Below are 57,671 nucleotides of genomic sequence, written 5' to 3'. Positions count from 1 at the left end.
CACGAGATTTTGAACGCCGCCGAGATCCGCGAACGCTTCCCGACGATGAACCCGGCCGACGACGCGATGGCCGTCTACGAGCAGAACGCCGGGTACGTACGCCCGGAGGAGACGACGCTGGCCAACGCCGAGGTCGCCGCGCGCAAGGGCGCGATCCTGCGCACCGGCGAGCGGGTCACCGAATGGCACGCGACCGCGGGCGGGGGAGTCGAGGTGACCACCTCGGCCGGTACCTACGGCGCCGACAAGTTGGTGATCGCCCCCGGAGCGTGGGCGCCGGTGTTGCTGAGGTCGTTGGAACTGCCGCTGTCGATCGAGCGGATGGTCTTCCATTGGTTCACCCCGGACTCCTCCGCGGTGCCGATCGAGTACTGGGACGAGTCGCGCCACCCGGTCTACATCGAGGAGACCCACGCCAACGAGCAGATCTACGGCTTCCCGATGACCGACGGCCCGGACGGCGGATTCAAGCTCGGCTTCTTCCGCGTCGGGTCGGTGACCACCGCCGACACGATCGACCGCGAGGTCACCGACGCGGAGAACGAGCGCATGCTCATCCGCGCCCGGGAACTCTTCCCGCACCTCGGGTTGCCGGTCGTCCAGGCGAAGACCTGCCTGTACTCGGTCACCCCGGACGAGCACTTCGTCATCGGCCTGCATCCCGAACACAGCCAGGTCGCGATCGGCTGCGGTTTCAGCGGCCACGGCTTCAAGTTCGTGCCGGTCGTGGGGGAGATCCTCGCCGACCTGGCCGCCCACGGCACGACCGCGCACCCGATCGACCTGTTCGATCCGCAGCGACCGGTGCTGGCCGCCACCGCCGCCTGACCCGCCGCCCGCGGTCTCGCACCGACGCGGCCTCCTGCGGATCCACCGCTCCAGGGTTCCAGGGCTCCAGGGCTCGAAGCGCCAGGGCTCCGACAGACCCTTTCGGGTGATTTCCGAACAAGTGTCGACCCCAGCGCAACCGATTCCGTCGTCTCCCGGTGAAATGCGTTCGAATTGGTCGCCGGGTGTTTGTTGTGCCGAAACCTTGGGCGCACGTCCAGGGGATCGACCGAAAAGTCGGACTTATACCGTGTGGTCAAGAATGGTCGACACGATTTCGGAGGTTCGGGCGACACTTACCAAAACCGCAGGTTGGAACGCTGTTCTAATAGCTCGCTCCCGCAGGGTGGAACGGCGTGTGAGGCGGGTCATAGTTGGTCGACCGGTCTGTATTCGCCGGTCGATAGGAAGTGGAAATCTATTCGTGATATTCCGTATATCTTCTCGGCGACGGTTCGGGTTAATGTAGGGAATCTCGGAATGGTGTGGGATTACTCCGGTCGGCTCTCGCCCGGCCACCCCGTGCCGGGAACGCGATCTCCAGCCTGGATCGGCTGGCGGCACACCGCCCGGTCGCAGGGGGCCCGGGCGGGCCGCACCGATCGATCGGCTAGGCTTGACCAGCCCTGAATTAGTCGACCTTCGTGAGGCAACAGCCCGACATGAGCCTGTTTCTGGACATCCTGCTGGTCGTGACCAGCCTCGGCCTGATCCTGATGGTGCTGCTGCACCGCGGCAAGGGCGGCGGCCTGTCCAGCCTCTTCGGCGGTGGCGTGCAGTCGAACCTGTCCGGTTCGACCGTCGCGGAGAAGAACCTCGACCGCATCACCGTGTTCGTCGGTCTGGTCTGGTTGATCGCCATCCTCGGAATCGGTCTGGAGATCAAGTTCGGCTGATCCGCCGACGAAGACACCCTCGCCTCCCGGTCGAGGGTGTCTTTTGATGTTCGCAATTCCGGCAGGCAGCGGCAGCGCACCCGCCCGCTCGGGCTGCGCACCCCGACGCGCCCGACAATACTGGCCCCTATGGCAACTGATCCCGGCCGCGAGGCCACCGAACCGCTGCGCGAGGACATCCGCCTCCTGGGCGGGATGCTGGGCAGCATCGTTCGTGAGCAGCAGGGTGACGAGACGTTCAACCTGGTCGAAAAGGCGCGGATCGACTCGTTCCGCATTCGTCGCGCCGAGATCGACCGCAGTGAACTGAGCGCCCTGTTCACCGATATCTCGGCCTCCGAGGCGATCGCGGTGATCCGAGCGTTCAGCCACTTCTCCCTGCTGGCCAACGTGGCCGAGGACATCCACCGCGAGCGTCGCCGCCTGGTGCACGTCGCCGCCGGTGAACCGCCGCAGGAATCGTCGCTGGCCGCGACCTACAGCAAACTCGACGACGTCGACCTCGACGGGGCGCGGGTGGCCGATCTGCTGCGCGACGCGCTGGTCTCACCGGTGATCACCGCGCACCCCACCGAGACCCGCCGCCGCACCGTCTTCGACGCCCAGCACCGCATCACCGAGTTGATGCGCGCCCGACCGCGGGCGGTCGATCCGGCCGAGATCGACAGCATCGACACCCAGCTGCGCCGGCAGATCCTGCTGCTCTGGCAGACCGCGCTGATCCGGCTCTCCCGCCTGCGCATCCAGGACGAGATCGAGGTGGGCCTGCGCTACTACGAGATGGCGCTGTTCAACGAGATCCCGAAGATCAACCACGCCGTCCGCCGGGAGCTGCGCAAGCGGTGGCCGGATCGCAACCTGCTGCCCCTGCCGATCGTGCGACCGGGATCGTGGATCGGCGGCGACCGCGACGGCAACCCCTTCGTCACCGCCGAGGTGGTCCACCGGGCCACCGACAGCGCCGCGTCCTTCGCCTTCCGCCGGTACCTCGCGGAACTGATCGACCTGGAGCGCGAGCTGTCGATGTCCGGGCGCCTCGTGGAGATCGACGCCGCGGTCGCGGACCTGGCCGAAGCCGCCGGCCCCGGCACCATCGGATTGGTCGACGAGCCCTACCGGCGCGCCCTGCACGGTATTCGCGGGCGTCTGAGCGCCACCGCTCGGGAACTGCTCGACACCGCCCCCTACGGCACGGTGGACGGCGACTACGCCGTCTACGGCAGCCCGCAGGAGTTCCTCGACGATCTCGACACGATCGACACCTCGCTGCGTGCGCACGGCGACAGCCTGATCGCCGACGACCGCCTCGCCTCGCTGCGCTACGCGGCCGAGACCTTCGGCTTCCACCTGTCCGGGCTGGATATGCGGCAGAACTCCGAGATGCACGAGCAGGTCGTCGCCGAACTGCTCGCCTGGTCCGGGGTGCACCCCGACTACGCGTCGCTGTCCGAGGAGGAGCGCGTCGCCATCCTCGCCGCCGAGCTGCGGACCCGGCGCCCCCTGGTCGGACCGCACGCCCAGCTCAGCGAACTGGCCGAGAAGGAACTCGGCATCGTCCGGGCCGGGGCGGCCGCGATCCAGACCCTCGGCGCCGGCGCGGTACCGAACTACATCATCAGCATGTGCATGTCGGTCAGCGACATGTTGGAAGCCGCGCTGCTGCTCAAGGAAGCCGGCATCCTCGACCCGGGCGACGCGACGACGCCGCCCTCCTCCCCGGTCGGCGTGGTGCCGCTGTTCGAGACGATCGAGGATCTGCAGGGCGGTGCGACCACCCTCCTGGCCGCCCTCGAGGTGCCGGAATACCGCGCCCTGGTCACCGCTCGCGGCGACAACCAGGAGGTGATGCTCGGGTACTCCGACTCCAACAAGGACGGCGGATACCTGGCCGCCAACTGGGCGCTCTACCGCGCCGAACTCGACCTGGTCGAGGCGGCCCGCAAGTCCGGCATCCGGTTGCGCCTCTTCCACGGTCGCGGCGGCACGGTCGGCCGCGGCGGCGGCCCCAGCTACAGCGCGATCCTCGCGCAGCCGGCCGGTGCGGTCACCGGTTCGTTGCGCATCACCGAGCAGGGTGAGGTCATCGCCGCCAAGTACGCGGAGCCGGCGATCGCCTCCCGCAACCTGGAGACACTGGTCGCCGCGACCCTCGAATCGACGCTGCTCGACGTCGAGGGCCTGGGGGACCGGGCGGAGGCCGCCTATGCGATCCTCGACGATCTGTCGGCGAAGGCCCGCGCGGCCTACGGGCGGCTGGTGCACGAGACGCCGGGATTCGTCGAGTACTTCCGCATGTCGACCCCGGTGGCCGAGATCGGCGAACTCAACATCGGCAGCCGGCCGGCCTCCCGCAAGCCGACCGCCTCGGTCTACGACCTGCGGGCGATCCCGTGGGTGATGGCGTGGAGCCAGTCGCGAGTCATGCTGCCCGGCTGGTACGGCACCGGAGCGGCGTTCGAGGAGTGGATCGACGAGGCGGGACCCGACGGCGCCGAGGAGCGGCTCGCGCAATTGCGCGAGCTCTACGAGACCTGGCCGTTCTTCCGCACCGTGCTGTCGAACCTGGCGCAGGTGATGAGCAAGTCCGACCTGGGGCTCGCCGCCCGCTACGCCGAGCTGGTGCCGGATGTCGAACTGCGCACCAAGGTCTTCGGGATGATCGAGCAGGAACACGAGCGGACCATCCGGATGTACCTGGCGATCACCGGGTACGACGATTTGCTCGCGGACAACCCGGCGCTGGCCCGGTCGTCGCACAACCGCTTCCCCTACCTCGAGCCGCTCAACCACCTGCAGGTCGAACTGCTGCGGCGGTATCGCGCCGGCGACGAGGAGGACCTGGTCAAGCGGGGCATCCTGTTGACGATGAACGGTCTGGCCACCGCGCTGCGCAATAGCGGTTAGACCTGAAGAGGGTCGACACGCGCATCGCCGATCGGTTCGCACACCGTCCACCCGGACGGCGGTGCGGACCGATCGGCGTTTATCCCTGTGTGCTCAGCTTCCGAACGGGAGGGTGCCCGGCTCGATGTGGTAGCCACTGCTGCCGGCGGAGCCGGTGCCCAGGACGTCGAGCAGGAAGTTGACGATGAGGGTGATCATCGGCGGAGTACTCCTTTGAACGGGGACAGGGTCGGTCCGTGACGGTACACCCGAACCCATCCACGAAACCCGGGGGTGAGCGCGGCGGTCCGGATCGCCCGATTGGTTGCGGCCGGGCTTGACCCGGTTCCGAGAACCGGGTGTTCCCTGGAGGTCGACGTGTCATCGCGCGTCGCCGCCCTCGATCCCGCGTGGGCCGGCAGCGCGGTCGGGTGACGGAATTTCGACCCGGAAGCAGGAAGCCAGTGGAGGCAAGCGCAGAGCAGCCCGAGCCGATCGGCGCCGGCGGCCCGACGGGCGCAGACAGCCCCACGGGCGACGTCGGCCCGGGCTCCCGGGGTCGCCGTATCCGCGCCCGGGTACTGCGCCGATGGCTCCCGGTGGTGCCGATCGCCGTGGTGGCCGGCGCGCTCGCCTGGCTCAACCGCACCCCGTGGTGGGGCTGGCTGCTGGTCGCGGTGCTGGTGGTGGCCCTCGGGGTAACCGCGCGGTGGTGGGCACGCGGGCACATCCTGGTGCGGATCACCGCGTGGCTGGTCGCCGGCGCTCTGGTCTGCGCCACGGCAGTGATGGCCCATCCGTCCCCGCAGGTCCGCGTGGCCGGTGGTGAGGACCGCAGCCCCACCGAGCCGGTGTCGACCGGACAGGGGCCGGTCACCGGTGTGCGCAGCGATGACGGCGCGGTCGAGATCTTCGCGGGCATCCCGTACGCCCAACCCCCGGTGGGTGACCTGCGTTGGCGGGCGCCACAGCCGCCGTCGCCGCGTGCCGACGTGCTCGTTGCCGATCACTTTTCGGCTGTACCGATTCAGGGGACGTCGACGTTCTTCACCCGTGCGCTGTCCCAACTCGTCGAGGTCCCGCTGGAGGACACCTTCCTCAACCCGTACCCGGTGAGCGAGGACAGTCTGACCCTGAACGTGTGGCGTGCGACCGAACGCGGTCCCGATCCGCTGCCGGTCCTCGTCTACATCCCGGGTGGTGGCTTCGCCACCGGCTCCGGTGCATTGCCGCTGTACGACGGCGCCGCCCTCGCCGCGCGCGGCGAGGCTCTCACCGTCTCCATCAACTACCGGCTCGGCGTTATGGGCTTCCTGTCCCACCCCGACCTGGCCGCCGAATCCGGATACGCCGCGTCGGGCAACTACGGCATCCTCGACCAGATCGCCGCGCTGCAGTGGGTGCGCGACAATATCGCCGCTTTCGGGGGTGACCCCGAACGGGTGACGATCGCCGGGGAGTCGGCCGGTGGCGAGAGCGTCTGCCTCTTGGGCGCCACCCCGCTCGCCGCGGATCTGGTCGACGGCATCATCGCCGGCAGCGGTGCCTGCATGGGAACCGCCGGCACCACCGCCGACGGCGACCAGACCGACACCCGCGAGGCCGCCGAGGAGGCGGGACGGCGGCTGAGCGAACAGTTGGGCGGGGTGACCATCGACCGGATGCGCGAGATGCCGGTCGACCGGATCGTGGAGGCGGCCGGCTCGCTCGGTTCGCACTGGCGCCCCTCGGTGGACGGATACGTTTTCGCGCAGCCGCCGGCGCTGATCCACGCGACCGGAGCGCAGCTGGATGTGCCGATTCTGGTCGGCAGCAATGCCGACGAGACGTCGCTGGCCCTCGCCGACCCGCCGGACACCGATATCGACGCGTACCGGGCGTCGGTGCGCGAGAGATATGGTGCCGATTCCGATCGCTTCCTCGAGCTGTACCCCGGCGACACCGAGGAACAGGTGCTCGATTCGTTGCTGCGGGCCGATACCGACAAGGTGATGACCCGCGCGATGTACCGCTGGGCGAACCTGCGCACCGCGACCGGCACGTCCGATGCGTACCTCTACTTCTTCACACACACCCCACCCGGGGAAGGTCTCGAACGGTACGGGGCCTACCACGGCGCCGAGGTCGGGTACGCCTACGACAACCTCGGCGCCGTCGGAGGCGGAGCCGACCCCGCATTTGTAGGCGGAGCCGACCTCGCATCCGGAGGCGGAGCCGACTCGGGCTATACGGGCGACGACTACCGGTTGCGCGACGTGATGAGCGGCTACTGGTTGAACTTCGTGCGCACCGGCGACCCGAACGGTGCCGGGCTTCCGGCGTGGCCGAGGTTCGTCGACGCCCCGGAACGGGTCATGGAGTTCTCCGGGACCGGCGCGGCGTTGGCCGACCGGCCGCGTCCGGAGGCGATCGATTTCTGGATGACCTACGACGGCCCGATCCCCTGAGGGGCGGCCGGCCGCTTCGCCCGGACTGCGGCGGGGGTGGCCATGTCGAGCTGCGCCCGGTCGGACTCGGACAGCCGCGCGGCGACCGACTCGCAACCGGCGGCTGTGTCGGCGGGCGCACCGTCCCGCAACAGCGCGGCGACCCCGGCCCGCGCCCCCTGCAGCCGCCGGATCGTGGCGGCGAGAGTGGCGTCGAGGTCGCGCAGCGCGTCGGCGGTGCCCGCACGGTCGGCCTCGAGTTCGGCGATGCGGGCGAGTGGCATTCCCAACTCGGCCAGCTGTCGGATCCGCAGCAGCCGGACCAGTTCCGGCATCCCGTACTGCTTGTACCCGTTGTGCCGACGTTTCGGTTCGTCGAGCAGTTCGAGCCGGTGATAGTGCCGGATCGTGTTGACCGTGGTGCCCGCGACGTCGGCGAGCTCGCGAGTACTCCAGGACACCGTCAGTCGACCGCCGTCCGGGTGGGGGCGTCGACCCGACTTCGCGGTGCGGTGCGCGCGCCCAGGAAGGCCAGCAGTTCGGTGGTGACCTCGTCGGCGTGCGTCCACAGCAGGCCGTGCGGCGCACCCTCGATCTCGACGTAGCTCGCATCCGGCAGAGCGCGTCGGAAGCGACGGGCGGTGGCGTCGATCGGCAGAATCCGGTCGGCGGTGCCGTGCAGGATCAGCGCCGGAACCCCGCTCGCCCGGACCGCTTCGATGTCGCCGCGGAAGTCCTCGATCCACGAGGAGACGACGGCGTACGCCGCGGCCGGGGCGCTCGAGACCGCGACATTCCAACTGCCGGTGACCGCTTCGCGGCCGATCCGGGTGCCGAGGGTCTCGTCGAGGTTGTAGAAGTTCGCGAAAAACTCCTCGTACCAGGCGAAGCGGTCGCGACGGGCCTTGGCGGCGATGTCCTCGAAGACCTCCGCCGGCACCCCTTCGGGGTTGTCGTCGCGCGCGACGAGGAAGGGTTCCAGGGAGGCGAGGAAGGCGAGCTTGGCGACCCGCTCGGCGCCGTACCGGGCGACGTAACGGGCGAGTTCGCCGGTGCCCATCGAGAATCCGACGAGCACGATGTCCCGGAGGTCGAGGGTGTTCACGACGGTGTTCAGATCTGCCGCGAAGGTGTCGTAGTCGTAGCCGGTCGCGACCTTCGACGACCGACCGAACCCCCGCCGGTCGTAGGTGATGACCCGGTACCCGGCGGTGAGCAGTTCCCGAGTCTGGTGCTCCCAGCTGTGGCCGTTGAGCGGATACCCGTGGATGAGAACGACGGGCTGACCCGTTCCCTGATCCTCGTAGTAGATCTCGATCGGCGTGCTGTTCTCCACGCCAACGGTGATGAGGCCCATGGTTTATCCCTCTTCGATGCGAACCTGCGGACGGATGTCGTGCGGCGCCCGACGTTCGTGTCGGTGCCGCGTCCCCAGATTCGCACCGGCGACATGTCGTTCGCGTCGGTGGAAACCACCTAGATCGGCGCGTCCGCCGGGATCGGTGGAACTCAGCCCGCCGTCGTGGTTTCCGCGCGTGACTTGATGCCACGCAGCATCTTCCTGAGCATGGCGAAGTCCCCGAACTCCATCAGGAATAGACCCAGCAGAGCGTCCAGGGGAGCACTTCGCCAATTCCGCGCGGCGTGGATACGGGTGATCAGTCGCGTTCCACCGCCGGCCGTAGGCGTCAGCAGCCATACCCAGGTGCTGTCCGGCTTGGACCAGAGCAGCCATCGGTGGACGTCGAAGGCCGCCACCACGAACGCGGTGCGTTCGGTCGGGGTCGACGGTGCCATCGGAACCCACTGTCCGACCACGAGATCCTGCCACTCGGGCCGGATCGTTGTCGCGCTCGGCCGGCCGAGATTGTCGAGGAGATCGTGGCTGTAGTAGCCCGCCCGGCCGCAACCAACCTGTACGAGCCAGGGCCAGACCGCTTCCGGGGGTGCGCCGATGGTGATCGCCCGCGTCGAGCGGTATTGCGCCTCAAGCAGTTGGTCATCGCCGGGGAGTTCCATCGCGACCTCGGCATCGGTCGCTCCCCAGCGAAGATGGCGGCGGCGGTACAGCGGAGCGGTCGCGAACGTGGGGAGATCCGCAAGGAGTTGGGCGATCTCGGTCGCGCGGACGCGCCGGGAGCGGGATCCGGAGTCAGGGGGCACGGCGCTCTCCTCGGGCGGTACGGCGCTTGATCGACCCGGGCCGCCCCCGCGGCACCGTTGGTCGGCACGACGATACCGCAGTGGTTTCGGCCTCCCGGTCGATGGATAATTGCGCCGGCACATACCCGGTCGGGCGGGCCGGGAACACCGAACGGGAGCGGGACACTGGCCGATCTGTTGGGTAGGCACCTCGAGCGTGCTGCGGTCGGTCGCTTGCTGTCCGGGGCGGGCGAGGGTCACAGCGGTGTGCTGGTTGTACGAGGGGAAGCCGGGATCGGCAAGACCGCACTGCTCGACCATGCGCGGGACGAGGCGGGTCGCAACGGCTTCACCGTGATATCCATCTGCGGGGTGGAGTCGGAATCGCAGTTCGCCTTCGCCGGGCTCTATCAACTGTGTACCCCGCTGTTGGAGGGCACCGCGGCCCTGCCCGAACCGCAGCAGGCGGCGCTCGGCGTAGCGTTCGGCAGCCGCAGCGGTCCCGCCCCCGACCGATTCCTGGTCGGCCTGGCGATCCTGACTCTGCTGGCCGAGGCCGCCGAGACGGCGCCGTTGCTCTGCGTCGTCGACGACGCCCAGTGGCTCGATCAGGTTTCCGCGCAGGTGTTGGCCTTCGTGGCGCGGCGGGTGAGCGCGGAGCGATTGGTGCTGCTGTTCGCGCTGCGCGACTCGGCGGACAGCGACGGACATCCCTTCGTCGGGCTGCCGGAGTTGCGGCCGACCGCCCTCGGGGATGCGGATGCCCGCACGCTGCTCGCCGGAGCGGTTCGCGCGCCTCTGGACGATGACGTGCGCGACCGGATCATTGCCGAGGCGCGCGGAAACCCATTGGCGCTGCTGGAGTTACCCGCCGGTGCGCCTCCCGCCGGGTTGGCCGGCGGATTCGATCTACCCGACCCGCGCAGCATCCCGCATCGCATCGAGGACAGTTTCCGGCGGCGGTCGAGCAGCCTTCCGGAGGACACCCGGCTGTTGCTGCTGGTCGCCGCGGCCGAACCGACCGGCGAGGCCGGCTTGTTGTGGCGGGCGGCCGCCGAGTTGGGTATCGATCCGGGGGCGGCCGAACCCGCGGAGGGTGCCGGCCTGATCGAGATCGATACCCGGGTGCGGTTCCGTCACCCGCTCGTGCGTTCCGCGGTGTACGGGGCGGCGCCGCCGGCCGATCGTCGTCGTGTCCACGGGGCCCTGGCGGCAGCGACCGACCGGTATCTGGAGCCGGATCGGGTGGCCTGGCACCGCGCCCGATCGGTACCCGGATGCGACGAAGAGGTCGCCGCCGAACTGGAGCGCTCGGCGGGCCGCGCCCGGGCCCGTGGCGGGGTGGCCGCGTCGGCTGCGTTCCTGCAGCAGGCCGCGGAGTTGTCGCCCGACCCGGCGCGTCGCGCGCGCCGCGCCCTCGAGGCCGGATACGCCAAACAGGAGGCCGGCGCCTCCGAGGCCGCCCGCGAACTGGCCGATCTGGCCGCCGCCGGACCGCTCGACACCCTGCAGCGGGCCCGCCTGCAACTGCTGCGGGCACAGATCGCGTTCCACCGGACCCGCGGCAGCGAGGTACCGGGCATGCTGCTCGACGCGGCAGACACCCTCGCCGACCTCGGCGCCGCGGGACTCGCCAGGGAGACCTATCTGCACGCCCTCGATGCCGCCACCATCCTGGGCGACTCCGGCGACGGGCTCGGCGTTCCGGAGGTGGCACGGGCGGCGCTGGCCGCGCCCGCACCACCCGGGGCGCCGGGACCGGCGGACCTGCTGCTCGACGGGTTGGTCGCGACGGTGACCCGCGGGTACGCGGCCGGGGTGCCCGACCTGCGACGCGCCCTGACCGCGTTCGACTCCGATCGGGCCGCCGCGGATATCCGCAGTGCCTCGGCCGGTGACAGTCAGTGGCTCTGGCTGGCCAGCCGGACCGCCGCGGGGCTCTACGAGGACGAGGAGGTCTACCGCCTGGCGTGCTGTGCGGTCGACCTCGCCCGCGATTCGGGTGCCCTGGCGTCGCTGCCCGCCGCTCTGCTGATGTTGTCGATCACCCTGCTGCACTGGGGCGAACTTGCACACGCCGGCGAGGCGGCCGCGGAAGGCACGGCCATCGCGGAAGCGATCGGCGCGTTGCCGTTACCGCATGCCCAGCTGGTGCTGGCGGCCTGGTACGGACGCGAGGTCGAGACCGACCGGATGTACGAAGCGGCGGTCGAGCAGGCGACCGCGCGCTGCGAGGGCACGGCGGTCACCCTGGCCGAGTACGCCCGCGCGGTCCTGCACAACGGTCTCGGCAACTACCCGATCGCGCGTGACGCGGCCGACCGTGCCAGTCGGTCGCACGAATTGGTGCACAGCAACCTGGCTCTTCCGGAACTGGTGGAGGCCGCGTCACGGGCCGGGGCGCACGACCGCGCCGCCGCAGCGACCGAGGAACTCGATGCCCGCGCCTCCGCCAGCGACACCCGGTGGGGGCTCGGGCTGGCGGCGCGCTCGCGTGCGCTGATCAGCAGCGGGACCGCCGCCGAGAATGGCTATCGGGAGGCGATCGAACTGTTGGCGGGCAGTCGCGCTGTCACCCACCTGGCCCGCACCCATCTCGTCTACGGGGAGTGGCTGCGCCGGGAGGGCCGCCGTCAGGATGCGCGCGACAGCCTGCGCACCGCCTACGACCTGCTGTCGTCCATGGGCGCCGAGGCGTTTGCCGCCCGCGCCGCCCGTGAGCTGCGCGCCACCGGCGAACGCCTCGCGGGAGGTCGGCGCACAGCTGTTCCTGAGTCCTCGCACGATCGACGCGCACCTGCGCAACATCTTTCGCAAGCTCGGTATCTCGTCGCGTCGGCAACTCCGGAAACTTCACCTGCCCTGAGCCGATTCGGCCGCCCGGTCGAGCCGAGATCCCGCCGTCGCCACCGGGTCACGATCCGGCTCGGCAGGCGGCGCATCCGTCACCGCCCTGTCCGCGGCCGACGGCCGCCATCCCGGCGGTCCGAAGAGGTAGCCGAGCCGTTCGCGCAGGCCCGGCGCGGCGCGCACATCCCGGGCGATCGCCATGTACTCGTGGGTTTGCAGGCGCACGATGTTGTACGTGTCGACCGGGGTGGTCAGCCCGTAGTGCGGGCGGTGGGTCTCCGGTTGGAAGCTGCCGAAGATGCGGTCCCAGACGATGAGGATGCCGCCGTAGTTGCGGTCGAGGTACTCGCGGTCGCGGCCGTGGTGGACCCGGTGATGTGACGGGGTGTTGAGGATCAACTCGACCGGCCGCCAGAGGGTGTCGACCCGCTCGGTGTGCAGCAGAAATTGGTAGATCAGGTTCAGCGAGAAGGCGAAGAAGATCATCGCCGGCGGCACGCCGAGCGCGGGCAGCGGCAACCACATGATCACCTCGGCGGAGTTGTTCCACTTCTGCCGCAAAGCGGTCGAGAAGTTGAAGTACTCGCTCGAATGGTGTGCCTGGTGGGTCGCCCACAGGATGCGCACCCGGTGCGAGACGCGGTGGGTCCAGTAGAAGAGGAAGTCGACCGCGATCATCACCAGCACCCACGCCCACCAGGTGTTGGTGGGTAGGTGCCAGGGCGCGACGTAGACGTAGAGCGCCGCATAGGCGATCAGTCCGAGCGAATGCCACGCGGTCGATGTCGCCATCGACACCGCGCCCATCGAGATGCTCGAGAGCGCGTCGCGCGCCGAGTACGCGCCCCGACGCGGGCGGGACGGCTCGGCCGCACCGTGCTCGCGGTGTTCGAGCAGGGCGGCCGCGGCGATCTCCAGGACCAGGAAGAGCGCGAAGAACGGCGTCGCGAGGACGAGCGGATCCCGGAAGTCCTCCGGAATCGATTCCCACAGGTCGATCATGCGATCAGATTAGCCAGGCCCGAGCAGGCCGCCCCGCCCGGCCAACCCGGAGTCGGATCTTCCCGATGTTCCGTCCGAATACCCCGTTCGCCGTGGCCATTCGGGTACTCGGATCGGAACCGGCGGTGCGGGTGCGACGGTCAGACCGGCTGCAGCATGCCGTCGAGGGCCCGGTCGACGACCTCGCGCGCGGTGTCGAGGTCGATGATGCTCGCGGTGAGATCGGCGGCGAGGCCGATCGCCAGGGTGGCGAGGACCTCCGCGTCGAGGGCCGCGCGCGGGTGCCCCGCGAACTGGAGCTCCTCGGTCAGCAGGGTGACCAGGGTATGGCGACCGTCGCCGACGTCCTCGGCGCCGATGTCCGAACCGGTCAAGGCGGCGCAGCGAAACGCCTCGAGCACGATCGCGTCCGCCTGCCGTTGCGGCTCGTCGGGCAGCGCCGCGAGGAGCAGTGCGCGCACCGAGGAGCGTTGATCGGCGGTGGCGACGTGTCGGGCCAGGGCGTCGGAGAAGGCTGCCGCCCCGTCGTCGCGGGCGGCGCGGTGGATCGCCCGCAGCAGGACGTCCTTCGCGCCGAAGTAGTACTGGATCAGCCGCACCGAGATATCGGCTTCCGCGGCCACCGACTGAAAGGTGACCGCGGACATGCCGTCCCGGATGAGCACGCGGCGTGCGGCATCGGTGATGTGTTGGCGACGCAGACCATGGTCCGCTCGTCGAGGCATATCGACCCCCCGTCTTCATGCCCCGAAAATGGTGGTACACGCATACCAACACAACACGCCCCGGGGGTGCGGAACCCCGGGGCGTGTCGGTCTGTGATGTCGGTCCGGGTTCAGAAGTCGTAAGCGGCGTCGTCGTCGAGGATTGTCGAGAACATCGCTGTCAATCCGGAGATATCGCTGTCGGCGCGGGCGGCGTGGCATGCCCTGTACAGCTCGTCCCGATCGGTCCTTTCCCAGTCGAGCCCGCTACCTCGTTCCGCGAGGAGCAGGTCGAAGAACTCTCGGGTCGACCGACCGTTGCCTTCACGAAACGGGTGAGCGAAGTTCACGTAGTCGTACAGATAGGCGACCGTCTTGGGGAGATCGGCCGACGCGACCGACCGGAGTCGGCCGAGCCGATGGACCTCGGCCGCCACGTGGTGCATCGGCTGCGCGATGCTACCGGGCGGACAGAAGGACTCGTCGCCCTTGGAGATGCCGACGGTGCGGATCTGGCCCGCCCAGTCGTATACATCCCGAAAGAGGTGCCGATGAATGGCGAGCAGAAAGATGAGATCGTACGAGCGATCGCCCAGGACCGAGGGATCGTCGCGCAGTTCGATGATTCTGGCCTCGACCAGGTCGTTCTCGGCGTTCTCCAACGCCCGGGCGGTGGTTGCCCCTATCCGGTTCCGCAGGACGGTGGTACCCGGTAGGAAGTATCCCAACCAATTGGCTTCCGCGTCACCGGTGTCCCACGGATGCACGGCGAACCAGCCGACTACTGAACGTTGTAGCGTCGGCGGACGCGTTCTCCGAGTTCGGCGGCCGTTATCGCGCCGCGTGCGTAGTCGTCCTGGTCGGCGCGGGTCTCCGGAGTGCTCCGGCTGCCCTCGAGTTCGGTGTTGCGACGAGTGGCACGCACGGCTCGTACGCGGCGTTTGGCGATACCCGGTGTGATCACCTGCGTTCCCTCCTCGTGGACCGACTCGTTCCAGAATACGCGGTTGCCCGGGACAACGGCGGGATGCCGAGCGGTGCCTGTCTGCTCCACGGCACCGCTCGGCCCCCGGTCAGTCCAGGTTGGCGGCGGCCTTCTCGTCGACGAACCAGACCGTCGCCTCCGTGCCGTGTGCACCGGCGGACGGCCAGTCGTCCGGGTCGGCGCCACCGATCGCCTCGGCGACCGCCTCGGCCTTCTCGGAACCCGCGACCAGCAACCACACCTGCCGCGCCCGATGCACTGCGGGCAGGGTGAGCGTCACCCGCACCGGCGGCGGCTTCGGCGAATCGGTCACCGCGACCACCAACTGTTCGGTCTCCCTAACGGCGGGGGTATGCGGGAACAGCGAGTTGATGTGCCCCTCGCCGCCCATGCCGAGCAGGTGCACGTCGAAGGTCGGGTTGTCACCCAACTCCGCGGCGTAGGCGGCCGCCGCCACCGCGGGGTCGCCGTCGACGGCCGGATCGTCCGAGGCCGCGATCGCGTGGATCGACTCCTCGGAGATCTCCACATGGTCGAGCAGCGCCTCGCGGGCCTGGTCGACGTTGCGTTCCGGGTCGCCGTCGGGCACGAACCGTTCGTCGCCGAACCAGATGTCGACGTTCGACCAGTCGATACCCGGATCGGTGCCCGCGTCGATATGCCGCACGGCGGCGAGGGTGGCGATGCCGGTGCCGCCACCGGTCAACACCACCGATGCGGTACCGCGGGCTCCCTGAGCGGCGATGATCGCCTCGACCAGCCGGGCGCCGGCGGCCTCGGCCACCCCTGCCGCGTCCGGGAGGACGACGACCTCGGTGCGAGCGTCGGTCATGGGTAGCTCACCCTTTCGATACCGTCGAGCGATTCGTGGTAGACCTCGTCGGCGTCCAGCCGGCGCAACTCCTCCGCCAGGCAGACGTCGGTATCGCGGCGCGCCAGCGGCACCAGCGCATCCGGCAGTCCGGACCGGCTGAGCAGCCCGGTCAGCTCGGTCTGCGGCCGGCTCAGCCGCAGATACTCCTCGTCGCTGGTGATCTCGACGAGCGGCTCACCGACCGTGCGGGTGACCGGGATGTTCAGTCGGGTCGCGAGCCAGCCGGCGATCAGATCGAAGGCCGGCTCGTTGTGTCGGCCGGTGACGACGGCGCTCGCCCCCGGGCCGGTCAGGGTGGTCGCGGTTTCCGCCTCGTCGAAGCAGGACGCCAGCAGCGCCCGCCACGGCGTGGTACGACTCCACGCCAGGTCGGTATCGCCGGCGACGTAGCTGCCGATCCGGGCGCGGATCGCCGCGGGCGGGTCGACGCCGAGGGTGGCGTCGGTGATCCGCCGCTTCGCCAACGCGCCGAGCGGGTCCTCGGCGGGGACGTCGGGAGCCGCCTCCGGCCACCAGACGACCACCGGGGTATCCGGCAGCAGGAACGGGATGACCACCGCGGCCTCGTGGGAGGCCAGGTCGCCGCGCAACCGCAGCACCAGCACCTCGGACGCCCCGGCGTCGCCGCCGACCCGGATCTGCGCGTCCAGGCCGGGGCCCGGCTCGTCGGGCAGCGGCTGCAGCACGATGACACGGCAGGGGTGCTCGTTGCCGGCGTGCTTGGCGGCGGTGATCGCCTCCTCGACGCGGGCCGATCCGGCCGGCAACGACACCAGCAGGGTCAGCACCCGACCGAGGGTGATCGCGCCACCCTCCTTGCGCAGATCCACCAGCCGGCGGGAAACCTCGCCGGTCGAGGTCTCCGGAATATCGACGATCACGGTCGCCTCCATTCGCGCCCGGTCCGGCCGAGCATCTCGTCGGCCGAGGTCGGACCCCAACTGCCGGCCGGGTAGGTGTCCGGCTTGCCCTCGGCGGCCCAGTACTCGAGGATCGGGTCGAGGATGCGCCACGACGCCTCGACCTCCTCGCGATCGGGGAAGAGCGAGGGCTCGCCGAGCAGGACGTCGAGGATCAGTCGTTCGTAGGCTTCCGGGGAGGCCTCGGTGAATGCGGAGCCGTAGTCGAAGTCCATGTTGACGTCGCGGACCTCCATGCCGGAGCCCGGCACCTTCGAGCCGAACCGCAGGGTGACGCCCTCGTCCGGCTGCACCCGGATCACCAGCGCGTTCTGGCCGAGTTCCTCGGTCATCGTCTGGTCGAACGGCAGGTGCGGTGCCCGTTTGAAGACCAACGCGATCTCGGTGACCCGGCGGCCGAGCCGCTTGCCGGTCCGCAGGTAGAACGGCACGCCGCCCCAGCGGCGGGTACCGACGTCGACGGTGATCGCCGCATAGGTCTCGGTGGTCGAGCCGGGGGAGAAGCCCGGCTCGTCGGCAAAGCCGACCACCGGTTCGCTGCCCTGCCAGCCGCCGCCGTACTGACCGCGGGCGGTCGTCTCGTCCAACGGCTGGGCCGGCCGGGTCGCCGAGAGCACCTTGATGCGTTCGGCGCGCAGTTGCTCCGGCTCGAAGCTGATCGGCTCCTCCATCGCGACGAACGCCAACAGCTGCAGCAGGTGGTTCTGGATGACGTCGCGGGCGGCGCCGATCCCGTCGTAGTACCCGGCGCGGCCACCGATGCCGATGTCCTCGGCCATCGTGATCTGCACGTGGTCGACGTAGTTGGAGTTCCAGATCGGCTCGAACAGCTGGTTCGCGAAGCGCAACGCCAGGATGTTCTGAACGGTTTCCTTGCCGAGGTAGTGGTCGATGCGGAAGACCTCGTCCTCCGAGAACACCGCCCCGACAATGTCGTTGAGCTCCTTGGCACTGTCGAGATCGTGCCCGAAGGGCTTCTCGATCACGACCCGTCGCCAATGCCCGTTGGTGTCCTGGGCCAACCCGGACGCCGACAGATGCTCGCAGACCACCGGGAACGCGTTCGGCGGGATCGCCAGGTAGAAGGCGTGATTACCCGCCGTCGCCCGGTCGGTGTCCAGCCCGGAGAGGGTTTCGGCGAGCCGGGTATAGCCCTCCGGATCGTCGAAGGTGCCCGTGACGAAGCGGATGCCCTCCGCCAACCGATCCCAGACCTCCGGCCGGAAGCCGGTGCGGTTGTGCTTCTCGACGACCGACCGGACCTCCGCGGCGAAGTCCTCGTCCGACCAGTCACGGCGCGCGAACCCGACCAGGCCGAAACCCGGCGGGAGCAGGCCGCGATTGGCCAGGTCGTAGACCGCCGGCAGCAGTTTGCGCCGGGCCAGGTCGCCGGTGACACCGAAGATCACCAGCGAACAGGGCCCGGCGATTCTCGGGAGGCGCCGATCCCGTTCGGAACGTAGGGGATTGGCCGGTCCTCCCGAGTCGGAACCCGCCATCTCAGCTTTCCCCGGCGGACTGCAGCGTCTCGGACGTGGCGTCGAGCAGCTCGTTCCAGGCCTTCTCGAACTTGTCGACACCCTCGGTCTCGAGCACGGCGAAGACGTCCTCGAGGTCGATGCCGATATCGGTCAGCTTGGTGAACACGTCGGCGGCCAGCGCGGCCTCGTCGATCGTCTCGCCGGTCACCACACCGTGATCGGCGAACGCCCGCAGCGTCGCCTCCGGCATCGTGTTGACCGTATTCGGTCCGACGAGATCGGCGACGTACATCGTGTCCGAGTAGGCCGGGTTCTTCACGCCGGTCGACGCCCACAGCGGACGCTGCGCGTTGGCACCGGCCGCAGCGAGCGGGGCGAACCGCTCGCCGGCTTCGAGACGCTCGCGGTAGAGCTTGTACGCCAGGCGGGCATTGGCGACGCCGGCCTTGCCGCGCAGGTCGAGCGCCTCCGGGGTACCGATCGCCTCGAGGCGCTTGTCGATCTCGGTGTCGACGCGCGAGACGAAGAACGATGCGACCGAGTGGATATTCGAGACGTCGTGGCCGGCGGTCTTGGCGGCCTCGATGCCCTCGAGGAAGGCCTCGATGACCGCGCCGTAGCGCTCGACCGAGAAGATCAGCGTCACGTTGACCGAGATGCCCTCGCCGATCACCTTCGCGATCGCCGGCAGGCCCGCGAGGGTGGCCGGGATCTTGATCAGCAGGTTGGGCCGGTCGACGATCTTCCACAGCTCGACCGCCTGGGCGACCGTGCCGTCGGTGTCGTGCGCCAGCCGCGGATCGACCTCGATCGAGACACGACCGTCGACGCCGCCGGTCGACTGGTAGATCGGGGCGAAGATGTCGCAGGCCTCGCGCACATCGTCGGTGGTCAGCGTGCGGATCGTCGCGTCGACGTCCGCGCCGCGGGCCGCCAACTCCTTGATCTGATCGGCGTAGTCGGTACCGGAACCGATCGCCGCCTGGAAGATCGACGGGTTGGTGGTCACGCCGACCACCGAGTCGCCCTCGATCAGCTCGGTGAGATTGCCACTGCGAATGCGGCCGCGCGAGAGATCGTCGAGCCACACCGAGACGCCCGCGTTCGAGAGCGCCTCGAGATTCGGATTCTGAGCCATGGGAGCAGTCCCTTTCGGTGCAGGTACACCGCGTCCACCGCGGTGGGGTGCGGTCAGTTCGCTGTGCGGCCGGTCACGCGCTTCGCCGCGGCGACCACCGCCTCCGGGGTAAACCCGAATTTCTTGAAAAGAACCTTGTCGCTTGCGGACTCTCCGTAGTGCTCCAGCGAGATGATCTCGCCGGCATCCCCGACGAGGCGGTACCACGGCATGCCGATCGCCGCCTCGACCGAGACCCGCGCCTTCACCGACGGCGGCAGCACGGAATCCCGGTAGTCCTGGTCCTGGGCGAGGAACCACTCGAAACACGGCAGCGATACCACCCGGGTACCGACGCCCTCGGCCTCGAGGGTCTCGCGGGCCGCGACCGCCAGCTGGAGCTCGGACCCGGTGGCCAGCAGGATGACCTCCGGAACCTCGGTCGACGACTCGGCGAGGATGTAGCCGCCCTTGGCGACGCCGTCGGCGTCGGTGCCCTCGAGGATCGGCAGACCCTGACGGGTCAGGATCAGGCCGACCGGCCCGGTGCCGGTGATCTTCGACAGGATCGCCTTCCAGGCGTGCGCGGTCTCGTTCGCATCACCCGGGCGCACCACGGCGAGGTTCGGGATCGCCCGCAGCGCGGCGAGATGCTCGACCGGCTGGTGGGTCGGGCCGTCCTCGCCGAGGCCGATCGAGTCGTGCGTCCACACGTAGATCGGGTCGATGTCCATCAGCGCGGCCAGGCGCACCGAGGGCCGCATGTAGTCGGCGAACTGCAGGAACGTGCCACCGTAGGGGCGGGTCGGCCCGTGCAGGACGATGCCGGACAGGATCGCGCCCATCGCGTGCTCGCGGACGCCGAAGTGCAGGGTGCGTCCGTACGGCTGGGCGTTCCACGTCGAGGTGGAGATCGAGGTCGGTCCGAAGGAGTCGGCGCCCTTGATCGTGGTGTTGTTCGAGCCGGCGAGGTCGGCCGAACCGCCCCACAGTTCCGGCATGACCGGGCCGACCGCGGAGAGCGTATTTCCGGACGCGGCCCGGGTGGCGATCGCCTTGTCGCCGACCGCCCAGGTCGGGAAGGCCTCGTCGAAGCCCTCGGGCAGCTTGCCGGCGGCAAGCCGATCGAACAGGGCGCGGCCCTCGGGCTCGCGCTGCTTCCACTCCTCGAAGCCGACCTCCCACTGCTCGTGGGCGGTCTTGCCGCTGTCGAGCAGCAGCCGGGTGTGGGCGATGACCTCGTCGGAGACCTCGAAGGACTTCTCCGGGTCGAACCCGAGGATCTCCTTGGTCTTGGCGACCTCCTCCGCGCCGAGCGCCGAGCCGTGCACCGCGCCGGTGTTCATCTTGTCGGGGGCGGGGTAGCCGATGATCGTGCGCACCAGGATGAACGACGGCTTGTCGTGCACCTCCTTGGCGGCGGCGATCGCCTTCTCCAGGCCGGCGACGTTCTCGCCGCCGTCGACCTCCTGGACATGCCAGCCGTAGGCGCGGTACCGCTCGGCGGTGTCCTCGGTCAGCGCGATCCGGGTGTCGTCCTCGATCGAGATGCGGTTGTCGTCGTAGAAGACGATCAGGTTGCCCAGCTGCTGGGTGCCGGCGAGAGAGGAGGCCTCGGCGGTGACGCCCTCCTCGATGTCACCGTCGGAGGCGATCACGTAGATGTAGTGATCGAAGGGGCTCTCGCCGAAGGCGGGCTTCGGATCGAATAGGCCCCGCTCGCGGCGGGACGCCATCGCCATGCCGACGGCCGAGGCCAAACCCTGGCCGAGCGGCCCGGTGGTGATCTCGACGCCGCGGGTATGCCGGTACTCCGGGTGGCCCGGGGTCAGCGAGCCCTCGGTGCGCAGCGCCTCGAGGTCCGCGAGCTCGAGGCCGAAGCCCCCGAGGTAGAGCTGGATGTACAGCGTCAGGCTCGAGTGCCCGGCGGACAGGACGAAGCGGTCGCGACCGACCCATTCGGTGTCGTTCGGATCGTGCCGCATCACCCGCTGGAACAGCGTGTAGGCCAGCGGCGCGAGGCTCATCGCGGTGCCGGGGTGCCCATTGCCGACCTTCTGCACGGCGTCGGCCGCCAGGATCCGGGCGGTGTCGACGGCTCGGGTGTCGAGGTCGGTCCATCCCTCCGGGTGGCTGGGCTGGGTGAGAGCGGCGATCTCGTCTGTGGTGGTCGACACGAGACTGATTCTCCTGACGTTGTGTGCCGTCGATACGGTCCGGGAGGACTTGCCGACCACGCCCGTCACCGCGGCGTATCGCGTTCCGGCGTTCGGCCGGTGTCCGACGTGTGGAAGGTCCCCGTTCCAGCGTAGTGCTGACGGTAACGATTCGGTTCGTCGGCAAGATTCCGGATACCTGATGTTGACCTGCTGTACGCGGCGCCCGCCCCGGAGCCCCGCGACCCGGCGCCGGCGACACGCGTGGCCGGGCGATGTCGGCCCGCGAAAGGACGCGGTCTACCATCGCCTGTAGTAGCGGGCCGTTGTCGGGGCCGGCTGGGGAAGACAGGCGAGGGAGACGGTTGGTGCAGCTCGGGCGATCGACCTCCGGACACGGTCTCGCCGCCCCCTCGCCCAGCGCTGTTGCCGCGGATGAACCGGCGGCCTCCGTGGCGGGACGGGTGAAGGCCCGCATCGGGGCGTACGTGGCGTTGACCAAGCCGCGGGTGATCGAACTTCTGCTGGTCGCGACGATTCCGACGATGTTGCTCGCGGATCGCGGCTCGGCGAACCTGCCGTTGATCCTCGCGACGCTCTTCGGCGGCTGCCTCGGCGCCGCGGGAGCCAACACGCTCAACTGTGTGGTCGACGCGGACATCGACAAGCGCATGAAGCGCACCGAGCGCCGGCCGCTCGCCCGCGAGGCGGTGTCGACGCGCAATGCGCTGATCTTCGGCGTGGCGTTGACCGTGGTGTCGTTCCTCTGGCTGTGGTGGGTGGCAAACCTGCTCTCCGGCCTGCTCGTGGTCGCGACCGTGCTGTTCTACGTGCTGGTCTACACGATGATCCTCAAGCGCCGGACCTCGCAGAATGTCGTCTGGGGCGGCGCCGCCGGCTGTATGCCGACGCTGGTCGGCTGGAGCGCGGTCACCGGGACGATCCAGTGGCCCGCGATCGCGCTGTTCCTGGTGATCTTCTTCTGGACGCCGCCGCATACCTGGGCCCTCGCGATGCGCTACAAGCAGGACTACGCTGCCGCCGGTGTGCCGATGCTGCCGGTGGTCGCCACCGAGGAGCAGGTCACCCGCCGCATCGTCGTCTACGTGTGGGCGACCGTCGCGGCCTCGCTGGCCCTGATTCCCGTCGCCGGGCTGATCTACGCCATCACCGCCGTGGCCCTCGGCGTCTGGTTCATCGTGCTGTCGCATCGCCTCGCCGCCGGGGTGCGCCGCGGCGATCCGATCAAGCCGCTGCGCCTGTTCCTGCAGTCGAACAACTACCTGGCGATCCTCTGCTGCGGCCTCGCCGTCGACTCGATCCTCGCCATGCCGACCGTCCTGGACCTGCTCGGTCGCTGACCTCTTCTTCACACGATTCGGGAGGCTCACCCGCGCGCGGCGCGGGTAGGCCTCCCGAAACGTATGGGTCAGGGGACGAGGACCACCGAGCCGGTGGTGCGGCGCGCCTGCAGATCGGTGTGGGCGCGGGCGGCGTCGGCCAGCGGATAGGTCTCGCCGACACGCAGCTGCAGGCGGCCCTCGACGATCGCGGTGAGTACGTCGTTGGCCCGCTCCTCGAGTTCGGCGCGGTCGGCGGTGTAGTTGGCCAGCGTCGGACGGGTCAGATAGACCGAACCGGCGGCGTTGAGGCGCTGCGGGTCGACCGGGGGCACCGGGCCGCCGGCGGCGCCGTAGAGGGCCAGGGTGCCGCGCACCTTCAGCGAGGCGAGCGAGGCGTCGAAGGTCGGCGCGCCGACCCCGTCGTAGACCGCGTTGACGCCGATGCCGTCGGTCAGCTCGCGCACCCGATCCGCCAGGTCCGGGCCGTAGCGCAGCACATCGGACGCCCCCGCCTCCCGGGAGAGCTTCTCCTTGTCGTCGGTCGACACCGTGGTGATCACCCGGCCGCCGGCCGCGACCGCCATCTGCGTGAGCAGCAGCCCGACCCCGCCCGCCCCGGCGTGCACCAGCACGGTGTCGCCGGACCGGATCGGATACGTCGAGTGCGCCAGATAGTGCGCCGTCATGCCCTGCAGCAGCGCCGACGCGGCGACCTCGGGGGACAACCCATCCGGCACCGCGACCGCGCGCGCCGTCTTGACGATCGCCTCGGTCGCGTAGCCGCCCGACCCGCCGTCGCTCCACGCCACCCGATCGCCGGGGGAGAAGACGATGCCCTCGGGCTGGTCGGGGCCGACCGCGACCACGACGCCGGCCGCCTCCTGGCCGAGCGTGAACGGCAACTCGCGCGGATAGAGGCCGCTGCGGAAGTAGGTGTCGATGAAGTTGACGCCGACCGCTTCGATGCGAACCAGCAGCTCACCGGCTCCCGGCTGCGGGTCGGGCAGCTCCCGCTCGACCAGGACTTCCGGACCACCGAACTGTTCCACCCGAATAGCGCGCATACCGCCGTTCTACACGCCCACCGCGGACCCCGGAAGCCTTGGCCGCAACGACCGTCGGTGTGTCGATATCTGCGGTTCGACGGCAGAAATCGTCACTCTCGCGGGGGAGCGGCGGGCGGGGATCGCTATTGTCGTGGGCATGAGCGACTCGTCCGATTCCGCAGCCAGCACCGTCACCGCGCACGACGAGCGCGTCGTCAAGAAGACCGTTGCCGAACTGCGCCGCTTCGTGGCCACCCACGGCAATGCGCAGGCGGTGGTCGCGCCGATCGGTCGCGCCGGGGTGCGCATCATGCTGGTCGGCGATGACGGCGTCCTCGGTGACGAGGTCGTCCGCGATCGGGGTACGGCGGTCGCGGTGCTCGAGCAGATCGAAGAGATCAGCGTCGTCGACGAGTGGGAGCGCGAGATGGTCGCGAAGGCCGATCCGGCTCCCGGCCACTACGCCAAGATGGCCGGCTGGGTGGCCCGCTCCTCGAAGTTCCCCTCCGCCGGCGACGAGTAGTCCCCACCTGCGGTTTCGCCGTCGTGGCAGGTCGGGACTGCGAGCGCGGACGGCTTCGGTCGCGGCCCGGCTCCTACCATTCAAGGCATGCGAATGCTCCGGTTCGTCCGTGACGTGGTGCGCGACCACACCACCACGGTCGACATCGCGTTCGGTGTCCTCGTCGGTCTCGTCTTTCTGATCGGACCGATCCTGCTGCCGGCCGAGGCGTGGGAGGACGCGCCGTTCGACCTGCGACTCGACCCGACCGGCGTCGTGTTCACCGTGGTGCTCGCTTTCGCGCTGATCCGGGTGCGCCGCCGCCCGGCCGCGGTCCTCGCCGCCGCGACGGCGATCGGTGCGGCGTCGCTCGGTGGCGGCCACATCCTGCCGATCGCAGCCGTTGCCCTGTCGGTGGCGATGTACACCTACACCTTCCGGGCGCCGTTCCTGCGGGCGCTGGCCGTCGCCGGTCTCGTGTCGGTGGTGCTCGCCGGCGCGAGCCTGATCGCGCGGCCCTGGGATCTGCCGGAGAACGTTCTGCTGTGGCTGTGGACGGTCACCGCCGTCGGTGTCGCGATCGCGGCGCACCGCTCGACGGTTGTCGCCCTCGAGGATCGAGCCCGCCGGGCGGAGGTCTCGCGCGAGGACATCGCCCGGCGGCGGGTCGCGGAGGAGCGCCTGCGGATCGCCCGCGACCTGCACGACGTCATCGCTCATCAGGTGGCGGTCATGAGCGTCCAAGCCGCCGCGGCGTCGCATCTGATGGAGCGCGATCCGGCGGCGGCCACCGACGCGCTCGGACATGTCCGCGAAGCCGGGCGCACGGTCCTGGTGGAATTGCAGTCGGTCCTCGGAGTGCTGCGTCAGGACGGCGCCGTGCTGCCCACCTCGCCGTCGCCCGGTCTGGCGGGGCTCGACCAACTCGTCGAGTCGTTCCGCCGGTTCGGGGCGCTGATCGAGGTCGACGTACCCGAGCGGCTGCCGCTGTTGCCCGAGTCGGTCGATCTGACCGCGTTCCGCCTGGTCCAGGAGGCATTGACCAATGTCCACAAGCACGCGTTCGGCGCACCGACCGTGGTGACGCTGACCGCCCTGCCCACCGGCATCGTCGTCGACATCACCAATACCGCCGGTGGTGCGGATGTCGATCCCGATCCCGTCATCGACGGGGCGCCGGCCGAGGCGGTCCCCGTGGGTTCGGGCCTGGGCCTGGTGGGGATGCGCGAACGGGTCGGCGCGGTCGGCGGCGCCCTGGAGGTCGGCCCCACGCCCGAGGGCGGCTACCGGGTACTGGCTCAACTGCCGGTGGCGCAGCAGGCGGTGCGCGCGTGATCCGGGTCCTGATCGCCGACGATCAGTCGCTGATCCGCGCCGGGTTCCGGGTGCTGATCGAGGGCGCCGACGACCTCGAGGTGGTGGGGGAGGCCGACGACGGTGCCCGGGCCGTCGAGATGGCCCGCAGCCAACGCGCCGACGTGGTGTTGATGGACATTCGGATGCCCGGCCTCGACGGTTTGGAGGCGACCCGACGGATCAGCGCCGACGAGGACCTCGCCGGGGTGAAAGTGCTGGTCCTGACGACTTTCGAGCTCGACGAGTACGTTTATCTGGCCCTGCACGCCGGCGCGAGCGGCTTCCTGGGCAAGAGTGTGGAGCCCGACGACCTGCTCGAGGCGATTCGCCTGGTCGCCGCGGGTGAGGCGTTGCTCTCACCCGCCGCCACCCGGTCGCTGATCGCGACCTTCCTGGCCCAGCCGAGCCGTGTCGCGGCCGCCGGGGTCCCCGAGCGGCTCACGCAGCTGACCGCCCGGGAGCGGGAGATCGTCGCGTTGGTCGCCGAGGGGTTGACCAACGCGGATATCGCCGAGCGCCTGCATATCTCGCCGACGACGGTCAAGACTCACGTCAATCGGTCGATGACGAAGCTCGATCTGCGCGACCGTGCCCAACTGGTGGTGGTCGCCTATCAATCAGGGTTGGTCCGGATAGGTCCGGCCGACGTACCGCGCTCGTAGTACCGGACGGACACCCCCGCGGGCCGATGCGCGCGACACCCTCCGGCGGCGACGCTTGAGGGGTGGAATTCCTCTACGGATCGACCTGCACCGGGCGCCTCGGCGACCCTCGTGACCGCGGCCCGGGCCGACGGTGAGTACCGCTGCGTCCGCTGTGGTTCCGGCGATCGTGCTAGCTGTCATCGGCGCGATCTGCTTCGCCGTGTCGTCCACCCTCCAGCACTATGCGGTCCACGTCGGTCGCGGTGCGACGCGGCGGCCGGGCTCGACGGCGCCGTCCGGGTCGGGTTGCGCGGACGTCCTCGGCGCGCGGCAGCTGGGGACGGTCGTACGCCGGCCGCCCTGGTTGATCGGTCTGGGCCTCGCCGGCGCCGGGACCGCGGTCCACGCCGTCGCCCTGTTGCTGGCCCCGCTGCGGGTGGTGCAGCCGATCGGCGCACTCGCCCTGCCGTTGACCGTCCTGATCACCGCCGCACGGTCCGGGCGTCGCCCGACCGCCGGTGTGGTGGCGGGGACGGCGATCAGCATCATCGGGGTGCTGATCTTCGTGCTGGTATCCGCCGGTTCGGTGGTCAGCTACGCGCCCTCCTGGTCGGGGATCCTGCTGGCCACGATCGCGGTGGCGGCCGTCGTCGCGGCGCTGTCCCACATCGGGCTGCGCACCGCCGGGCGGTGGCGCGCGGTCCTGTTGGCCGCGGCGGGCGCCGCCGCCTTCGGTCTGGTCTCCTCCCTGGTGCGGGCGGTGTCCTATCCGGTACTCGCCGGTGAGATCGGCTTGCTCGACATCCGGCTGCTGGCAGCGGTCGCGGCGATCGGAGCGGTGCTCGGCGCGGGCGTCTGGCTCATTCAGCAGGCCTACCTGGCCGGTGCCCCGGAGATCGTGATCGGCGCTCTTGCGGTGATCGACCCGATCGTGGCGATCATCCTCGGTGCCCTGCTGCTCGGCGAAGGAGCCGGCACGACGCCGAGCGCAACCGTGATCCTCTGCGGCGGAGCGATATTGGCCGTCGGGGGAGTCCTGCTGCTCGCGCGCCATCACCCGGACGCCGCGGTGGTCGACCGGCCCGAACTCGTCTCCCTGTCCGCTCGCTGATCGCTACCCCTGGAGAATCGTCATGCTTCGCATTCTTATCGGTGCCGAGACCTTCCCACCGGATGTCAACGGGGCGGCCAGGTTTGCCGGCCGGCTGGCCGAGGGGCTGGCCGGACGGGGACACGAGGTGCACGTGGTCGCCCCATCGCCCGACGGCCCCGCCCGCACACAGATCATCGGCGGCGTCACCGTGCACCGGGTGGCCTCGCGCCGATACCCGTCGCTCGACGCGTTGCGCGTCTGCCTGCCGTGGGTCGCGGCTCGCACGGTCGAGACCGTCATCGCCGACATCCACCCCGACGTCGTACACACCAACGGGCACCTGGTGCTCGGCCGGGCGGTGGTCAACGGGGCCCGCCGCTCGCGGCTGCCGTTGATCGCCACCAACCACCTGATGCCGGAGAACATCGTCGGCTACCTGCCGTTGCCGCGGATGATGCACGCCTCGGTCGGCCGGCGGCTGTGGCGGGATCTGGGCGCGGTGTACCGGCGTGCCGACGTGGTGACCGCACCGACCCCGAGGGCGGTCGAACTGCTGACCACGCGCGCCGGGCTGGTCGGGGCTCATGCGGTGTCGAACGGTATCGATATCGAACACCATCAGCCGCGGGTGCACCGTCACACCGACCGGCCGACGATGCTGTTCGTCGGCAGATTGGACGCCGAGAAGCGGGTCGAGGAGCTGATTCTCGGCCTTGCCGGGCTGCCGGTCGCGCTGGGGGCTCGCCTCGAGGTGGTCGGTGACGGCCCCCAACGGGCGGCGCTGACCCAGCTGGCCGAGCGGACGGGAGTCGCGCACCGCGTTGCGTTTCGGGGGCGGGTGAGCGATGAGCAGTTGCTGCGCGCCTACTCCCGCGCCGATGTCTTCTGCATGCCCAGCATCGCCGAATTGCAGAGCCTCGCAACCCTCGAGGCGATGGCCTCGGGCCTGCCGGTGGTCGCGGCGGACGCGATGGCGCTGCCCCATCTGGTCGAACAGGGCGTCACCGGCTTCCTGTACGAGCCCGGCAATATCGACGATCTGGTGACACCGCTGGCGCTGCTGCTCGGCGACACCGACCTGCGTGCCCGGCTCGGGGCGACGGCGCGCCGCAGCGCAGGGCGCCACGCATTCTCCGCGACGCTGGACACCTTCGAGGACTTCTACCTCGAGCAGTTGGGCCGCGGTCGCGCGCCGGTGCCGGACGGTCTGACCGCCTGAGCGCTCAGCGTCGGCCGCGGTCTGCCAGTCGGACCAGCAGATCCGACAGCACCGCGGCCGACCTGCTCCAGGTGAAGGTTTCCGATTGTCGGCGAGCGGCGGCCGATCGGCGCGTCCACTCGTCGCGGTCGCTCAATCTCTCGATCGCCGCGGCGAACCCCTCGGCGTCATCCGGATTGACAAAATATGCCGCTTCACCGCCGATTTCGCGGAAGACCGGGATATCGCTGACCACCACCGGGGCGCCGAGCGCCATCGCCTCGACCAGCGGAATCCCGAAGCCCTCGTCGCGGGAGGCGGTCACCAATGCGGTCGCGCGGCCCAACAGCTCCCGATAGACCGCGTCGGTGGCGCCGTTGTGGAAGACCAACCGCGCGCCCCCGCCCACCTCGCCCCCGCCGAGCTTCCCCCCGGCGATCTCCCGCAGCCGTGCCTCTTCCGCGGCGGTGATGCGGCTCATCAGATGCAGCTCGTGGTCGGGCAGCAGGCGTGCCGCCCGCACGAGGGTGTCGACGTTCTTGTACGGCATGAACGAGCCCATATACACCAGCACGCCCGGGCCGTCCGGTCGGGCGGCCGGGATAGCAGCGTCGCCCGGCACCGATACCGGCATAGCCGGGATAGCAGGGCCGCTCGGGGCTTCCGCCGGAACAGGGCCGCGGGGGCCGGGGATGTCCGCGTGCGCGACCAACGCCGGACTCGGCGCGTTGTAGACGACGGTGACGTCGCGCCGGGTCAACCGATTGCGACGGATCAGGTCGGCGGTGGTCTGCGAGACGGTGACGACGTGGTCCGCCCGATTGAGCAGCAGGCGTTGCGGCCACCAGCTCAGGTGGGCGGCGCGCCACAGCAGCCGAACCGGCTCGGGCAGGTCCGCGGGCGGGGTGCGATGTCGGTAGTAGATGAGGTCGTGCAGGGTCAACACCAGGGGATAGGTGCGGCCCCACCCACCCATCGTCTGCATCGGACTGAACACCACATCCGGTGCGAGCGCGCGCACCTGCCGCGCGACGAAGGGCTCCCGCCAGCTGGTCGGCGCACTGATGCGATGCCACGGAAGATCGGGTAGCTGATGCAACTGCCGCTCGTCGCTGATCAGCATCTCGATCGGATGCAGGCGCGCGAGTTCGGTGACCAGTTCGGCGGTGAACCGGCTGATGCCGTCGTGCTGCTCGGGCCGCACGTAGCGGCAGTCGATCAGCGCCCTCATTCGGACATCGGCTTCGGCGCGAGCCCCGACAGCGGTGCGGCACCGCCGCGACCGGATGCCGGCGCGGCGCCACCGGCGGCGGTGCCCAGGGTGGCCGACAGGCCGGCTCGGCCGGCCGCGTGATGGATGACCGCGGCGACCCGTTCCGGGGCCTCGTAATGCAGCAGATGGCCGACGCCGTCGACCAGGGTCAGCTCGGCGTCCTCGAAGAGCGCGGCCGTTCGGTGCAGCTCGGCGATCGGTGCGAGCCGGTCGATGCGCCCGGCGATCAGTCGGGTCGGCACGTCGATCCGCTCGGCGTACGCGTCGACCGAGCCGCCGGCCGCGGCGTCGTAGGCCTCGAGGAGCATGTCCCGGCTGGCGAAGGACGAGAAGTGCCGGCGGTGCTCGCGGTGAATCCAGCGGCGGACCGCCGGGTCCGGGGTGGTCAGGGTGAGGGTCGTGCTGACCCGGGTGACCAGCGGATGCCGCAGCAACCGGTCGCCGAGCCGCTCCGGCAGGCGACCGGCCCATCGATGAAAGCCGTCGGCCCAGACCGTCGCGGACCGCGGCTGGACCCGTCGGACGGGCGCCGGGATCGGACTGATCAGAACGACCCCGACGACCGCGTCCATCGGTGCGGTCGCGGCCGTGGCGGCGGCGATCACCGAGCCGAAGGAATGCCCGACGAGCACCACATCGCCGGCTCGCGTGTAGACGTCGAGCACCTCCCGCGCCCACCGCGCGTACCCGAGCACCGAGTGGTCCCCGGTTCGCAGCGGCTCCGACGCGCCGAAACCGGGCAGGTCGGGAATCACGATGCGATAGTTCGGCAGGAACGCGGCCGGCAGCTCGAGTCCGTGATGGTCGCCGCGGAAGCCGTGCAGCATCAGCACGGTCGGGCCGGCGCCGGCGGGACCGTAGCTCCAGACGTGCGTCGCGGCCGAGGTCAGGGGGAGAACCTCGTGGCCGGAGCCGGAGCGGACCATCGCCAACGCGTCCAGGCGACGCTCGAGCGTTCCGTGTGGATCGGGTGGTGTCATCGGGTCGGCTCCGGGCTGCGTTGGATGGTCGGGTCGCTCGGGGGATCCACCGCCACACCGAGCCAGATCGCCTCGGGCACCGAGGCCACGCCGGTGGCCGCCGGCACGACGATCGTGTCGCCGGGGACGACGAGCCCGACCGGGATGCTGGTCTCGAGCATGATCCCGAGCCCGGCGAGCACCGCCCGCCACATCGGATCCACCGATTGCACGGATTCGAGAATCCAGTTGAACAGCTCGGTCACGTGGCCTCACAGACGTCGGTCGCCGGGTACTCACCCAGTCAACGCGAACGACACGCCCGAGTCGTCGGCCCAACGTCTAGATCGGACCTACCACGAACGCAGCAGCCGTCTCGGGGTTCCAGGCGTCGGCGGTATCGCCGACGTCTGTTCGGCGGCTACGCCACGCCCGCCGGTTCGGAGGCGCGGCGGCCGAGCGTTCCGTCGGTCGGCGAGATGTACCGGGCCCGCCCGGCGGCCCACAACATGGCGGTGGCGGCGGTCGCGGCCGCGGCGCCGGCCACGTGCAGGACGACCAGCGCGGCGGGCACGTCGGTGAAGTACTGCACGATGCCGACAAAACCCTGTGCGATCACGATGCCGATCACCCACCAGGCGCGGCGCAGAACGAAGCCGGGCGCGCGGACCGCGAGCAGCCCGCAGACCACGCCGACCAGCAGCGCCAGGTAGGCGACCATGAACTGGGAGTGCGCGTGCACCAGCGTCACGATCTCCATCTCGAGGCGCGGAACGGTGCGATCGGCGCTCTTGTCGCCGGCGTGCGGCCCCGCTCCGGTGACCATCGTGCCGACGATCAGGGTGCCGACCAGCGCCAACGAGGACAGCACGATCAGCGCCCGCAGCGGTCCGGGGATCGTCTCGGTGACCGGTACGTCGTCGTCCTCGCGGACCTTGACGTACAACACGCCGGCCCACCAGACCATCACCATCGACACCAACAGGTGCACCGCGACCGTCCACCACAGCAGTCCGCTGAGCACGGTCAGACCGCCGAGGACCGCTTGCAGAACGGTGCCCGCCGGCATCAGCCAGGCGTAGACGCGCACCTCGCGGCGGCGCCGGGCGCGGGTCACGGCGATCACGATCGCCGCGGCGGCCAGCACGACCACGCCGGTGAGCAGGCGATTGCCGAACTCGACCGCCTGGTGCAGCACCGGCACCTCGGACACGCCGATCGGGGTGAAGCTTCCGGGGAAGCACTGCGGCCAGGTGGGGCAGCCGAGGCCGGACGCCGTGACGCGGACGGTCGCCCCGGTGACCGAGATCCCGGCCTGGGTGAACAGCGTCAGCGCGGCCAGCAGGCTCTGCGTGCGCACGCTCGGATTCGGAAACCGGTCGACGAGCGAGAGAAACACGCGATACAGCACGCAAGCATGCTAGTCGGTGGTCAACGACAGGCTGTAGTGGGCCCGGTGCGCACCGGGGCGGGCGCGCTCAGACGAAGCGGAAGTACCGCACCGCGGCGACCCCGGAGAGCAACCCCCAGACCACCAGCACCAGGATCGGCAGCGCGCTCAGCGTCCCGCCGACCACCTCGGTCAGCGCGATCGCCAGAGCGCCGGGCGGGGTGAACTCGATCAGGGTGTGCACCGCCGCGGGCACCGCATCGCGGGCGTAGACCAGCCCGCAGATGCCGGCGAAGACGAACCAGATCACGTTGGCCAGCGCCAGGATCACCTCGGCCTTGAGGGTGCCGCCCAGCAACAGGCCCAGCGTGCTGAAGGTGATGGTGCCCAGCGCGATGACCACCGCGCCCAACGCCAGACCGGCGATGCTCGGCCGCCAGCCGAGCGCGGCGCCGATCGCGCCGAGCACGATCGCCTGGAGGGTGACCACGCAGAGCACCGCGGCGGACTTGCCGGCGATGATGCCCCAGCGCGGCAGCGGGGTCGCGCCGAGACGTTTGAGCGCCCCGTAGCGGCGGTCGAAGCCAACGGCGATCGCCTGGCCGGTGAAGGCGGTCGACATCACCGCGATCGCCACGATCGCCGGTACCAGGGTCGCCAGTCGTTCGGCGCGGTCGCCGCCACCGATCGGCAGCAGCGCCAGTCCGATCAGCAGGGTCACCGGGATCAGCAGGGTCAGCAGCAACTGCTCGCCATTGCGCAGCAGCAGCGTCAGTTCGAGCCGGGACTGCGCCAGCAGCATCTTCACCCGGGACGCGGGACGCGGATCGGGGCGGAAGGTGCCGGGCGGGAAGGTCGAGGCGGTGCCCCGGTGGCCGATGGACTTCGATCCGCGGACGGCGGGATCGAAGGCGCCGCGAGCGGAGGTCATCCGCGCAACTCCCGTCCGGTCAGTTCGAGGAAGACGTCCTCGAGGCTGCGCTGCTCGACCCGCAGGTCGGTGGCGAGCACATTGTGTCGGGCACACCAGGACGTCACGGTGGCGACGACCTGGGGGTCGATCGTTCCCTCGACCAGGTACTGGCCGGCGTAGACCTCGGTGGGCTTGTACCCCTCGGGCAGCGCGTCGACCAGCAGGTCGAGCGACAGGCCGGCCGGGGCGGTGAAGCGCAGTTGGCCCTCGGCGCCGCGGGATGTCAGCTCCTTCGGCGATCCGGACGCGACGACGCGGCCGTTGTCGAGGATGACCACGCGGTCGGCGAGCTGTTCCGCCTCGTCCATCGCGTGGGTGGTCAGCAGCACGCTGACCCCGTCCCGGCGCAGCGCGTCGATCAGCTCCCACACCAGGTGTTTGGCCTGGGCGTCGAGGCCGGCGGTCGGCTCGTCGAGGAAGACCAGTTCCGGACGGCCCACCAGCGCGCAGGCCAGCGCGAGGCGCTGTTGCTGACCGCCCGAGAGGCGCCGATAGGGCACCCGGGCGGCGGCGGTCAGCCCGAGCTGATCGAGCAACCACGCGGGGTCGACCGGATCGGCGGCGTAGGAGGCGACCAGCGACAGCATCTCCCCGGCGCGGGAGCCCGGATAGGCTCCGCCACCCTGCAGCATCACGCCGATGCGGGCCCGCAGTGCGTCGGTCCGGACCATCGGGTCGAGACCGAGGACGCGGATCTCGCCGCTGTCCGGTGCCGCGAAGCCCTCGCACATCTCGACGGTCGTCGTCTTGCCGGCGCCGTTGGGGCCGAGCAGGGCGAGCACTTCGCCGCGCGGCAGATCGAAGCTCACCCCGTCGACGGCGCGGCGGTCACCGAAGGTGCGAACGACCGAGCGCAGCGAGACGGCGCAGTCGGTACCGGTGGGGTCGGCATAGCCGCGGCTGACCGGGTGGGCATCGTCTCGCGACGACAGATCAGGACCGTGGCTCACGTGACGAGGGTATGCGCAGGTCGGTCGAGCCGGGGCGGCCAGGGGTCGCTTCGCCGTCGGGTGACGCGTCCGAGTCGTCGTCGCGTAGCGCCGTCGACGTGCCGTGTCGGCGTCGGGATGTGCCGAACGGGAGCGACGGCCAGGGCAGTAGCCGGCGGGTCGACAGCGCGATGATCGCGACGGTGGCGATGCACGCCAGCGCGGCCTGCACGATGACGAAGGGTGGATACTCGCCGCCGTTCGGCATCAGGATCATCCCGACGATCGCGGACACGGCGATCGTCGGGATGCGGAACATCGGGCGGGTCGCCCAGGCGGCGAGCGGCATGACCGCCCAGAGCAGATACCAGGGCTGGACGACCGGGAAGAGCAGCACCACGAAGCCGAGGCTGACGCCGAGGGCGCCGACCGGATCGAGCCGGCCGACCAGCACCGCCATCAACATCCGGATCACGATGAAGCCGGCGATCGCGGCGGCGATCGGGCGCGTCAACGACAGCACGGCGGTCGTATGGTCGCCGAGGCCGAGCAGCACCCCGCCCTGGCCGGCGGCCAGGCCGAGCAGCGTCGGCAACGACATCCAACTGCGCACGGCGTTGGCGGTGCCGAGGGTGCCCGTCCAGCCGATGCCGAGCCCGCTGGCCAGGCTGACCCCGAGCATCACCGTGCCGGCGATCGTCGCGAGCGCCACAGCGCTCAGGATCAGGTCGCGCAGCGATCCACCGAGTTTGCGGGCGAGCGCGACGCCGACGAATCCCAGGGTGAGCAGCGACGGGATCTTGATCGCCGCGGACAGGGAGATCACCGCTGCGCCCGCGACCAGCAGCGCGATCGTGCCCGGTGTCCACGGCCCCGCTCGCCCGCCGGGACCACTCCCGGCCGGACCGACGCGGTCGAGGGCGCGCAGGCACAGTTCCATGCCGGTCAGTGCCAGCCCGAGCATGAGCGCCTCGTTGTGGATGCCGGCCACCAGATGCAGGATCACCAGCGGATTTGCCGCGCCCAACCACAGCGCGCTGACCGCCGAGACCCCGCAGCGGCGGGCGAGCCGGGGGAGGGCCCAGACCGCGAGGGCGACCCCGCAGAGCGCCAGCAGCCGATGCAGCAGAACGCCGGCGATGATGTTGTCCCCGACGACGCGCCCGATGCCTTCGCCGAGCCAGACGAACAGCGGACCGTAGGGCGCGGGCGTCTCGCGCCAGATCGTCGGGACGGTGCGCGTCAGAACGTTGTCGACGCCGAGCGCGCCGGCGGGCCCGATCGCGTACGGGTCGAGGCCGCGCACCGCGATCTCGCTCTGCGCGAGATAGGAGTAGACGTCCTTGCTGAACATCGGCGGTACGAAGATCAGCGGCGTCACCCAGAGGATGAACGTGTGGTGGAACTGCCGCACGGTCAGGCGGTGGCGCGGACGGCCGTCCGCCTCGGTGCCGACGGTGAAGCGGCCGAGCATCAACCAGGCGATCACCAGCAGCGCGGTACCGGTGATCGCGACGGCGAGCGAGACGGTCGGCATCCGGGCGGGCAGGCCGAGGACACGCAGGCCCTGCACCGGGTTCTGCAGCACCGGAAGCGCGCCGGCGCCGAGGGCGGCGATGCCCATCAGGATCGTTCCGGTCGCTCCGAGGCGGCGGATGCGGCGCAGCAGGGCGGCGTCGTAGCCCGTCGTCGACGGGACGTCCGGTTCGACGGAGTGCAGGACCTCGACACCGTGGGTGGGTCGGTCCGGGCGCAGTGGTTCGAGGCCGATCAGGCTGCGCAGCCTGTGTCGCCATCCGGACGAGGCGACGGCGGGTTGCCGTTCGTGCTCGGTGCCCGGAACCGAACTGGTCGACATTGGGCGAGCCTAGCCCGGCGGCCCACCGGCGCCGTCGCTCGACCGGGTCCCGGATGTGATCGACGCAACTGTGCTGGTGGGCGGGGTGCTGCGTGCGGGGTCGAGTGAGGGCACCCTTGCTGGAACCGTCCCGGTAATTCCGTCACACTTATGTTGTGAAAATCGTCGAGGAGCATGGCGCCGCGTCGTCCGGGTCACCGGTCGACGCGATCGACGGTGCCTCGACGGAGTCCGGGACCCGCGCCGCGGTGCTGCGATCGCTGCTCGAAGGCGGTCCGGTCACGGCCGGTGAATTGGCCGATCGGCTCGGTCTGAGTGCCGCCGGGGTGCGTCGTCACCTCGAAGCGCTGCTCGAGGCGGAGCAGATCGAGGTCGTTCCCGCCGGTCCGGCTCGCGCCTCGCGCAGCCGCGGCCGTCCGGCCAAGGCCTTCCGGATCAGCGATTCCGGCCGCGAGCGCTTCTCGCACAGCTACGGCGAACTGGCGTCCGCGGCGATCGACCATATCGCGCAGATCGCCGGTCCGGACGCGGTGGCCGAGTTCGCCCGCAAGCGAGCCCGCGACATGGTCGCCGAGGTGGCGGCCAACCAGCCGGCCCCGAGCGGCGAACAGGTGATCGCCAAGGCGCACGAACTGGCCGACGCGCTGCGTTCGGACGGCTTCGTCACCACCGTGCGGCCGGTGATCGGACCGGGGACCGACGGTGAGGTGCACGGCGTGCAGATCTGCCAGCACCACTGCCCGATCGCCTCGGTGGCGGGCCACCACCCCGAATTCTGCGACGCCGAAGCCGAGGAGTTCTCCCGGATCGTCGGTACCCACGTGCAGCGGCTGGCCACCATCGCCAACGGCGACAGCGTCTGCACCACCCACATCCCGTTCCCGTCCCTGCCTGCGGACGACAAGGGACACGGGAAGAAAGACGAGTCCTCGTCGGTTGATACCGATGGGGTCCGTGCGGCAGGCGTGGCGTTCGACGCCCAGCCGGAGGTCACCTCGGAGACCTCGTCCGCATCCGATGCACCCGGTGCCCAGCCCGTACCGGTCACAGTTACCACGTTCGAGAAGGGGCACGAATGACGATCACACCCGAGCAGCTGGACAGCTCGAGCTCGGCTCCCGCCGCGGTCGCACCTCCGCTGACGCAGGAGGAGACGATCGCCGCGCTCGGCCACTACGGATACGGATGGTCCGACTCGGACGTCGCCGGTGCGAGCGCTCAGCGCGGTCTGTCGGAGGCGGTGGTCCGGGACATCTCCGGCAAGAAGAGCGAGCCCGAGTGGATGCTTCGCGCCCGGCTGCGCGCGCTGAAGACCTTCGACCGCAAGCCGATGCCCACCTGGGGCTCCGATCTGTCCTCGATCGACTTCGAGAACATCAAGTACTTCGTGCGTTCCACCGAGAAGCAGGCCACCTCGTGGGAGGAACTGCCGGAGGACATCAAGAACACCTACGACCGGCTCGGCATCCCGGAGGCGGAGAAGCAGCGCCTGGTCGCCGGTGTCGCCGCGCAGTACGAGTCCGAGGTGGTCTACCACCAGATCCGTGAGGACCTCGAGGAGAAGGGTGTCATCTTCCTCGACACCGACAGCGGCCTCAAGGAGCACCCGGAGCTGTTCCAGGAGTACTTCGGTTCGGTGATCCCCGCCGGCGACAACAAGTTCTCCGCGCTGAATACCGCCGTGTGGTCGGGCGGCTCCTTCATCTACGTGCCGCCGGGCGTGCACGTCGACATCCCGCTGCAGGCCTACTTCCGGATCAACACCGAGAACATGGGCCAGTTCGAGCGGACCCTGATCATCGTCGACGAGGGCGCCTATGTGCACTACGTCGAAGGCTGCACCGCGCCGATCTACAAGACCGACTCGCTGCACTCCGCGGTCGTCGAGATCATCGTGAAGAAGGGCGGCCGCTGCCGCTACACCACGATCCAGAACTGGTCGAACAACGTCTACAACCTGGTGACCAAGCGCGCCAAGGCCGAAGCCGGCGCCACCATGGAGTGGATCGACGGCAACATCGGCTCCAAGGTCACCATGAAGTACCCGGCGGTGTGGATGACCGGCGAGCACGCCAAGGGCGAGGTGCTCTCGGTCGCCTTCGCCGGCCCGGACCAGCACCAGGACACCGGTTCCAAGATGCTGCACCTCGCGCCGCACACCTCGAGCAATATCGTCTCGAAGTCGGTGGCCCGCGGCGGTGGTCGCGCGTCCTACCGCGGCCTGATCCAGATCAACAAGGGCGCCCACGGTTCCCGTTCCACGGTCAAGTGTGACGCCCTGCTGGTCGACCAGATCAGCCGCTCGGACACCTACCCGTACGTCGACATCCGCGAGGACGACGTGACGATGGGCCACGAGGCGACCGTCTCGAAGGTCAGCGACGATCAGCTCTTCTACCTGATGAGCCGCGGCCTGACCGAGGATGAGGCCATGGCGATGGTCGTGCGCGGCTTCGTCGAGCCGATCGCCAAGGAACTGCCCATGGAATACGCCCTCGAGCTCAATCGCCTGATCGAACTGCAGATGGAAGGAGCGGTGGGCTAGTGGCCGCCGGAGAAACGGGAGTGGTCGGCGCCGTCGCCGGCGAGAACGTCAAGGCAGGCGCCGTCGATCTCGGTGCGAACAAGGGCGAGGTCTTCGCCTCCTTCGACGTCGACGCGTTCGAGGTGCCGACCAGCCGGGACGAGGCGTGGCGCTTCACCCCGCTGCGGCGCCTGCGCGGACTGCACGACGGCACCGCGGTCGCCGACGGGCAGCTGTCCGTCGCCGTGGCCGGTGACGGGGTCACCGTCGAGACGGTCGGCCGCGACGATGCGCGCCTCGGCACCGCCGGCGCGCCCACCGATCGGGTCGCGGCCGCCGCCTACAGCGGCTTCACGCAGGCGTCGGTGATCGGCGTGCCCGCCGATGTCGAACTCGCCGAACCGATCACCGTCACGGTGACCGGCCCGGGCGTCGACCACACCGCCTTCGGTCACACCCACGTCGCCTTCGGCACGCATTCGTCCGGGACGATCGTCTTCGATCAGGTCGGCTCCGGCGCGATCGCCGAGAATCTCGAAGTGGTGGTCGGCGACGGTGCCCGCGCGACGATCGTGCTGGTGCAGGGCTGGGAGCAGGACACCGTCCACGTTGCCGCGCACCGTATTCGGGTCGGCCGCGACGCCACCGTTCGCTATATCAGCGTCAGCCTGGGCGGCGAGTTGGTCCGGCTGAGCCCGACGGTCATTTACGACGGCCCCGGCGGCGACGCCGAGCTGTCCGGCCTCTACTTCGCCGACGACGGCCAGCACCTCGAGCAGCGTCTGCTGGTCGACCACGAGGCCCCGAACTGCCGCTCGCGGATCCTGTACAAGGGTGCGCTGCAGGGTGATCCGCAGTCGGATCTGCCGGACGCGCATACGGTGTGGATCGGCGACGTCGTCATCCGCGCGAGCGCCGAGGGCACCGATACCTTCGAGCTCAACCGCAACCTGGTGCTCACCGATGGGGCGCGCGCCGACTCGGTGCCGAACCTCGAGATCGAGACCGGCGAGATCGTCGGCGCCGGACACGCCAGTGCCACCGGGCGTTTCGATGACGAGCAGCTGTTCTACCTCGCCGCGCGCGGTATCCCCGAGGACGTCGCCCGCCGGCTGGTCGTGCGCGGCTTCTTCCAGGAGATCCTGCAGAAGATTCCGGCCGAGTCGGTCCGCAGCCGCCTCGAGGACGCGATCGAGATCGAGCTCGCGCTCACCGGCTCCTGAGCCGATCTTCCCTCAACTTCCTTCTTCCAACGCTTTCGAAAGGTCAACCACCCGATGTCCACCCTGGAGATCCGCGACCTGCACGTCGACGTCGCCAACCCGGACGAGTCGGCCGAGCCGATCCACATCCTCGACGGCGTCGACCTCACCGTGAATTCCGGTGAGACGCACGCGATCATGGGCCCCAACGGGTCGGGCAAGTCGACGCTCTCGTATGCGATCGCCGGACATCCCAAGTACGAGGTCACCTCGGGCTCGATCACGCTCGACGGCGAGAACGTGCTGGAGATGAGCGTCGACGAGCGCGCCCGCGCCGGGCTGTTCCTGGCGATGCAGTACCCGGTCGAGGTGCCCGGCGTGTCGATGTCGAACTTCCTGCGCACCGCGGCGACCGCCGTGCGCGGCGAGGCCCCGAAGCTGCGGCACTGGGTCAAGGAGGTCAAGGGCGCGATGACCGATCTGGGCATCGAGCAGGCTTTCGCCGAGCGCTCGGTCAACGAGGGCTTCTCCGGCGGCGAGAAGAAGCGCCACGAGATCCTCCAGCTCGCCCTGCTGCACCCGAAGATCGCGATCCTCGACGAGACCGATTCGGGCCTGGACGTCGACGCGCTGCGCGTCGTCTCCGAGGGGGTCAACCGCTACCGCGACCAGGACAACGGCGGCGTGCTGCTGATCACCCACTACACCCGGATCCTGCGCTACATCAAGCCGGACTTCGTGCACGTCTTCGTCGGCGGCCGGATCGTCGAATCCGGCGGCCCGGAGTTGGCCGACGAGCTCGAGGCGTCCGGATACGAGCGCTTCACCGCCAAGGCGCAGGCATGACCGGTCCCGGCGACCACGGCTACGTCGAGACCACCGATGGTCTCGACGTGGCCGCCATCCGCGCGGACTTCCCGATCCTGGGACGGACCGTGCGGGACGGCAAGCCGCTGATCTACCTCGACTCCGGGGCGACCTCGCAGCGCCCGCTGCAGGTCCTGGACGCCGAGCGTCACTTCCTGACGACCTCCAACGCCGCCGTCCACCGCGGTGCGCATCAGTTGGCGGAGGAGGCGACCGATGCCTACGAGCACGCGCGGCAGGTCATCGCGGACTTCGTCGGTGTCGACACCGACGAGATCGTGTTCACCAAGAACGCGACCGAGAGCCTGAACCTGGTCACCCACGTGCTGGCGGACGACCGGTTCGACCGGGCGCTGCGGCCGGGCGACGAGATCGTCATCACCGAGCTCGAGCACCACGCCAATCTGGTGCCCTGGCAGGAACTCGCCCGGCGCACCGGCGCGGTCCTGCGCTGGTACGGGGTCACCGACGACGGGCGGATCGACCTCGACTCGCTCGAGCTGTCGCCGGCGACCCGGGTGCTCGCCTTCACCCACCAGTCCAATGTGACCGGTGCGGTCGCCCCGGTCGAGGAGTTGGTCCGGCGGGCGCGGGCGGTCGACGCGCTGGTCGTGCTCGACGCCTGCCAGTCGGTGCCGCACCAGCCGGTCGACTTCCGTGCGCTCGGCGTCGATTTCGCCGCCTTCTCCGGACACAAGATGCTCGGACCGTCCGGGGTCGGCGCGCTCTACGGGCGACGCGAGCTGCTCGCGGCGATGCCGCCCTTCCTGACCGGCGGTTCGATGATCGAGACCGTCACCATGGAGGCGACCACCTTCGCGGCGCCGCCGCAGCGGTTCGAGGCCGGCGTCCCGATGACCTCCCAGGTCGTCGGTCTCGGCGCGGCGGTCGAGTACCTCAACGCGATCGGCATGGACAAGGTCGACGCCCACGAACGCGCCCTGGTCGCCCGCGCCCTCGAGGTGCTCGGCGCGATCGACGGGGTGCGGATCATCGGCCCGACCGATACCGAGAACCGCGGTGGCGCACTGTCCTTCGTCGTGGACGGGATTCATGCCCACGATCTGGGGCAGGTGCTCGACGACGATGGCATCGCCATTCGGGTCGGCCATCACTGCGCGTGGCCGCTGCACCGCCGTTTCGGCGTCGCCGCCACCGCCCGGGCATCGTTTGCCGTCTACAACACCCTCGACGAGGTCGACGCTCTCGGCGCGTCGATCCAACGGGCACAACGTTTCTTCGGGGTGGTGCCCGCCGCGGGCGCCGGTTCGGGGAGCTGACCGTGCGTCTCGAACAGATGTACCAGGACGTGATCCTGGACCACTACAAGCATCCGCACGGCCGCGGTCTGCGCGATCCGTTCGACGCCGAGGTCCACCACGTCAATCCGACCTGTGGTGACGAGGTGACCCTGCGGGTGCACATCGTCGACGACGTCGTGGTCGACGTCTCGCACGACGGCCAGGGCTGCTCGATCAGCCAGGCCGCGACCTCGGTGCTGACCGACCAGGTGGTCGGGGTGAAGGTGCCGCGGGCGATGGAGATCGTCGACGCGTTCTCCGCGATGATCGGCGGCCGCGGCACGGTCGAACCGGACGAGGACGCGATCGGCGACGGCGTCGCCTTCGTCGGCGTCGCCCGCTATCCGGCCCGGGTCAAGTGTGCGCTGCTCGGTTGGATGGCCTTCAAGGACGCGGTGGTTCGCACCGTGGAAACGACCGCGGCGCGGGCCGCGGCCGGCAACGGACTTCCGACACCCGAACCCGAACACGTCGGCACAGCAACGTCCCCGGAGGCGAACCAGTGAGCGATATTCAGGACACCGAACAGAGCGCCGGCGCGGCGACCGACCTCGATCCGACATCCGCCGGTGCGGTCGGCGTGCAGACCCCGCAGGACGAGGTGCTGTTGGCCGATATCGAGGAGGCGATGCGCGACGTCGTCGATCCCGAACTCGGCATCAACGTCGTCGACCTCGGTCTGGTCTACGACATCGCGGTCGACGACACCGGTGCCGCGATCATCGACATGACGCTGACGTCGGCGGCCTGTCCGCTGACCGATGTGATCGAGGACCAGGCCCAGACCGCCGTGGTGCGCGGGGGAGTCTGCCCCGAACTGCGGATCAACTGGGTGTGGATGCCGCCGTGGGGACCGGACAAGATCACCGACGACGGTCGCGAACAGCTTCGTGCGCTCGGCTTCACCGTCTGAGCAAGCAGCCCGAGCACGCCGAATCGGGGGATAACATGGCTCCTGTGCACGGTAACGCGACCGTCGCCCCGTAAGCCTGCGTGATACCCGTCGGGAAGGCGGGTAATGTTCGACGGGCGATCGGCACCGTCGGACGGTGACGGTGCGCATCGCCGGCAGCAGGGGGACGCGTCGGCGTACTGCGCGAACGGGGGGTGATTCGTGTCTGTCGAGATCGATGGTGAAACGGCCGTGCCGACGACGGTGTTCGGGCGACCCACCTCGCCGACGGTGGACGCACAGCCGCCGGCCGACGAACACACCTTCCCGGTAACCGCCGCGCAGCAACATCTGATCACCGCGGCCCTCCTGCGGCCGGACGTCTCCCATGTCGTCGCGATGTACGTCGACATCGTCGGCGACCTGGACGTCTCTCGGTTGCAGCGCGCCGTCGCCGCGACCGGCCGCGAGATGGTCGTCCGTCGACTGCGGGTCGGATTCGTCGAAGATGCTCTGGTGCAGTGGATTGCACAGGACGATGAGGAGTCCGCCGACGGCGCGAGCGCCCTGCCGGTCATCGATCTGCGCGCATCGGAGGATCCGGTCGCCGCCGGTACGGCGTGGATGCACAGCGCCACCGCCGAGGCCGCCGACCCGCTCGACGATCCCGCCGCCAGCGATACCCTGCTGCGCGTCGGGGCCGATCGATGGTTCTGGTATTCCCGCTTCCAGGCCCACACCTTCGACGCGGCCGGTATGCGCACCCTGATCGAGCGCACCGCCGATCTCTACCGCGCCGACGGCTCCTTTCGCGCTCCGCAGCCGCCCGCGGTCGCGCGCACGCTCGTCGAGTCGGATCGCCGCTACCGGCAGTCCGAACGCTACGAGGTCGACAAGCGGTACTGGCTCGACGTGCTCGCGGGCAATCCGGACCCGACCTCGCTCAGCGCGGTGCGCGAGCCGGCGCGGACGCAGCCCCTGGTGATCGAACGCCCCCTGGTCTCCGAGACCCGCGCACGTCTCGACGTCCTCGCCCGCGACAGCGGGTCGACCGCCGCCGGCATCCTCACCGCGGCGATCGCCGCCTTCCTCGCGATGCGCTCCGGCCGGGAACGGGTGGTCGTCACCCTGCCGGTCACCGGTCGCACCGCGGTCGCCGCCCGCCGGGCGCCGGGGACGGTGGCCAATGTGCTGCCCGTCGCGATCGATGTCAGCCCGACCACCCGCGTCTCCGACCTGATGGAGACCGTCCGCGCGCGGATCACCGAAGCCTTGCGCCACCAGCAGTTCCGCCTCGAGGACCTCGAGGACGTCGCCTCGGATACCGGCATGCGCCGGACCCGCTGCCCGTCGCCCGGGCCCGCGATCAACCTGATGCTCTTCCCGTCGACCGTGTCGTTCGGCAGCGTTACCGGCGCGATCCGGGTGCTGTCGGAGGGGCCGGTCGAAGACCTGGCAATCGACGCGTGGACGACCGGTTCCGCTGAGATCGTCGTCGGGTTCCGGGCCAACCCGGCCCGATACGACCAGACCGATCTCGAGGCGCTGCACACCGCCTTCCTGGGATTCGTGGATCGATTTGTCACCGCGGAACCGGTGATGGCCGTCGGTGCGATCCCGGGGGTGGACACCGCCGATTGGGAGACCGGTATTCGGTCGCAGCGGGCCGTTCCGTTCTGGACCCAGCAGTACCTGGCGACGGCGCCGGCGCTCGATCTGCCGGTCGATACGCTCGAAGGCCCGCCGACCGTCTTCGACGTGCCCGCGCAGCTCGTGACCGGGCTGGCCCGCCGCGCGGCCGAATTCGAGACCGGCACATCGGTATTGGTCATGGCCGCGCTGCTGGGTGTGCTGCGGCGGTTCGGGATCACCGGGCCGGTTCCGGTGGGGCTGCCGGTCGACGGTTTCGTCCACGGCGCCGCCGACGAGGATGAACCGCAGGTGGTGGTCTTCCGACCGAATACCCCGCGCGATACGTCATTGGCCGACCTGGTGACCGCCTGTGATCGCCAGGTGCGCAATGTCTTCGAGTACGCGGGTACGCGCCCCACCGGAGCGATCGATACCGGCGCCCCGACCTACCGGGTGCTGTTGACCGCCGATCATGCGGTGGCGGCTCATCCCGACTTCCCGGGACTCGACATCGCCGTGACCTCCGCCACCGCCGACCTGGTGGTCACGCTGCGTGCGGCCGCCCCCGACGCACCGGATGCGGGGGAGTCGGGCACGGTGTCCTGGGTGGGCGGAGCGCGTCCGGCCGCCGCGCTGGCGACCGCGATCCCGGCGATGCTGCGAGCGATCGTCGACGAGCCGACCACGCTGATCTCGCAGGTCCCCGTGCTCGATCCGGCCCAGCGGGCGGACCTCACCGATGCCCCGGTCGCGCCGCGCCCGGTCGCCGGTCTGATCGATCTGTTCCATCGGGTGGTCGCCCTGACCCCGGAGGCGCCCGCGGTATCGGGGCCGGACGACGCTCTCGACTACCGCACCCTGTTCCGGCGGGCGAACCGGATGGCGCGCTTCCTGATTCGCCACGGTGTCGGGCCGGAGTCCGTCGTCGCGGTCCTGCTGCCCAGCGGGGCGCGCCGCATCGTGACCACGGTGGCGGTTTGCGAGGCGGGCGGCGCCTACCTGCCGTTGGAACCGGGCGCGGGCACGGCGGAGCTGGTGGAACTGATCAACCGGGTGCGCCCGGTGTGCATCGCGACCACCCGTCGATGGGCACGACACCTCGAGGACGTGCCGTTCCGGGTGATCGATCTCGACGATTGGGAGGTCACCCGGCGGATCGAGGTGCAGTCCGAGGACGCGATCCTGCCGGAGGAGCGCTACGGCGAGATCCGGGCCGAGAACACCGCCGTCGTGCTGCCGGGCCCCCCTGTCGCGGGGCGCCGGATGGCCACACCCATGAGTCACGGTGCGGTGGTGCGACTGCTCGCAGCGAGCGCCGATACCTGCGAGTTCCGGTCCGCCGACGTGTGGACGGTCGTGCGGCCGCCCTCGATGATTCCCACCGCCTGGGATATCTGGGGCGCTCTGGTACACGGCTCCCGGATCGCGGTGCCCGCGGCCTCGATCGCGGATGACCCGGCCGCGATCCAGGAGTTCCTGACCCGACAGAACACCACGGTGCTGTGCACCGCACCGCCGGTACTCGAACGGATCGGACTGGCGGAGCCGGACTCGCTGCGACTGGTTGTCGTCTCGGGACAGGTCGACGACCCGCGACGGATCCCATTGCCGCTCAACGGTTCCCACACCCCCGACCGGGTGCGCATCCTGCACCGCGCAGGCCCCGTCGAGTTGGCGCGACACGCTTTCCGTCGCGAGGCGGGCGCCGGGAACGGGGCCGGCTACTGCCCGGTGCCGGGTACGACGGCCTATATCCTCGACGAGCGCCTGGAGCCGGTCCCGGTAGGGGCGCCGGGGCGGCTCTACGTCGCGGGGGATCGGTTGCCACGCAACTATCTTCGGGCACCGCGCGCGACCGCGACCCGGCTGGTGGCCAACCCCTTCGCCGCGGCGGAGTCGGATGATGCCGGCGGTCGGCGCGACAATCGCATGCTGCGCACCGAGGCTCGGGCTCGCTGGGTGGCCCCCGGCCTGCTCGAGATCCTTCCCGCGGAGGATCGTCGGCGCGCGATGATCGCGTCGTGGTTGCGCCCCGATTCCGTTCCGATCGGTGGGATGGTCTCGCTCGGTGAGGATTCGGGCATCGATGTCGACCTGATCGACGGTGCTCTCGAAGCGGCGCCGCACGGCGTGTCGGACGCGTCGAGAGACGTGGGCTTCGACGGTGCGGCCGCCGTCGATGTGCCGGCGGGTTCGATGACGCCGGCGGGTGCGGGGGAGTCCGCCGAGCCGGCGATGTTCTCCCCGGTGGTTCTGCGTACCGAGCGGACGATCGCGACGGCCCTGGTCGGGCTGCCGGGCCTCGGCACACCGGATCGTGAGGTCGACCTGGTGGCGGTGGCGCCCGATTCGTTCACGCTGGTCATCGCCGCGCAGCGCATCTCCGGGGCACTCGCGTGCCGGCTGCGGCCGTCGGACATCCTCGATCATCCGACCCCGGGGACGCTTGCCGAGTATCTGGTGCGGACCGGGATCGTCGATTCCACCACGTCGGGCGATGAGTCGATCGATGGCGGCGTCCGGCCCACGCGGTCCGAGGTCTCGGTGGGGGAGACCGAACGGTCCGTGGGTGGCAGCGAGGACGTCGGGCAAGTTCCGGACGAGTCCGACGACGCCGAGGCGGACACGACCGAGGTGAGAGACGCGGCGGCGGTCGCCGCCGAGGACGCAGAAACCCTCGAAGCGAGTGACAGCGCGGCGGTCGCCCCCGAGGACTCGGCGGTCGATCTTGCTGCGGCCGAGGGCTCCTCCGAGGCGCAGGCCGTCGAAGCCGTTGCTGTCGAAGTCGTCGTTGTCGGAGCCGCAGTTGTCGAGGTGGCGGAGGTCGATTCCGATTCGGTTGAGCCGATGGACGGTGAGGGCGCGCTCCCGTCGGTCGCCGCCATGGCTTCGGGCGAGTCCGATTCCACCACCGAAGCGCCCCCTGTCCCCGAGCTTTCCGACGCCGAGCTTTCCGACGCCGAGCTTTCCGACGTGGAGGCTTCCGACGTGGAGGCTTCCGACACGGAGCCGGTCGAAGGCGAGGACCGAGCTGCTGTCGGCATCGCGGCGGTCGTCGGGATCGGCACGGTCGGTGCGGCGGACGCCGCACTATCGGCCGACGGTATCGAGGAACTCGCGTCCGCCGGCGATATCCCGGAGGCGCAGGAGACATCGGATGGCGATGCCGCCGTACTCTTTTCGGAGGGTGCCGCCGAGCCGGCCGTCGCCGAATCGACCGGCCACCGGTCGGCCGGCGCCGATTCGACCCTTACCGATTCCGCCCTGTCGATCCCGGAAGACGACCCGGACGATGCCGCCCTGGAGTTGTCGACCGAACGCGCTCTGGCGGCGTTGGCCGAGTCGGCGGCGATCGATGCCGAGTCGCCGCTGGAGGTCTCGACGCAGCCGGCCACGGTGCTGGTGCACCCCGGTGACGGCGTCACCACCCCGCTGGTGATCGTCGGCTCACCGGACGACTTCGCCGATCTGCTCACCTTCCTCACCGACGCGGTCCCGGTCATCGCCGTACCGGACGTCGCCGCCGCCCCCCATACCGATATCACCGACACCGCCGCACCGGCAGGCGCCGCGGTGGCTGTCGCCCGCTACGTGGAGGCGCTGCGCGAGGACTACCCGACCGGCGCCTTCCGCCTCCTGGGGACCGGCGCCGCGGGGGCCGCCGCCCTCGGGGTTGCGGCCGCGCTGGCCGAGATCAACCGGACCGTCACCGACATCGTGTTGATCGATCCCGACCCGATCGAGGACGCCGGCGCGGCGCCGACCATCGACGGATCGCTGATCTACATCACGATCCTCGGCGGCGGACCCTTCGACCCGGAGCGCTCGGCGTCGATGTGGCGTCCCGTGGTCCTCGGCCCGATCATCGACCACCGGATCGACCTCGAGCCCGTCGCCGACGATCGCGGATCCCGCGACGCCACCGCGACCAATGCGCGCGGCGCCGGGGCCGCCGAATCCGACGGCGCTCGGCCGGTATCCGAGGTCATGCCCGCATCCGCAGCCCTACCCGTATCCGCTGCCCTACCCGAGTCCTCGGCTCCAGATCGGTCTGCGGCTTTGCCCGAGTCCGCGTGGCGGGCGATCGCGCACATCATCGGCAAGACCGACCCGGCCCGCTAGCTCCCGCCCGGGAGCCCGCCGCGCGCGAGCCCCCGGCGTGACGGCGCCCGGCCCGGGAGCCGGGCCCGACAGCCCGCCGGCGCGGCTCAGCTGCCGGTGGAGGCGCGGCGGGGAGAGTCCTTGTCCCGAGCGGCGGCGACACTGCGTTCGAGGGCGGCGACCAGGTCGACCACCTCGGCGTCGTGCTCCTGCTCCTCGGGTTCCGGTGCGGTGACCTTCTCGCCACCGTTGGCGATCATCTCGTCGAGCAGTTTGCGCAACTCGATCTGGTAGTCGTCGGTGTACTCGGACGGATCGAAGTCGCCGGACATCGAATCGACGAGGGTCTCGGCCATCGCCAATTCCTTGGGGCGCGGCTCGGACGCCCCGTCGAGGATCTCGAACCGCGCTTCGCGCACCTCGTCCGGCCACAGCAGGGTCTGGATGACCAGCAGATCGTTGTGGACGCGCAGCGCCGCCAAGCGGGTCTTCTGCCGCAGGGTGAAGTGCACCAGTGCGGTCCGATCGGTGCCCTTCAACGTTTCCCTCAGCAGTACATAGGCTTTCGGGTTCGCCGAGTCGGGCTCGAGGTAGTAGGACCGGTCGTAGAGGATCGGATCGATCTGATCGGATGGTACGAACTCCAACACCGGGATCTCGTGCTTCTCGGCGGCGGGCAGGGTATTGAGGTCGTCGTCGCTCAGGACGATGCGCCGACCGTCCGGGGACTCGTACGCCTTGTCGATGTCCGCGAACGGCACGATCTCACCGCAGATCGTGCACCGCCGGTCGTACTTGATCCGACCGGAATCGGCCGCGTGGACCTGATTGAACTTCACGTCGTGGTCGTCGGTGGCGGAGTAGACCTTCACCGGCACGTTCACCAGTCCGAAGGCGATCGAACCTTTCCAAATCGAGCGCATATGTCACAGTATGCGCCGGCGATCCGCGGCCGTGCGCGGAGCGGACCGATTGACCGACTCCGCCGGCGACACCGAAGCCGACCGGCACCTCGGCGCCGCCGACCGGCCGAGGCTCAGGGGCCGGTGCGGGGCGGCTCGCCGGATAGGACGCCGCGCACCAGACGCGGACGCAGGTCCGGACCGACGCGGGCGAAGACGGCTGCCATCGCGGCGGCCACCCGCCCGGGATGCCGTCGGTCGCTGAGGAAGTCGCGCTGCCGTGCGACCGGCATCGCGAAGAACGCCCCGAAGAACTTCTGCATCCGGGCGGTATCGAGGTCCTCGAGAACGGTCGCCGCCCGCGCGAGCGTCCCATGGATGAGTCGGGCCCGCCACGGCCACAGGGCACGCACCGGATCGTGGCCCGTCGCGATCGCCCGGGCAACGGCCTCGGCCTCCCGCAGACCGGCCGCCACGCTGTACCCGGTCGCCGGATGACCGAGCCCTCCGCGCGCACCGAACGCCACCGCGATATCGGACCGCCACGGACGCTCGTCCGCCGAGACCATCGCGAAACGCACCGTCTCGGTGGCGATCACCTCGGTGGAGTCACCGCTCTCCGGTGCGGCGCTGTCGGGTCCGGTGCGATCCGGCTCGACACCGACGGCCTGCAGGCGTCGCCGAAGCCGCACCCGCAAGCGATCGATACCCGGACCGGGGCGGCCGATCAAGCAGGTCTCCTCCAGCAGCACGCGGTCGCCCGGCAGCGGCACCGCGTAGAGGAACGATGGCGGCTCGCCGGGTCGTTCGTCACCGGAGGACCGCCAGTCCATCAACACCGCGTCGGCGCCGCCGAGGACCGCTGCGGCGACATCGCGGGCGACGACCACCCCGAAGGCGGTCTGCAGGGGGAGCGGGCGACCGGAATCGGACGAGATCGGCAGGCCGCGCGCGTCGAGCACCCGCGTCGCACGCACCGATCGACCGGTGTCGAGATCGACCCGGATACCCCCGGCCGGCTCGGGGTGCAGGTGGTCGGCCGAGCCGGTGATCACGGTGACCGCGTCGAGCGCCAACGCCTCGCGCAGTGCGGCGTTGTCGAGCACGACATAACCGCGGTCGACGGTGATCGTCGCCGCATCGGTGCGCACCACCGGGGCGTCGACGCCGCGGCCGATCACGTCGGTCGGCAGCCAGGACGGCAGTTCGTCCCGCCAGCACGCGTAGGTGGCGCGCCAGGGGCGAGCCGGGTTGGGGTCGATCGCCACCACCCGCAGGCCGCGGCGGGCGCAGCAATAGGCCAGCGCCCGCCCCGCGGGACCGAGTCCGAGCACCGCGACATCGAACTCGGGCCCCGTGCGGACATCGGACTCCGCGGCGGTATCGACCTCGGGAGCTGCGGGGGCATCGAATCGGGGCACCGGGAGCGTGGGGTCGGTCATCGCGGCGACGCCGTCCGTGAACGACGCGGCCGACGCTCCACCCGTGCGGGTCGAACCGACCGCCGCCGATCCGACCGGCTCAGATGGTGCCCGTCGCGAGCAGGCCACCGTCGATGCGAATCGTCTCGCCGGTGATCCAGGACGCTCCGTCGGAGACCAGGAAGGCGACCAACGACGCGATGTCCTGCGGCTGCCCGAAGCGGCGCAACGGGTACTGCCGCTCGACCTGATCCTGCGCCGCGGAGACCAGCGCCTCCGCGAATTTGGTCTGGACGACCGCCGGAGCGACCGCGTTGACGCGGATCTTCGGGCCCAGCTGCCAGGCGAGCTCCTCGGTCAGCCGGATCAGCGCGGCCTTGGAGGCGCCGTAGGCGGCGATGACCCCGGTGGAGCGCAGGCCGGCGACGCTGGCCAGATTGACCACCGCACCCCCGTGCTCACCCATCCACGCCCGGTACGCCTCCTGGACGTAGGCGAGCGCCGCGACGACGTTGATCTCGAAGAGCTTGGTGACCGCACCGAGGTCGGCGTCCATCAACGACCCATAGGTCGGATTGATGCCGGTGTTGTTGACCAGGATGTCCAGTGAACCGAATTCCTCGACCGTGCGGCGGACCTGCTCGGCGCGCGCCTCCGCATCGCCGGCGTTGCCCGCGACGGCCAGGACCCGTCCCTCGAATCCGACGCCGATCTCCGCGGCCGCCTCGGCCAGGGGCTCGGGCTTGCGGGCGGTGATCGTCACCCGCGCTCCACGTTCGAGCAGTTCGCGTGCGATGGCCAGGCCGATCCCGCGGCTCGCGCCGGTGACCAGCGCCGTGCGGCCCTTCAAGTCTTCACTGACGGTCATGCTCTGCACACTAGCTCGAGCCGGCGAACCGATCGGACGATCGGTTCATGTCGGGTCGGTTGCGTCCCGGGGCGGCTCGCCCGGCGTGCGGCGGTGAGCGGAGACCACCGGATCGGACGGAGGCGAACTGCACCCCGTAGAATGGCCAGGTTGGCCTTCCGAGGCCGGGACCCACCACTCGTTGGTCAACGGGTGGTCCACAACAAGCCGAGGAGATTCGTCGCCGCTGTGATCACCGCGACCGACCTCGAAGTTCGTGCCGGAGTCCGGACTCTGCTGACCTCTCCGGGCAGTGCCCTGCGCGTGCAGCCGGGGGACCGCATCGGCCTGGTCGGTCGCAACGGCGCCGGCAAGACGACCACCCTGCGCATCCTGGCCGGCGAGGGCGAGCCCTACGCGGGCACGATCATCCGCAGCGGCGAGGTGGGCTATTTGCCGCAGGACCCGCGCGAGGGCGACCTGAATGTGCTGGCCTCCGACCGCGTGTTGTCCGCCCGCGGCCTCGACACGCTGCTGCGCGAGCTGGAGAAGCAGCAGACGCTGATGGCCGAGCTGGTCGATCCGCGCGAGCGCGACAAGGCGATCGCGAAGTACGGCCGACTGGAGGAGCGCTTCTCGGCGCTCGGCGGGTACGTCGCCGAGAGTGACGCCGCCCGGATCTGCCACAGCCTCGGACTTCCGGATCGTGTTCTGGCGCAACAGCTGCGCACCCTGTCCGGTGGCCAGCGACGCCGCGTCGAACTCGCGCGCATCCTGTTCGCCGCCTCGGACGGGTCCGGCGGCCCCTCGCAGACCACCCTGCTGCTCGACGAGCCGACCAACCACCTCGACGCCGACTCGATCACCTGGTTGCGCGGCTTCCTGCAGGGACACGACGGTGGCCTGGTGGTCATCAGCCACGACGTCGAGTTGCTCGCCGACGTGGTCAACCGGGTCTGGTTCCTCGACGCCGTGCGCGGTGAGGCCGACGTCTACAACATGACCTGGAAGCGCTACCTCGACGCGCGTGCCACCGACGAGCAGCGCCGTCGCCGCGAGCGCGCCAACGCCGAGAAGAAGGCCGGTGCGCTCAAGGCGCAGGCCGCCAAGCTCGGCGCCAAGGCGACCAAGGCGACCGCGGCGCAGAACATGGTCCGGCGGGCCGAGCGGCTGCTCTCCGAGGTCGACGATGTGCGGGTGGCCGACCGGGTCGCCCATATCCGTTTCCCGGCGCCCGCCCCCTGCGGCAAGACCCCGCTGATGGCGAGCAACCTGACCAAGGTCTACGGATCGCTCGAGATCTTCACCGGCGTCGACCTGGCGATCGACCGCGGATCGCGCGTCGTGGTGCTCGGCCTCAACGGCGCCGGCAAGACGACCCTGCTGCGGCTGCTCGCCGGGGTGGAGAAGCCGGATGCCGGGGCGCTCGAGCCGGGCCACGGCCTGCGCGTCGGCTACTTCGCCCAGGAGCACGACACCCTCGACAACAACGCCTCGGTCTGGGAGAACATCCGGCACGCGGCACCGGACGCGGGGGAGCAGGACCTGCGGGGTCTGCTCGGCGCGTTCATGTTCTCCGGGCCGCAGCTCGAACAGCCGGCCGGAACGCTCTCCGGCGGTGAGAAGACCCGATTGGCGTTGGCCGGTTTGGTGTCGTCGGCGGCCAATGTTCTGCTGCTCGACGAGCCGACCAATAACCTCGATCCGATCTCGCGCGAGCAGGTCCTCGATGCGCTGCGCAGCTACACCGGTGCGGTCGTTCTGGTGACCCACGACCCGGGCGCGGCCGAGGCCCTCGACCCGGAGCGGGTCATCCTGCTGCCCGACGGCACCGAGGATCACTGGTCGCAGGACTACCTCGAACTGATCCAGCTGGCCTGAGCCGGCGGACCGTCCGGTCTGCCGGATCGGCCCATCCGCGGCTCGGTCGGCATCGCGAAACGCTTATCCCGCAACGATTTCGACACGGAACGGTCACAGCCGACGGTCGTGGCCCAATCGTTGTTTTCGTGCGTTGTGACGGCTCCGGCCGATCGCATACGGTCGTTTCGATCGACAACGGCCAGGAGGATTTTCAGGTGGACGAACTGTCCGAGCTGCCCAAGGGTGGACGCATCACCGGCACATCTCGCACCGAATTGGCCGGACTGCTCAAGGACAGGTACGCCGCCGGCGAGAGCATCCGCAGCCTCGCCCAGACCACCGGTCGTTCGTACGGCTTCATCCACACCCTGCTCGCCGAATCGCAGGTGCCGCTGCGCGGCCGCGGCGGCCCCAACCGCCGGCGCAAGACCGGCTCCTAGCACCCCCCGCCGCCGGACCCGGCCGGGCCCGGCGGCAGTCGGCTCGCTGGATGTGATGTCGAGCTAGAGAACGACGCGGCGGTCGATCGCGCTCTCGCCCCAGCTGCGACCCAGGGCGAACCGGACGATCCTGCCGTCCTCGAAGCGTGCCCCGGCCTGGCCGAGATGGCGTTCGCCGTCGTCGTCGGTGAATCGGATGCGCCAGAGGACCTCGTCACCGGCGAACTGACGCCGGGTCATGTCGACCTCGATGTGCTGGGCCAGCTGATCGGCGATGAAGCTGCGCAGCGCCTCGCCGTCCGCGGTAAAGGAGCGGGCGGGGAACGGCTCGGCCGAGGTGACGGCGCACTCGTCCGCGAAGAAGCCGAGCACCGCATCGGAATCCTTCTCGCGCCAGGCCTGCTCGAATGCCAGGGCGATGACGAAGTCGTCCGCGGTCTCCGAGCCGTCGGCGATCAGGCCGGACAGGAAGGCGGGGTCGCGGTTCATCTTCGACACCGTCCCCAACTGGCGGGACCGCTCGGAGCGGGACTTCTCGATGATCCGCACCGTGATCGGCCGGTACTTTCCGCTGACGAGGTCACCCCGCTCGAGCATGCGGTCGATCTTCTCGATGAAGTGCAGCTCCTGGTACAGAGACAGGTTTCCGGCGAGCTCGTTGCGCCGATCGGTGATCTCGTTGATCGTCTTCGGTTCGGTCGGGCGGGCCTGCGGATTGATCTGGATCACCCAGATCTCGTCGGGCTCCGATGCCAGCAGATCGCGCACCGGCGGATTCTGGGAGAACAGTCCGTCCCAGTAGAGGCCGTCGTCGACCTTGACCGACTTGAAGAGGTTCGGAATCGCCGCGGACGCGAGCACGGCGTCGACGGTGATCTCACCCTTGCGGCTGTCGAACGCCTTGAAGACGCCGGACATCACCTCGACCGCTCCGAGAACCAGCAGCGGCCGGTCGGGGTCCGAGGTGTCGGAGTCGGTGACCTCGGGATCGGGGACATTGAGGCGGTCGAAGTCCGCCCACTTCTCGAGCATCTCGCGCAACTGCTTCATGCCGTAGTCCGCCGCGGGGTTCATGTACGGGCTGACCTGCGGCGTGGCGACGTAGTTCGACATCAGCCCGGCCCACAGCACCCACCAGTTGAGGAACCGCTCGGGCAGCGAGGACGCCGAGTTGTCCGCCCAGAAGCCTTCGAGGAGTTCCTGCGCCTTCTCCGGCTTGCCGTCGACGAGCGCCGCCCACCCCAGCAGGGCACAGATCGCGCCACCGGACGTACCGCTCAGACCCACGATCTTGTACTTGTCGGTGACATCGGGAGCCAGGAGCCGGCCGAGAACCCCTGCTGTGAACGCCGTATGGCTGCCGCCGCCCTGGCAGGCGATCGCCACCCGGATCGGTTCGGCTTGTTCGGTCACCGGTACTCCTCATGATCTGCCCGCTGAACGGGTCTGCCCGACTGGCCGTTTCACCACCGTCCGCCCGTATCGGGGCAGGACGGGTCGCCATTGTGGAATGACGCAGTTGCCATTGTCGTGGAATGAGGGTGGGCAGGGCGAGACACGTGATGTGCGTCATGCCCGAAGATCAGCGGTGCGCGGCCGCCCGTTCGTCCGCCGTCGTCCGGTCGTCCGGGGTGCGATGGCGCCGCACCGACTCCTCGACCAGATCGAGTACGGCCGAGAGGTTGTCGACACCCAGTCCGGACGCGATGCGGGTGACCAGGCCGTCCATGACCAGGTCGAGATAGCCGAGGAGCACCACGGTCGGGATGTCGTCGCGCAGCCGACCGAGCTTGCGTTGCTGCTCGAGGCGCGCTTCGGTGGCCGCGGCCAGATCGGCGGACCGTGCCGCCCAGCCCGCCCGGAACTCCGGGTCGGTGCGCAGGCGTCGGGCGATCTCCAGACGGGTACCGAGCCAATCGAATTGGGTGGGATCCGCGAGCAGGTTGCGCATCACCTGGACGAGGCCCTGTTCGGCCGCGACGTCCGCCATGCGGGCGGCGTCCTCGTGGGCGAGCGCCAGGAACAGCGCGTCCTTGTCCTTGTAGTGATGGAAGATCGCCCCCCGCGAGAGGCCGGTCTCCTGTTCGATCCGTCGGACGGTCGCACCGTCGTATCCGAACTCGGCGAAACAGCGTCGTGCGCCGTCGAGAATCTGTTGACGGCGGGCCGCCAGGTGATCATCACTGACCTTGGGCATCTGTCATCCACCTGACTTCGGTCATCCACCCGACCACGGCCGATGGCGCCCCCACCCGAAGGGGCGGCGCCACCGGCCGGAAGGCGGCTATCAGCCGGCGATCATGTGCCGCAGCACGTACTGCAGGATGCCACCGTTGCGGTAGTAGTCCGCCTCACCGGGCGTATCGATGCGCACCACGGCGTCGAACTCGACGACGGTGCCGTCACCCTTGGTGGCGGTGACCTTCACCGTGCTCGGGGTCTTGCCGTTGTTGAGCTCCTCGATACCGGTGATGTCGAAGACCTCGGTGCCGTCCAGGCCGAGCGAACCCGCGGATTCGCCGGCCGGGAACTGCAGCGGGATGACACCCATACCGATCAGGTTCGACCGGTGGATGCGCTCGAACGACTCGGTGATGACCGCGCGCACGCCCAGCAGGCTGGTGCCCTTGGCCGCCCAGTCGCGCGAGGAGCCGGAGCCGTACTCCTTGCCGCCCAGCACGACCAGCGGAATCCCCGCGGCCTGGTAGTTCTGCGAGGCGTCGTAGATGAACGCCTGCGGGCCGTCCTCCTGCGTGAAGTCGCGGGTGTAGCCGCCGGAGACGTCGTCGAGCAGCTGGTTGCGCAGCCGGATGTTCGCGAAGGTGCCGCGGATCATCACCTCGTGGTTACCGCGCCGCGAGCCCAGGGAGTTGTAGTCCTTGCGCTCGACGCCGTGCGAGTCGAGGTACTGCGCGGCCGGGGTACCCGGCTTGATCGGACCGGCCGGGCTGATGTGGTCGGTGGTCACCGAGTCACCCAGCAGCGCGAGCACCCGCGCGCCGTGGATATCGGTCACCGGCGACGGCTCCATCTGCATGCCGTCGAAGTACGGCGCCTTGCGGACGTAGGTCGAGTTGTCGTCCCACTCGAAGGTGTCGCCCTCGGGGGTGTCGAGGTTCTGCCACCGCTCGTCACCGTCGAAGACCGTGGCGTAGGACTTGCGGAACATGTCCTCGCTGATCGCGGTCTTGATCGTGTCGTCGATCTCCTGCGCCGACGGCCAGATGTCCTTGAGGAAGACGTCGTTGCCGTCCTGGTCCTGACCCAGCGGATCGACCGAGAAGTCGAAGTCCATCGTGCCGGCGAGCGCGTACGCGATCACCAGGGGCGGGGACGCCAGGTAGTTCATCTTGACGTCGGGGGAGATGCGACCCTCGAAGTTGCGGTTGCCGGACAGGACGGCGGTGACCGTCAGGTCCTGCTCGTTGATCGCCTTGGAGATCTCCTCCGGCAGCGGTCCGGTGTTGCCGATGCAGGTGGTGCAGCCGTAGCCGCCGAGGTAGAAGCCCAACTTCTCGAGGTACGGCCACAGGCCGGCCTTCTCGTAGTAGTCGGAGACCACCTGCGAGCCGGGCGCCATATTCGTCTTGACCCACGGCTTGGACGACAGGCCCTTGTTGACCGCGTTGCGGGCGAGCAGGCCGGCGCCGAGCATGACCGACGGGTTGGAGGTGTTGGTGCAGGAGGTGATGCCCGCGACCGCGACCGCGCCGTGGTCGAGGATGAACTCGCCGCGCTCCTCGGAGGTCACCCGCACCGGGCGGCTCGGACGACCCTCGCACCCCTTGGCGGCGGACTGCACGTCGATCGCGTCGTCCTCGGCGAACGACAGCGTCGCCGGATCGCTGGCC

Annotated in this window: 47 protein-coding genes and 1 pseudogene (2 of these 48 cut by a window edge); 22 read left to right on the top strand and 26 right to left on the bottom strand. The window is 69.9% G+C overall.

The features are described from left to right. The 4 genes from solA to MB1_RS03505 all read left to right on the top strand — a co-directional run. Positions 1 to 828, top strand: partial view of an N-methyl-L-tryptophan oxidase gene (solA, locus tag MB1_RS03520; protein WP_066903738.1) — the 3' portion only. The gene continues 339 nt to the left of window position 1, outside the view; 828 of the gene's 1,167 nt are visible here — the last part of the coding sequence; its start codon lies off the left edge, out of view; the stop codon is at positions 826 to 828. A 662-nt stretch (positions 829 to 1,490) separates the two neighbouring features. Continuing rightward, positions 1,491 to 1,724 (top strand): preprotein translocase subunit SecG, encoded by a 234-nt coding sequence (secG, locus tag MB1_RS03515; RefSeq protein ID WP_066903736.1) that lies wholly within the window; start codon positions 1,491 to 1,493, stop codon positions 1,722 to 1,724. 129 nt (positions 1,725 to 1,853) lie between these two features. Further along, positions 1,854 to 4,628: a phosphoenolpyruvate carboxylase gene (gene ppc / locus MB1_RS03510; RefSeq protein WP_066903734.1), complete on the top strand. Its 2,775-nt coding sequence runs from the start codon at positions 1,854 to 1,856 to the stop codon at positions 4,626 to 4,628. Between the two features lie 443 nt (positions 4,629 to 5,071). Continuing rightward, complete coding sequence (locus MB1_RS03505; protein WP_066903732.1) at positions 5,072 to 7,054, top strand: carboxylesterase/lipase family protein; 1,983 nt, start codon at positions 5,072 to 5,074, stop codon at positions 7,052 to 7,054. Here MB1_RS03505 and MB1_RS03500 read toward each other — a convergent pair. The 3 genes from MB1_RS03500 to MB1_RS03490 all read right to left on the bottom strand — a co-directional run bounded on the left by MB1_RS03500 (position 7,033) and on the right by MB1_RS03490 (position 9,196). Next, a complete protein-coding gene (locus MB1_RS03500) occupies positions 7,033 to 7,494 on the bottom strand; it encodes a MerR family transcriptional regulator (RefSeq protein ID WP_066903730.1) in 462 nt (153 codons plus the stop codon). The two genes, MB1_RS03505 and MB1_RS03500, sit on opposite strands and share 22 nt — an antisense overlap. 2 nt (positions 7,495 to 7,496) lie before the next feature. After that, complete coding sequence (locus MB1_RS03495) at positions 7,497 to 8,390, bottom strand: alpha/beta fold hydrolase (protein ID WP_066903729.1); 894 nt, start codon at positions 8,388 to 8,390, stop codon at positions 7,497 to 7,499. 152 nt (positions 8,391 to 8,542) lie between these two features. Continuing rightward, entirely contained in the window at positions 8,543 to 9,196 is a 654-nt protein-coding gene (locus MB1_RS03490) for an SRPBCC family protein (protein ID WP_245650010.1), read from the bottom strand. Between the two features lie 57 nt (positions 9,197 to 9,253). Here MB1_RS03490 and MB1_RS26895 point away from each other — a divergent pair. Both MB1_RS26895 and MB1_RS26890 read left to right on the top strand, forming a co-directional pair. Further along, positions 9,254 to 9,787 (top strand): annotated as a pseudogene (locus MB1_RS26895) (AAA family ATPase); the annotation flags it as partial. Between the two features lie 1,915 nt (positions 9,788 to 11,702). Further along, the gene (locus MB1_RS26890; RefSeq protein ID WP_369406846.1) at positions 11,703 to 12,041 is read left to right on the top strand and encodes a helix-turn-helix domain-containing protein; all 339 of its coding nucleotides are present in this window, start codon (positions 11,703 to 11,705) and stop codon (positions 12,039 to 12,041) included. On the opposite strand, the gene MB1_RS03480 is transcribed toward MB1_RS26890, so the two are convergent. The 9 genes from MB1_RS03480 to tkt form a co-directional block, all read right to left on the bottom strand. Beyond that, the gene (locus MB1_RS03480; RefSeq protein ID WP_066903727.1) at positions 12,029 to 13,027 is read right to left on the bottom strand and encodes a sterol desaturase family protein; all 999 of its coding nucleotides are present in this window, start codon (positions 13,025 to 13,027) and stop codon (positions 12,029 to 12,031) included. The genes MB1_RS26890 and MB1_RS03480 overlap by 13 nt on opposite strands. 140 nt (positions 13,028 to 13,167) lie before the next feature. Beyond that, entirely contained in the window at positions 13,168 to 13,752 is a 585-nt protein-coding gene (locus MB1_RS26275; RefSeq protein WP_084350762.1) for a TetR/AcrR family transcriptional regulator, read from the bottom strand. 110 nt (positions 13,753 to 13,862) lie between these two features. Further along, on the bottom strand, positions 13,863 to 14,498 hold the full coding sequence (locus MB1_RS03470; RefSeq protein ID WP_066903723.1) for a Fic/DOC family protein: 636 nt from the start codon (positions 14,496 to 14,498) through the stop codon (positions 13,863 to 13,865). A gap of 14 nt (positions 14,499 to 14,512) precedes the next feature. Continuing rightward, positions 14,513 to 14,695, bottom strand: a complete 183-nt coding sequence (locus MB1_RS03465; RefSeq protein ID WP_066904167.1) for an antitoxin VbhA family protein — start codon at positions 14,693 to 14,695, stop codon at positions 14,513 to 14,515. A 109-nt stretch (positions 14,696 to 14,804) separates the two neighbouring features. Continuing rightward, entirely contained in the window at positions 14,805 to 15,548 is a 744-nt protein-coding gene (pgl, locus tag MB1_RS03460; protein ID WP_066903721.1) for a 6-phosphogluconolactonase, read from the bottom strand. Beyond that, positions 15,545 to 16,471 carry a glucose-6-phosphate dehydrogenase assembly protein OpcA gene (locus MB1_RS03455; RefSeq protein WP_066904165.1) on the bottom strand — a complete coding sequence of 309 codons (927 nt, stop codon included), beginning with the start codon at positions 16,469 to 16,471 and terminating at the stop codon, positions 15,545 to 15,547. The genes pgl and MB1_RS03455 overlap by 4 nt, the downstream gene beginning before the upstream one ends. Beyond that, a complete protein-coding gene (gene zwf, locus MB1_RS03450) occupies positions 16,468 to 18,009 on the bottom strand; it encodes a glucose-6-phosphate dehydrogenase (RefSeq protein ID WP_066903719.1) in 1,542 nt (513 codons plus the stop codon). The genes MB1_RS03455 and zwf overlap by 4 nt, the downstream gene beginning before the upstream one ends. A gap of 1 nt (position 18,010) precedes the next feature. Further along, the gene (gene tal / locus MB1_RS03445; RefSeq protein ID WP_066903717.1) at positions 18,011 to 19,129 is read right to left on the bottom strand and encodes a transaldolase; all 1,119 of its coding nucleotides are present in this window, start codon (positions 19,127 to 19,129) and stop codon (positions 18,011 to 18,013) included. Between the two features lie 53 nt (positions 19,130 to 19,182). Next, on the bottom strand, positions 19,183 to 21,285 hold the full coding sequence (gene tkt / locus MB1_RS03440; RefSeq protein ID WP_066903715.1) for a transketolase: 2,103 nt from the start codon (positions 21,283 to 21,285) through the stop codon (positions 19,183 to 19,185). Positions 21,286 to 21,632: 347 nt separating this feature from the next. Between tkt and MB1_RS03435 the strand changes: the two genes are divergently transcribed. Beyond that, positions 21,633 to 22,625: a heme o synthase gene (locus MB1_RS03435; protein ID WP_066903713.1), complete on the top strand. Its 993-nt coding sequence runs from the start codon at positions 21,633 to 21,635 to the stop codon at positions 22,623 to 22,625. Positions 22,626 to 22,693: 68 nt separating this feature from the next. Here the strand turns inward: MB1_RS03435 and MB1_RS03430 are convergent, their stop codons facing one another. Next, complete coding sequence (locus tag MB1_RS03430) at positions 22,694 to 23,671, bottom strand: quinone oxidoreductase family protein (protein WP_066903711.1); 978 nt, start codon at positions 23,669 to 23,671, stop codon at positions 22,694 to 22,696. A gap of 139 nt (positions 23,672 to 23,810) precedes the next feature. On the opposite strand from MB1_RS03430, the gene MB1_RS03425 reads away from it, so the two are divergent. The 5 genes from MB1_RS03425 to MB1_RS03405 all read left to right on the top strand — a co-directional run bounded on the left by MB1_RS03425 (position 23,811) and on the right by MB1_RS03405 (position 28,467). Continuing rightward, positions 23,811 to 24,176 carry a hypothetical protein gene (locus MB1_RS03425; RefSeq protein WP_066903709.1) on the top strand — a complete coding sequence of 122 codons (366 nt, stop codon included), beginning with the start codon at positions 23,811 to 23,813 and terminating at the stop codon, positions 24,174 to 24,176. Between the two features lie 87 nt (positions 24,177 to 24,263). Continuing rightward, positions 24,264 to 25,490 carry a sensor histidine kinase gene (locus MB1_RS03420; protein WP_084350760.1) on the top strand — a complete coding sequence of 409 codons (1,227 nt, stop codon included), beginning with the start codon at positions 24,264 to 24,266 and terminating at the stop codon, positions 25,488 to 25,490. Further along, a complete protein-coding gene (locus MB1_RS03415; RefSeq protein WP_066903705.1) occupies positions 25,487 to 26,173 on the top strand; it encodes a response regulator in 687 nt (228 codons plus the stop codon). Before MB1_RS03420 ends, MB1_RS03415 begins: the two co-directional genes overlap by 4 nt. Positions 26,174 to 26,342: 169 nt before the next feature. Continuing rightward, on the top strand, positions 26,343 to 27,266 hold the full coding sequence (locus tag MB1_RS03410) for a DMT family transporter (protein WP_157083884.1): 924 nt from the start codon (positions 26,343 to 26,345) through the stop codon (positions 27,264 to 27,266). A 22-nt stretch (positions 27,267 to 27,288) separates the two neighbouring features. Then, positions 27,289 to 28,467 carry a glycosyltransferase gene (locus tag MB1_RS03405; protein WP_066903701.1) on the top strand — a complete coding sequence of 393 codons (1,179 nt, stop codon included), beginning with the start codon at positions 27,289 to 27,291 and terminating at the stop codon, positions 28,465 to 28,467. A gap of 4 nt (positions 28,468 to 28,471) precedes the next feature. Here the strand turns inward: MB1_RS03405 and MB1_RS03400 are convergent, their stop codons facing one another. From MB1_RS03400 to mptB, 7 genes are all read right to left on the bottom strand, one after another. Beyond that, positions 28,472 to 29,677, bottom strand: a complete 1,206-nt coding sequence (locus tag MB1_RS03400; protein ID WP_066903699.1) for a glycosyltransferase family 4 protein — start codon at positions 29,675 to 29,677, stop codon at positions 28,472 to 28,474. Beyond that, positions 29,674 to 30,699 (bottom strand): alpha/beta fold hydrolase, encoded by a 1,026-nt coding sequence (locus MB1_RS03395; RefSeq protein WP_066903697.1) that lies wholly within the window; start codon positions 30,697 to 30,699, stop codon positions 29,674 to 29,676. The genes MB1_RS03400 and MB1_RS03395 overlap by 4 nt, the downstream gene beginning before the upstream one ends. Further along, positions 30,696 to 30,944 (bottom strand): hypothetical protein, encoded by a 249-nt coding sequence (locus MB1_RS03390; RefSeq protein ID WP_066903695.1) that lies wholly within the window; start codon positions 30,942 to 30,944, stop codon positions 30,696 to 30,698. Before MB1_RS03390 ends, MB1_RS03395 begins: the two co-directional genes overlap by 4 nt. Positions 30,945 to 31,099: 155 nt before the next feature. Then, positions 31,100 to 32,089: a COX15/CtaA family protein gene (locus MB1_RS03385; protein WP_066903693.1), complete on the bottom strand. Its 990-nt coding sequence runs from the start codon at positions 32,087 to 32,089 to the stop codon at positions 31,100 to 31,102. 67 nt (positions 32,090 to 32,156) lie between these two features. Then, complete coding sequence (locus MB1_RS03380) at positions 32,157 to 32,999, bottom strand: ABC transporter permease (RefSeq protein ID WP_066903691.1); 843 nt, start codon at positions 32,997 to 32,999, stop codon at positions 32,157 to 32,159. Next, positions 32,996 to 33,898, bottom strand: coding sequence for an ABC transporter ATP-binding protein (locus MB1_RS03375; RefSeq protein ID WP_066904163.1), 903 nt, complete (start codon positions 33,896 to 33,898; stop codon positions 32,996 to 32,998). Before MB1_RS03375 ends, MB1_RS03380 begins: the two co-directional genes overlap by 4 nt. Positions 33,899 to 33,974: 76 nt before the next feature. Beyond that, complete coding sequence (gene mptB, locus MB1_RS03370; protein ID WP_066903689.1) at positions 33,975 to 35,828, bottom strand: polyprenol phosphomannose-dependent alpha 1,6 mannosyltransferase MptB; 1,854 nt, start codon at positions 35,826 to 35,828, stop codon at positions 33,975 to 33,977. 155 nt (positions 35,829 to 35,983) lie between these two features. Between mptB and MB1_RS03365 the strand changes: the two genes are divergently transcribed. From MB1_RS03365 to MB1_RS03330, 8 genes are all read left to right on the top strand, one after another. Continuing rightward, entirely contained in the window at positions 35,984 to 36,907 is a 924-nt protein-coding gene (locus tag MB1_RS03365; RefSeq protein ID WP_084350758.1) for a helix-turn-helix transcriptional regulator, read from the top strand. After that, positions 36,904 to 38,373 (top strand): Fe-S cluster assembly protein SufB, encoded by a 1,470-nt coding sequence (gene sufB / locus MB1_RS03360; RefSeq protein ID WP_066903687.1) that lies wholly within the window; start codon positions 36,904 to 36,906, stop codon positions 38,371 to 38,373. Before MB1_RS03365 ends, sufB begins: the two co-directional genes overlap by 4 nt. Further along, positions 38,373 to 39,575, top strand: a complete 1,203-nt coding sequence (gene sufD / locus MB1_RS03355; protein WP_066903685.1) for a Fe-S cluster assembly protein SufD — start codon at positions 38,373 to 38,375, stop codon at positions 39,573 to 39,575. Before sufB ends, sufD begins: the two co-directional genes overlap by 1 nt. Before the next feature lie 54 nt (positions 39,576 to 39,629). After that, complete coding sequence (gene sufC / locus MB1_RS03350; protein ID WP_066903683.1) at positions 39,630 to 40,400, top strand: Fe-S cluster assembly ATPase SufC; 771 nt, start codon at positions 39,630 to 39,632, stop codon at positions 40,398 to 40,400. Continuing rightward, positions 40,397 to 41,701, top strand: coding sequence for a cysteine desulfurase (locus MB1_RS03345; protein WP_066903681.1), 1,305 nt, complete (start codon positions 40,397 to 40,399; stop codon positions 41,699 to 41,701). Before sufC ends, MB1_RS03345 begins: the two co-directional genes overlap by 4 nt. Before the next feature lie 2 nt (positions 41,702 to 41,703). After that, the gene (gene sufU, locus MB1_RS03340; protein WP_066903679.1) at positions 41,704 to 42,228 is read left to right on the top strand and encodes a Fe-S cluster assembly sulfur transfer protein SufU; all 525 of its coding nucleotides are present in this window, start codon (positions 41,704 to 41,706) and stop codon (positions 42,226 to 42,228) included. A 74-nt stretch (positions 42,229 to 42,302) separates the two neighbouring features. Continuing rightward, positions 42,303 to 42,635, top strand: a complete 333-nt coding sequence (locus tag MB1_RS03335; protein ID WP_066904161.1) for a metal-sulfur cluster assembly factor — start codon at positions 42,303 to 42,305, stop codon at positions 42,633 to 42,635. A gap of 231 nt (positions 42,636 to 42,866) precedes the next feature. Then, the gene (locus MB1_RS03330; protein ID WP_066903677.1) at positions 42,867 to 48,368 is read left to right on the top strand and encodes an AMP-binding protein; all 5,502 of its coding nucleotides are present in this window, start codon (positions 42,867 to 42,869) and stop codon (positions 48,366 to 48,368) included. Between the two features lie 86 nt (positions 48,369 to 48,454). Here the strand turns inward: MB1_RS03330 and ku are convergent, their stop codons facing one another. From ku to MB1_RS03315, 3 genes are all read right to left on the bottom strand, one after another. After that, positions 48,455 to 49,270 (bottom strand): non-homologous end joining protein Ku, encoded by an 816-nt coding sequence (gene ku, locus MB1_RS03325; protein ID WP_066903675.1) that lies wholly within the window; start codon positions 49,268 to 49,270, stop codon positions 48,455 to 48,457. Between the two features lie 113 nt (positions 49,271 to 49,383). Next, a complete protein-coding gene (locus MB1_RS03320) occupies positions 49,384 to 50,691 on the bottom strand; it encodes a lycopene cyclase family protein (RefSeq protein WP_084350880.1) in 1,308 nt (435 codons plus the stop codon). A gap of 79 nt (positions 50,692 to 50,770) precedes the next feature. Beyond that, positions 50,771 to 51,538 carry an SDR family oxidoreductase gene (locus MB1_RS03315; RefSeq protein ID WP_066903671.1) on the bottom strand — a complete coding sequence of 256 codons (768 nt, stop codon included), beginning with the start codon at positions 51,536 to 51,538 and terminating at the stop codon, positions 50,771 to 50,773. Between the two features lie 228 nt (positions 51,539 to 51,766). Between MB1_RS03315 and MB1_RS03310 the strand changes: the two genes are divergently transcribed. Continuing rightward, positions 51,767 to 53,398 (top strand): ABC-F family ATP-binding cassette domain-containing protein, encoded by a 1,632-nt coding sequence (locus MB1_RS03310; protein ID WP_066903669.1) that lies wholly within the window; start codon positions 51,767 to 51,769, stop codon positions 53,396 to 53,398. Positions 53,399 to 53,595: 197 nt separating this feature from the next. Then, entirely contained in the window at positions 53,596 to 53,820 is a 225-nt protein-coding gene (locus MB1_RS03305; RefSeq protein WP_218000180.1) for a helix-turn-helix domain-containing protein, read from the top strand. Between the two features lie 63 nt (positions 53,821 to 53,883). Here MB1_RS03305 and MB1_RS03300 read toward each other — a convergent pair whose 3' ends face one another. The 3 genes from MB1_RS03300 to MB1_RS03290 form a co-directional block, all read right to left on the bottom strand. Beyond that, positions 53,884 to 55,233: a patatin-like phospholipase family protein gene (locus MB1_RS03300; protein WP_066903667.1), complete on the bottom strand. Its 1,350-nt coding sequence runs from the start codon at positions 55,231 to 55,233 to the stop codon at positions 53,884 to 53,886. A 169-nt stretch (positions 55,234 to 55,402) separates the two neighbouring features. Then, complete coding sequence (locus MB1_RS03295) at positions 55,403 to 56,017, bottom strand: TetR/AcrR family transcriptional regulator (protein ID WP_066903665.1); 615 nt, start codon at positions 56,015 to 56,017, stop codon at positions 55,403 to 55,405. A 90-nt stretch (positions 56,018 to 56,107) separates the two neighbouring features. After that, positions 56,108 to 57,671, bottom strand: the 3' portion of a protein-coding gene (locus tag MB1_RS03290; protein ID WP_066903663.1) for an aconitate hydratase. It continues 1,241 nt past the right edge of the window; 1,564 of the gene's 2,805 nt are visible here — the last part of the coding sequence; the start codon falls outside the window, past its right edge; its stop codon occupies positions 56,108 to 56,110.

Origin of the sequence: Millisia brevis NBRC 105863, assembly GCF_001552615.1 — a bacterium.
Lineage (GTDB): Bacteria > Actinomycetota > Actinomycetes > Mycobacteriales > Mycobacteriaceae > Millisia > Millisia brevis.
The sequence above is the reverse complement of the archived record's forward strand: the minus strand, read 5'-3'. Positions and strand labels throughout refer to the sequence as shown.

Coding starts and splice junctions, on each gene's coding strand:
- tal (WP_066903717.1), bottom strand. CDS start 19,129: ATGGCTCAGAATCCGAATCTCGAGGCGCTCTCGAACGCGGGCGTCTCG.
- ku (WP_066903675.1), bottom strand. CDS start 49,270: ATGCGCTCGATTTGGAAAGGTTCGATCGCCTTCGGACTGGTGAACGTG.
- pgl (WP_066903721.1), bottom strand. CDS start 15,548: ATGACCGACGCTCGCACCGAGGTCGTCGTCCTCCCGGACGCGGCAGGG.
- MB1_RS03315 (WP_066903671.1), bottom strand. CDS start 51,538: ATGACCGTCAGTGAAGACTTGAAGGGCCGCACGGCGCTGGTCACCGGC.
- ppc (WP_066903734.1), top strand. CDS start 1,854: ATGGCAACTGATCCCGGCCGCGAGGCCACCGAACCGCTGCGCGAGGAC.
- MB1_RS03425 (WP_066903709.1), top strand. CDS start 23,811: ATGAGCGACTCGTCCGATTCCGCAGCCAGCACCGTCACCGCGCACGAC.
- MB1_RS03320 (WP_084350880.1), bottom strand. CDS start 50,691: ATGACCGACCCCACGCTCCCGGTGCCCCGATTCGATGCCCCCGCAGCT.
- MB1_RS03495 (WP_066903729.1), bottom strand. CDS start 8,390: ATGGGCCTCATCACCGTTGGCGTGGAGAACAGCACGCCGATCGAGATC.
- MB1_RS03395 (WP_066903697.1), bottom strand. CDS start 30,699: ATGACACCACCCGATCCACACGGAACGCTCGAGCGTCGCCTGGACGCG.
- MB1_RS26890 (WP_369406846.1), top strand. CDS start 11,703: ATGGCTATCGGGAGGCGATCGAACTGTTGGCGGGCAGTCGCGCTGTCA.
- zwf (WP_066903719.1), bottom strand. CDS start 18,009: ATGGCGGGTTCCGACTCGGGAGGACCGGCCAATCCCCTACGTTCCGAA.
- MB1_RS03480 (WP_066903727.1), bottom strand. CDS start 13,027: ATGATCGACCTGTGGGAATCGATTCCGGAGGACTTCCGGGATCCGCTC.
- secG (WP_066903736.1), top strand. CDS start 1,491: ATGAGCCTGTTTCTGGACATCCTGCTGGTCGTGACCAGCCTCGGCCTG.
- MB1_RS03295 (WP_066903665.1), bottom strand. CDS start 56,017: ATGCCCAAGGTCAGTGATGATCACCTGGCGGCCCGCCGTCAACAGATT.
- sufB (WP_066903687.1), top strand. CDS start 36,904: ATGACGATCACACCCGAGCAGCTGGACAGCTCGAGCTCGGCTCCCGCC.
- sufC (WP_066903683.1), top strand. CDS start 39,630: ATGTCCACCCTGGAGATCCGCGACCTGCACGTCGACGTCGCCAACCCG.
- MB1_RS03405 (WP_066903701.1), top strand. CDS start 27,289: ATGCTTCGCATTCTTATCGGTGCCGAGACCTTCCCACCGGATGTCAAC.
- MB1_RS03380 (WP_066903691.1), bottom strand. CDS start 32,999: ATGACCTCCGCTCGCGGCGCCTTCGATCCCGCCGTCCGCGGATCGAAG.
- MB1_RS26275 (WP_084350762.1), bottom strand. CDS start 13,752: ATGCCTCGACGAGCGGACCATGGTCTGCGTCGCCAACACATCACCGAT.
- MB1_RS03345 (WP_066903681.1), top strand. CDS start 40,397: ATGACCGGTCCCGGCGACCACGGCTACGTCGAGACCACCGATGGTCTC.
- MB1_RS03400 (WP_066903699.1), bottom strand. CDS start 29,677: ATGAGGGCGCTGATCGACTGCCGCTACGTGCGGCCCGAGCAGCACGAC.
- MB1_RS03430 (WP_066903711.1), bottom strand. CDS start 23,671: ATGCGCGCTATTCGGGTGGAACAGTTCGGTGGTCCGGAAGTCCTGGTC.
- mptB (WP_066903689.1), bottom strand. CDS start 35,828: ATGTCGACCAGTTCGGTTCCGGGCACCGAGCACGAACGGCAACCCGCC.
- MB1_RS03420 (WP_084350760.1), top strand. CDS start 24,264: ATGCGAATGCTCCGGTTCGTCCGTGACGTGGTGCGCGACCACACCACC.